The sequence below is a fragment of the Kitasatospora sp. NBC_01246 genome, assembly GCF_036226505.1.
In the GTDB taxonomy this organism is placed as follows: domain Bacteria; phylum Actinomycetota; class Actinomycetes; order Streptomycetales; family Streptomycetaceae; genus Kitasatospora.
In genome coordinates, this window is record NZ_CP108484.1 from 2,115,117 (window position 1) to 2,172,434 (window position 57,318).

The window sequence follows — 57,318 nt, forward strand, 5'->3', positions numbered from 1 at the left end:
CTCGGAGAGGTTCTTGGCGACCGGGCCGCGCAGCCCGCCGGTCTCGGCGTCGATCAGCACGTAGGCGAGGCCCCGGGCGCCGCGCGCCTTGGCCCAGTCCTGCCAGGCGTCGAGCTGCTTGCGCGGCTGCGAGGCACCGCCGGGCATGACCACGGCGCCGACGTACGGGGCCTGGAACACGCGGAACGAGGTGCCCTTGAAGTACTCGGTGAGGTCCGTGAGCTCCTGGCCGAAGCGGACGTCCGGCTTGTCAGAGCCGTAGCGGCCCATCGCGTCCGCGTAGCTCATCCGGGGCAGCGGGTTGGGGATCTCGTACCCGTGCACGTCGCGCCAGATCGCACCGATGATCTTCTCGCCGAGGGCCAGGATGTCCTCCTGGTCGACGAAGGAGGCCTCGATGTCCAGCTGGGTGAACTCCGGCTGGCGGTCGGCGCGGAAGTCCTCGTCGCGGAAGCAGCGCGCGATCTGGTAGTACCGCTCCATGCCGGCCACCATCAGCAGCTGCTTGAACAGCTGGGGCGACTGCGGCAGCGCGTACCAGTGGCCGGGCTGCAGGCGGACCGGGACGAGGAAGTCGCGGGCGCCCTCGGGGGTGGAGCGGGTGAGGTACGGCGTCTCGATGTCGAGGTAGTCGTTCTCCTCCATCACCCGGCGGATGATGTTGCTGACCTTGGAGCGCAGGCGCAGGCCCTTCGCCGGGCCCTCGCGGCGCAGGTCCAGGTAGCGGTAGCGGAGGCGGACCTCCTCGTTGACCGTACCGGGCTCGTACTCGGCGACCGGGAAGGGCAGCGGGGCGGCCTCGGAGAGCACCTCGATCTCGCTGACCACGACCTCGACGGCGCCGGTCGGGATGTCCGGGTTCTCGTTGCCCTCGGGCCGCACGCGGACGTCGCCGACGACCTTGACGCAGTACTCGGCACGCAGGCCGTGCACCGAGTCGAGGTCGCGGACCACGATCTGCACGGTGCCGGAGGCGTCCCGCAGGTCGATGAAGGCCACGCCGCCGTGGTCTCGGCGGCGGGCGACCCAGCCGGCCAGGGTGACGGTGGTGCCTGCGTGCTCCGGGCGGAGCGTGCCCGCGTCGTGCGTGCGGATCACAGCTGCTTCTCCTTCAGGGTGGTGACGAGAGCGTCGAGGGCGACGGGGTTCTGCTCGCCGGTGGTCATGTCCTTGAGCTGGACGACGCCGTCGGCGAGGTCCCGGTCACCGGCGAGCACGGCGAAGCGGGCGCCGGAACGGTCCGCGGACTTCATCGCGTTCTTGATGCCCTTGACGCCGAAGGCGAGGTCGGTGGCGACGCCCGCGCGGCGCAGTTCGACCACCTTGGCGAAGAGGACGTTCTTGGCCTGGTCGCTGAGCGCGACGGCGTAGACGGAGGTGGCGGCCGGCAGGTCGAGGACGACGCCCTCGGCCTCCATCGCCAGGTAGCTGCGGTCCACCCCGAGGGCCCAGCCGACGGACGGCAGCGCGGGGCCGCCGATCATCTCGGAGAGCCCGTCGTAGCGGCCGCCGCCGCCGATCGCGGACTGCGCGCCGAGGCCGTTGTGGACGAACTCGAAGGTGGTACGGGTGTAGTAGTCCAGGCCGCGGACCAGCTTGGGGTCGTCGGTGAAGGCCACCCCGTTGGCGGTCAGCAGCTCGCGGACCTTCTCGTCGTAGGCCTTGCACTCCTCGCAGAGGAAGTCGCGCAGCATCGGCGCGCCGCCGAGCTGGGCCTGCACCGACTCGCGCTTGTCGTCCAGCACGCGCAGCGGGTTGATCTCGGCCCGGCGGCGGGTGTCGTCGTCCAGGTCGAGGCCGGCCAGGAACTCCACCAGCGCGGCCCGGTAGACCGGGCGGCACTGCTTGTCGCCGAGGCTGTTGAGCAGCAGCGAGTAGTCGCGCAGGCCCAGCGAGCGGAAGGCGTCGTCGGCCAGGATGATCAGCTCGGCGTCCAGCGCCGGGTCCTCGGCGCCGATCGCCTCGGCGCCGACCTGCGAGAACTGGCGGTAGCGGCCCTTCTGCGCCCGCTCGTAGCGGTAGTAGGAGCCGGAGTACCAGAGCTTGACCGGCAGGTTGCCCTGCTTGTGCAGGTTGGCCTGGAGCGCGGCGCGCAGCACCGAGGCGGTGCCCTCGGGGCGCAGCGCGAGCTCGTCGCCGCCCTTGGTGGTGAGGTTGTACATCTCCTTGCTGACGATGTCGGTGGACTCGCCGACGCCGCGGGAGAAGAGCTTCACGTCCTCGAAGACCGGGGTCTCGATGTAGCCGTAGCCGGCCCGGCGGGCCGGCGCGGCGATCCGCTCGCGGATCGCCAGGAAGGTCGCGGAGCTGGGGGGCAGCAGGTCGTAGGTGCCCTTGGGGGCGGTGAAGGTGCTCAACTTCTCTTCCGTCACATTCCTCGTCGCGGGAAGGCCGGAGCGCCGAGCGCTCCCGCCGCCTGTCGGAGGTAGGGGTTGGTGGCGCGCTCGCGGCCGATGGTGGTCTGTCCGCCGTGGCCGGAGAGGACCACGGTCGCGTCGTCGAGGGGCAGGCACACCCGGGCCAGCGACCGCAGGATCGCGTCGCCGTCCCCGCCCGGGAGGTCCGTGCGCCCGATGGAGCCGGCGAAGAGCAGGTCGCCCGAGAACAGCACCGGGGGGAGGTCCTCGGCGCCGGGCGTCCGGAACGTCACCGACCCCTTGGTATGGCCGGGCGCGTGGTCGACGGTGAGCTTCAGGCCGGCCAGCTCCAGCACGCTGCCGTCGGTGAGCTCGCGCACGTCGTCGGGCTCGCCGACGGTGAGCTCGCCCATCAGCTGGGTGCCGAGCGAGCGGCCGAGCGCCTTCTCCGGGTCGGCCATCATGTAGCGGTCCTCGGGGTGGATCCAGGCCGGGACGCCGCGCGCGCCGCAGACCGGGACCACCGAGGCGACGTGGTCGATGTGGCCGTGGGTGAGGACCACCGCGACCGGCTTCAGCCGGTGCTCGCGGACCAGCTCCTCCACGCCGCGGGCGGCCTGGTGGCCCGGGTCCACGATGACGCACTCCTCGCCGGCGGCCGGTGCGACCAGGTAGCAGTTGGTGCCCCAGGCTCCAGCGGGGAATCCGGCGATGAACAACGCGCGTCCTTCGTGATTCGGGTCGGCCGTGGCGGCTGCGGGATGCGGCTACACGATGAGATGTAACGGAAGCCTACCGGCGCTCCGGGTCCGGTTGCGAACCAGATAGGCGGGACAGGTCCACTCCGTCCCGACGGGTTCACCGGGTTCTTACAGCCGCGGTCCCTACACTTGGCCGCCGATGGATGCGATGATCCGCTCCAGCATCCGCACACGATCCCTCCTCGCCCCCGGGCCGGAGGGGCCGGACAGCCCCCAGTACGACAGCACCCATGTAGGAGACACGGCCGGTGGTCAGCAGCGAACAGCGGCGGCGGCAGCTCGCCCGCGAGAAGTACGAGCGCCAGGCGAAGCGCCGGGCCGAGATGCACGCCGCGCGCCGGCGTCGCAACACGATCCTCGGCAGCGCGCTCGCCGTGGTGGTGCTGGCGGGCGGCGGTGTCCTGGTGGGCACGGGTGCCTTCACCTCGGACGACAAGAAGGACACCGCGGCGGCGCCGCCGACCGCGCCGACCGCGCCGACCGCCACCGACGAGCCCACCACCCCGACCCGCACGCCGGTCGAGGGCTGCGCGGACCCGGCGCCGGGCGCGCCGAACGGCAAGCAGTGGAAGGCCGAGCCGGCCATGAGCGTCGACGCCGCCGGCAAGTACACGGCGACGCTGGACACCAACTGCGGCAAGGTGACGCTCTCGCTGGACGCGGCCAAGGCGCCGCACACGGTGAACTCCTTCGCCTTCCTGGCCGGCGAGCAGTACTTCGACCACACCAAGTGCCACCGGCTGACCACCGGCGGCATCTTCGTGCTGCAGTGCGGCGACCCGACCGCCAGCGCGACCAACCCTGGCGGCACCGGCGGTCCCGGCTACAAGTTCGCCGACGAGAACCTGACCGGCGCGACGTACCCGGCGGGCACCCTGGCGATGGCCAACTCCGGCCCGGGCACCAACGGGAGCCAGTTCTTCCTGGTCTACAAGGACACCCAGCTCGGCCCGAACTACACCCCGTTCGGCAAGATCACCGGCGGTCTGGACGTGCTCCAGAAGATCGCCGCCGCGGGCACCCTGGAGGGCGGGACGGACGGTCACCCGATGGCCGACGTCACCCTCAACTCGGTGACCGCCGCGAAGGGTTGACCGGCACCGGGACCGCCCCGCGGACGCCCGCGCGGCGCCCCGGCGCGGTGCCGGCCCGAAATCGCCCGGCCCGGATGCGGACAGCACCGGTCCTGGTCGCCTATGTTGGCGTTGTGTAGGGTGCCCAGACCCGCCGGCCGTCACCCTCGGCAGCAAAGCACGGCGGACGGGACGGCGGGCCCATCGGTCCGCCGCACATCAACTGTGGACGACGTACGCGTCCCGCTCCGGCGCGGGCGCGACGTCATGTGGAGGACGCGCTATGAGCAGCGACCCGTGGGGCCGTGTCGACGAGCAGGGCACGGTCTACGTCAGGACGGCCGACGGCGAACGCGTCGTGGGTTCCTGGCAGGCCGGCTCGCCCGAGGAGGCTCTCGCCTACTTCGAGCGCAAGTACCAGGGCATCGAGGTGGAGATCGGCCTGCTGGAGAAGCGGGTGCGCACCACCGACCTGGCCGCCAAGGACGCCCAGACCGCGCTGGACCACCTGCGCGCGCAGGTGACCGAGGGGCACGCGGTCGGCGACCTGGACGCGCTGGCCAAGCGGCTGGACACGCTCGCCGGTGATATCGAGAGCCGCCGCGAGGAGCGCAAGGCGGCCCGCGCCAAGGCCCAGGACGAGACCCGTACGGCCAAGGAGGAGCTGGTCGCCGAGGCCGAGCGGCTCGCCGAGTCCACCCAGTGGCGGGAGGCCGGGGACCGGCTGCGCGCGCTGGTGGACACCTGGAAGGGCCTGCCCCGGCTGGACCGCAAGAGCGACGACGAGCTGTGGCACCGGTTCTCGCACGCCCGCTCGGTCTTCTCGAAGCACCGCAAGGCCCACTTCGCGACCCTGGACGCCGAGCGCGACCAGGCCCGGGCCACCAAGGAGCGGCTGGTCAGCGAGGCCGAGGCGCTCTCCTCCTCCACCGAGTGGGGCGAGACCGCGGCCAGCTACCGCGACCTGATGGCGCGCTGGAAGGCCGCCGGGCGCGCCCAGCGGGACATCGAGGACGAGCTGTGGGCGCGTTTCCGCGGCGCCCAGGACGTCTTCTTCCAGGCCCGGTCCGCGGTGTTCAGCGAGCGCGACGCCGAGCAGGTCGGCAACCAGAAGCTCAAGGAGGCGCTGGCGGCCGAGGCCGAGGCGATCCTGCCGATCACCGACCTGAAGGCCGCCAAGGCCGCCCTGCGGGACGTCAACGAGCGCTGGGAGGCGATCGGGCACGTGCCGCGCGACGCCCGCCCGAAGCTGGACGCCCGGCTGAACACCGTCGAGCGGGCGATCCGCGAGGCCGAGGACAGCGAGTGGAAGCGCTCGAACCCGGAGGCCAAGGCCCGCGCCGCCGGCATGGTCGGCCTCTTCGAGGCCAAGGCCGAGAAGATCCAGGCCGACCTGGACAAGGCCCGTGCCGCCGGCAACGCGAGCAAGGTCGCCAAGCTGGAGTCCGAGCTGGCGGGTGTGCAGACCCTGCTGGAGCAGGCGCACCGCAGCCAGGAGGAGTTCAGCGGCTGATCCGCCGCCCTCCGGACCTGACGAAGGGCCCCACCGCCGAGGCGGTGGGGCCCTTCGCCGTACCCGCTACTTGCGGGCCGAGGTGACCCGGTAGACGTCGTAGACGCCCTCCACGCCGCGGACCGCCTTCAGGACGTGGCCGAGGTGCTTCGGGTCGCCCATCTCGAAGGTGAAGCGGCTCATCGCCACCCGGTCGCGGGAGGTCTGCACCGCCGCCGACAGGATGTTGACGTGCTGGTCTGAGAGGACCCGGGTGACGTCCGAGAGCAGCCGGGAGCGGTCCAGCGCCTCGACCTGGATGGCCACCAGGAAGACGGACGACTGGGTGGCCGCCCACTCGACCTCGATCATCCGCTCGGGCTGCTGGCTGAGCGCCTCCACGTTGACGCAGTCGGCGCGGTGCACCGAGACGCCGTTGCCGCGGGTGACGAAGCCGACGATCGGGTCGCCCGGCACCGGGGTGCAGCAGCGCGACAGCTTGACCCAGACGTCCTCGACGCCCTTGACGATGACGCCCGGATCGCCCTTGGCCCGGCGGCGCACCGCCCGGCGGTTGTCGTGCGTCGGCGTGGCCGTCTCGGCCAGGTCCTCGGTGGCACCCTCCTCGCCGCCGAGCGCCTGCACCAGCTTCTGCACGATGTTCTGCGCGGCGACGTGGCCCTCGCCGATCGCCGCGTACAGCGAGGAGATGTCCGGGTAGCGCATCTCGTGGGCCAGGGTGACCAGCGAGTCGCCGGTCAGGATCCGCTGGATCGGCAGGCCCTGCTTGCGCATCGCCCGGGCGATGGCCTCCTTGCCGTGCTCGATCGCCTCCTCGCGGCGCTCCTTGGAGAACCAGGCGCGGATCTTGTTGCGGGCGCGCGGGGACTTGACGAAGCCCAGCCAGTCCCGGGAGGGGCCGGCGTTCTCCGCCTTGGAGGTGAAGACCTCGACGCTGTCGCCGTTCTCCAGGGTCGACTCCAGCGGCACCAGCCGCCCGTTGACCCGCGCCCCTATGCAGCGGTACCCGACCTCGGTGTGGACGGCGAAGGCGAAGTCCACCGGGGTGGCACCGGCCGGCAGCGCTATCACGTCGCCCTTGGGCGTGAAGACGAAGACCTCGTTGTTGGAGAGGTCGAAGCGCAGCGACTCCAGGAACTCGCTCGGGTCCTCGGTCTCCTTCTGCCAGTCCAGCAGCTGCCGCAGCCAGGCCATCTCGTTGACGGCGCCGGCCTTGTCGTCCTTGCGGGTCTGGGTGGGGGTGTCGGTGCGGACCTTGGAGGCGCCGGCCACCGCGCGCTGCTTGTACTTCCAGTGCGCGGCGATGCCGTACTCGGCCCGGCGGTGCATGTCGAAGGTGCGGATCTGCAGCTCGACCGGCTTGCCCCCGGGACCGATCACCGTGGTGTGCAGCGACTGGTACATGTTGAACTTGGGCATCGCGATGTAGTCCTTGAACCGCCCCGGCACCGGGTTCCACCGCGCGTGGATGGTGCCCAGCGCCGCGTAGCAGTCGCGGACGGTGTCGACCAGGACCCGGATGCCCACCAGGTCGTAGATCTCGGCGAAGTCCCGGCCCCGGACGATCATCTTCTGGTAGACCGAGTAGTAGTGCTTCGGCCGGCCGGTGACGGACGCGGTGATCCGGGCGCCGCGCAGGTCGCCCTGGACCTGGTCGATGACGGTGGCGAGGTACTCGTCCCGCTTGGGGGCGCGTTCGGCGACCAGGCGCACGATCTCGTCGTACATCTTGGGGTAGAGGATCGCGAAGGCGAGGTCCTCCAGCTCCCACTTGATGGTGTTCATGCCCAGCCGGTGCGCCAGCGGGGCGTAGATCTCCAGCGTCTCGCGGGCCTTCTTCTCCTGCTTCTCCCGCTTGAGGTAGCGCATGGTGCGCATGTTGTGCAGCCGGTCCGCGAGCTTGATCACCAGGACGCGCGGGTCCTTGGCCATCGCGACGACCATCTTGCGGACGGTCTCGGCCTGCGCGGCCTCGCCGAACTTCACCCGGTCCAGCTTGGTGACGCCGTCGACCAGCAGGGCCACCGAGTCGCCGAAGTCCTTGCGCAGGGTCTCCAGGCCGTAGTCGGTGTCCTCGACGGTGTCGTGCAGCAGGCCGGCCATCAGGGTCGCGGCGTCCATGCCCAGCTCGGCCAGGATGGTCGCCACCGCCAGCGGGTGGGTGATGTACGGGTCGCCGCTCTTGCGCTTCTGCCCGCGGTGCCACTTCTCCGCGACGGCGTACGCCTTCTCGATGTCCCGCAGCAGGACCGGGTCGGCCTTGGGGTCGTTGGCCCGGATCGAGCGGAACAGCGGCTCCAGGACGGGGTTGAGCACGCTGGAGCGCTGGCCGCCGAGGCGGGCCAGCCGGGCGCGCATGCCCCCGGAGGAGGACGGACGGCTCGCGGGAGCCACCGGGCGGGAGGAGGTCGGCGCCGGGCGTGCCGGGGTGGCCCCCGAGGGCGTGGGACGGTTTTCGGGGGCGGCCGCTTCGGCCGTGGGCACAACCTCGTCGGGCAAGGACACTCCTCGGGGCACCGGGCCGGCCCCTCGTGCGGCTCGCACCATCACGCACAACCGGGAGGGGATGAACCTTCATGGTACCGAGCCCGGCGCTCCCGTGTTCAGCCGGTCGGCCCCGGACACGCGGAGGGCGGCGGTCGGATGATCCGACCGCCGCCCTCCGTCCGTTCGTCGGACGCTTCCCTCAGACCGTGACCAGCGTCTCCAGCGGCGCGCCGCCCAGGTGCCCGGCCAGCCGCTCGCGGCCGTCCAGGAAGCCCAGCTCCATCAGCACCACGACGCCCACCAGCTCGGCGCCGGCCTCCTTGACCAGGTCCAGCGAGGCACCGATCGTCCCGCCGGTGGCCAGCACGTCGTCCACCACCAGCACCCGCTCACCGGGTGCGAAGGCGTCGCACTGCACCTCCAGCGTCGCCGAGCCGTACTCCAGCTCGTACGAGCGCCGGAACACCTCGCCGGGCAGCTTGCCCTCCTTGCGGATCGGCACGAAGCCGAGCCCGGCCGCGAAGGCCGCCGGGGCCGCCAGCACGAAGCCGCGCGCCTCCAGGCCCACCACCTTGGTCGCACCGAGGGCCGTCGCCCGCTCCGCCAGCGCCCGGGTGAGGGCCGCGAAGGCCTCGGCGTCGGCGAGCAGCGGTGCGATGTCCTTGAACAGCACACCGGGCTTCGGGTAGTCCGGAACGTCCCGGATCCGGCTGTTCAGCAGCTCGGCCAGGGCGGTGTCGGCGGTGGTCACGGAAGAGTCCTCACGGTCGGTCGGGCGTCAGCGCTTGGTGGACGGACGGCCCTTGGCACGCGAGGCGCCGGCCGCCCGGCCGCGCTGACCGACCATACCCGCCGGCAGGTCGCCGTCGGCGATCTCCTCGCCCTCCGGGGCCTCGCCGCGCGCCTCCGCGGCGGCGTTCCTGGCCTCCGCGGCCCGCCGCTGGGCGACCCGCTTGGCCAGCGCCTTCATCTCCGGCTGCTCCTCCTTGAGCTGCGCGAGCAGCGGGGTGGCGACGCAGATCGAGGAGTAGGCACCGGCGGCGAGACCGATGAACAGGGCCAGCGAGATGTCGTTCAGCGTGCCGGCGCCCAGGAGGCCGCCACCGATGAACAGCAGCGCCGCCACCGGGAGCAGGGCGACCACCGTGGTGTTCAGCGAGCGAACCAGGGTCTGGTTGAGGCCCGCGTTGGCCGCCTCGCTGTAGGTGATCTTGTTCTGCTTGGTGAGCCCCTTCGCGTTCTCCTTCACGGTGTCGAAGACGACGACCGTGTCGTAGAGCGAGTACCCGAGGATCGTCAGGAAGCCGATCACCGTACCGGGGGTGACCTCGAAGCCCACCAGGGCGTACACCCCGATGGTGATCAGGAGGTCGTGGATGAGGGCGACCAGGGCGGCCACCGCCATCCGCCACTCGAAGGCGATCGCCAGGTAGACCGTCACCAGGACCATGAAGATGATCAGGCCGGTGAGGGCCTTGTCGGAGATCTGCTCACCCCAGCTGGGGCCGATCACCTGGGTGTCGATCTCCGCGATCGGGACGCTGAGCTCCTTGGACAGCTTGTCGGTGAAGACCGCCGAGGAGACCTGGTCCTCGGAGCTGACCTGGATGCGGATCTTCTTGCCGTCGTCCACGGACTGGACCAGCGGGTGCGAGTGGACGATCTTGTCCACCACGTCCTGCGTCTGCGAGATGGTCAGCCCCGGCTTGGCGACGGTGTAGACCGAGCCGCCCTTGAACTCGATGCCGAGTTTCAGGCCCATGGCCAGGCCGACGGCGGCGACCAGCACGATCACGCCGGAGATGCTGTACCAGAGCTTGCGGCGGCCGACGAAGTCGAAGCTGACCTCGCCCTGGTAGAGCCGGTGACCCAGATTGGAGAAGCGCGACACGGTGTCAGGCCTCCTTCACGGCGGCAGAGGAGGAGGAGCTGCGACGACGGGTGCTGCGCAGCGGCGGGCGGGCGCCCAGGCGCTTCGGGTCCAGGCCCGACCACGGGTGACCGTCGGAGAAGAACTTCCGGCGGGCCAGCAGGGTGATCAGCGGCTTGGTGAACAGGAAGATCACCACGACGTCGAGCGCGGTGGTCAGGCCCAGCGTGAACGCGAAGCCCTGCACCTTGCCGACCGAGACCAGGTAGAGCACCGCGGCACAGAGGAAGGACACGAAGTCCGACACCAGGATGGTGCGCCGGGCGCGCGGCCAGGCCCGCTGGACCGCCGGGCGCAGCGGGGCGCCCTCGCGGACCTCGTCGCGGATGCGCTCGAAGTAGACGATGAAGGAGTCCGCGGTGATACCGATCGCGACGATCGCGCCGCAGACGGCCGGCAGGTTCAGCGCGAAGCCGATCCCCGCGCCGAGCAGGCTCATGATCGAGTAGGTCAGGATCGCCGAGACGATCAGACCCGCGATCGAGACCAGGCCGAGGCCGCGGTAGTAGACCAGCGAGTAGAGGACCACCAGCACCATGCCGATGAGGCCGGCGATCAGGCCCGCCTTCAGCTGGTCGCCGCCGAGCTGCGGCGAGACGGTGGTGACGTCGTCCGTGGTGAACTCCAGCGGCAGCGCGCCGAAGCTCAGCACGTTGGCGAGGTTCTGCGCCTCCGCCTGGCTGAAGCTGCCGGAGATCACGGCCGAGCCGCCGGGGATGGCGTTGCGCACGTACGGGTGGGAGACGACCTGCCCGTCCAGCACGATGGCGAACTGGTTGGTCGGGTCCGGCTGGGCGGCGAGCTTGCCGGTGACGTCGGTGAAGGCGTCGGTGCCCCGGCCGTTGAACTGCAGCGCGACCTGCCAGCCGGCACCCTGCTGGGTGTCGATGGTGGCCTGCGCCTTGGAGACGTCGGCGCCCTTCACCGCGACCGGGCCGAGGGCGAGCTTGTAGAAGATCCCGCGCTCGTCCTTCTGGGTGCAGGCGACGGTCGGCTGCCCCTCGGACTTCTGCAGGTTCTTGCGCTGCTCGGGCTTGGAGCAGTCGACGGCGGCGAACTCGGCGGCCAGCTCCGGCGGCACGGTGCCCGTGGTCATCGCGGCGGAGAGGTCCGGGTTGACCGGTGCGGTGGGCGCGGGAGCGCTCGGGGTCGCGGCGGCGGGCGCGCTCGGAGCGGTGCTCGCGCTGCCGGTGGCGGCCGGGGTCGGGGTGGCGTCGGCGGCGAGCGCCTCACCGACGGCGCGGCCCTGCTTGGTCGCACTGGCGCTGGGGGCGCCGGCGGACGCGGCGGGCGTGCCGGTGGCCGAGGGGGTCGCGCTCGGGGCGGCGCTGCCGCTCGCCGAGGGGGACGCGCTCGGGGCCGGGGCCTGGACACCGCTCGGGGCGAGGGCGAGGACGGGGCGGAAGTAGAGCTGCGCGGTGGTGCCGACCTGGTCGACCGCGCTCTGCTTGTCACCACCCTTGGGGATGTTGACGATGATGTTCCGGTCGCCCTGGGTCTGGACCTCCGCCTCGGAGACGCCCATCCCGTTGACCCGCTGCTCGATGATCCCGGTGGCGATGTCCATGTTGGACTTGTTGATCGCCTTGGGGTCGGTCGACTTCGCGCTCAAGGTGATGCTGGTACCGCCGGCGAGGTCGATACCCAGGCGGGGCTTGGTGTGGCCCGTCCCGAACATGAGGGCGACCAGTCCGACGGTGACCACCAGGATGAGGGCCAGAGCCCGCCCCGGGTAACCGTCGCGCGGGCGCGACTTGGGTGTTGCCACCTTGCTCGTTTCTCCCTGTCCATGCCACCTCCCCTACCGGACCCCCGTCCGGCTCGTGGCGGACGGGGGCATGGCGGATCTGCGGCCCTGAGATCCTGTGGGCTCGCGGCACTACTGACTGCGCCGCGCGGCCGGGCGGGTGCCCGGCCGTACTACTTGGTCGCGGGACCAGCGCCCTCGACGTCGCCCTTGTCGGCGCTGTCCTTGGTGAGCGTCAGCGGCTTGTCCTCGACCGGCTCGACGTCGGCGTCCTCGGCCTCCGGCTCGGACAGCTCGTCCACGGCGGGGCGACCGTTGATGATCGCGTCGTACTCCTGCGGGTCCAGGACCGCCGCCACCGCGCTCTTGGTGAAGTGGGTGACCACGCCGGGCGCGATCTCCAGCTCGACGGTCTCCTCGTTGACCGCCTTCACCTGGGCGTACAGGCCGCCGATGGTGCGCACTCCCGCCCCGGGCTCCAGCGCGGTCTGCATGCTCGCCTGCTGCTGCTGGCGCTTCTTCTGCGACCGGAACATGAGCACGATCGCGATGATCGGGAGGAGAAGGATGATGAGGTTCACTGCAGCCAGGGTCCTTTACGGGCCGCCGGCCGGCGGCCTGTGTGGTAATGGTCGGCCCGTCAGGTGAGAGGGGCGGTCCGGCGGAGTCTAGGCGACCCCGAACTGATCGGACAACGCCAAGCATCGCATCCTGCCGCCGAAAGTGGCGAGCCTGCGCCTGCACAGATTCCCCGGACTTCTCCCCCGGCTTCTCCGCGCGGACCTGCTCAGGCGTCCGCGCGCCCCGATCGCCCCGGTGTCACCCGTTCAGCCCTCGTCCGCCGGGAAAAGTTCCGACTGGGCCGGTACCGCGCCCCTGGTGGTCTGAACCGGCGGGGTCAGGCCGAGGTGCTGCCACGCGGCGGCGGTGGCGATCCGGCCGCGCGGGGTCCGGGCCAGCAGGCCCTCGCGGACCAGGAACGGCTCGGCGACCTCCTCGACCGTCTCGGACTCCTCACCCACCGCGACCGCCAGGGTCGACAGGCCGACCGGTCCGCCGCCGAACAGGCGCAGCAGCGCGTCCAGCACCGCGCGGTCCAGCCGGTCCAGACCGCGGGCGTCCACCTCGTAGACGTCCAGCGCCCGGGCGGCGATCTCCGGGGTGACCACCCCGTCGTGCCGGACCTGCGCGAAGTCGCGGACCCGGCGCAGCAGCCGGTTGGCGATCCGCGGGGTGCCCCGGGAGCGGCCGGCGATCTCGGCGGCGCCGGCCGGGTCGATCTCGACGTCCAGCAGGGCGGCCGAGCGGTGCACCACCCGCTCCAGCTCGGCGGGCGCGTAGAACTCCATGTGGCCGGTGAAGCCGAACCGGTCGCGCAGCGGCGGCGGCAGCAGCCCGGCCCGGGTGGTCGCGCCGACCAGCGTGAACGGCGGCAGCTCCAGCGGGATGGCGGTGGCGCCCGGGCCCTTGCCGACGATCACGTCGACCCGGAAGTCCTCCATCGCCATGTAGAGCATCTCCTCCGCCGGCCGGGACATCCGGTGGATCTCGTCCAGGAAGAGCACCTCGCCCTCGGAGAGCGAGGAGAGGATCGCGGCCAGGTCGCCGGCGTGCTGGATGGCCGGGCCCGAGGTGATCCGGATCGGGGCGCCCAGCTCGGCCGCGATGATCATGGAAAGAGTGGTCTTGCCGAGCCCGGGCGGACCGCTGAGCAGCACGTGGTCCGGCGCGGTCCCGCGCTGCCGGGCGGCCTGCAGCACCAGGGACAGCTGCTCGCGCACCCGCTCCTGGCCGATGAACTCGTCCAGCTGCTTGGGGCGCAGCGCCGCCTCGACCGCCTGGTCCTCGCCGTCGGCGGCGGCCGTCACCAGCCGGTCGGCCGGGTCGGAGTCGTACGGGCTCATCGGTGCGGGCTCCAATGTCGACAAGGTGACAGATGGTCGGTTCGGTGGAGGGTGGTGGCCGACGCGGCGTCAGCGCGTCCGGTTGAGGGTCCGCAGCGCGGCCCTGAGCAGCGCGCCCACATCGGTGACGGCCTGCGCCTCGGCCTCGGGGGCGACGGCGGTGACCGCCTCGTCCGCCTCGCGCGGCGCGTAGCCGAGGCCGACCAGGGCGGCGTGCAGCTGCTCGCTCCACGGCGCGGGCCCCGCGGCGATCGGCTTCTGGGCCGGGACGCTGCCGTGCGGGGCGCCCAGCTTGTCCTTGTACTCCAACAGCAGCTTGGCGGCCTTCGCCTTGCCGATACCGGGGACGGCGATCAGCGCCTTCTCGTTCCCGGCGGCGACGGCGGCGCGCAGCTCGTCCGGGCTGTGCACGCCGAGCATGGCCTGGGCCAGGCGCGGCCCGACACCGGGCGCGGCCTGGAGGATCTCGAAGACGGCCCGCTCGTCGTCGTCGGCGAAGCCGTACAGCGTGAGCGAGTCCTCCCGGACGACCAGCGAGGTGGCGAGCCGGGCCGGCTCCCCGAGGCGCAGGCCGGCCGCGGTCGCCGGGGTGCACTGGACGGCCATGCCGACGCCGCCGACCTCGACGACGACGGTGCCGCCGCTGACGGCGGCCACCGGCCCTTGGACGAAGGCGATCATCGAGCGGCTCCTCGGGGGGATCGTGCGGAGTACGGGGCCCGGGCGGCGGGCGCGGCCGCGCCGGGCGCGGTCCTGGCGGGCGCCGCCTTGGCGAGCGCCGCGGCGATCCGGTCGCTCGCGCCGCCGCGCCAGATGTGGCAGATGGCCAGCGCCAGCGCGTCGGCGGCGTCGGCCGGCTTGGGCGGGGCGTCCAGCCGCAGCAGCCGCTGCACCATGGCGGTGACCTGGGCCTTGTCGGCCCGGCCGGAGCCGGTGACGGCGGCCTTCACCTCGCTGGGGGTGTGCAGGGTGACGGGGATGCCGCGCCGGGTGGCGCAGAGCATCGCGACCGCGCTGGCCTGCGCGGTGCCCATCACGGTGCGGACGTTGTGCTGGGCGAAGACCCGCTCGACCGCGACCAGGTCGGGCCGGTGCTCGTCGAGCCAGCTCTCGATGCCCTGCTCGACCAGCAGCAGCCGGGGCCCGATGTCCGCCTCGGCGGGCGTGCGCACCACCCCGACGCCGACCATCCTCAGCGGCCGGCCCGGCGCGCCGTCGACCACCCCGATCCCGCACCTGGTCAGCCCCGGGTCCACACCCAGTACCCGCACCTCGACCCCGCCTCTCCGAAAAGCGCCGCTCGCCGTGGCGACCTGCGAAGGCTACCGCCAGGGTCGGACAGTCCCACCGACGACACCGGCCCGGTGGTCGTGGGACCACCGGGCCGGGGAGTGGGAACGATCACTCGGCGTCGAGCTGCGCACCGACCTCGTCGCTGATGTCGAAGTTGGCGAAGACGTTCTGCACGTCGTCGCTGTCCTCCAGGGCGTCGATCAGCTTCAGGATCTTGCGGGCGCCGTCGACGTCCAGCTCGACCTGCATGCTCGGGAGGAAGTTGGCCTCGGCCGAGTCGTAGTCGACGCCGGCGTCCACCAGCGCGGTCCGGACGGCGACCATCTTCGAGGCCTCGGAGACGATCTCGAAGGACTCGCCGAGGTCGTTGATCTCCTCGGGCTCCTGGTCGAGGACGACCTCGAACAGCTTGTCCTCGTCGACGCCGTCGGCCTTGGGGACGATCACGACGCCCTTGCGGTTGAACAGGTACGAGACCGAGCCCGGGTCGGCCATCGAGCCGCCGTTGCGGGTCATCGCCACGCGCACGTCGGAGGCGGCGCGGTTGCGGTTGTCGGTGAGGCACTCGATGAGGACGGCGACACCGTTCGGGCCGTAGCCCTCGTACATGATCGTCGAGTAGTCGGCCCCGCCGGCCTCCGCGCCCGAGCCGCGCTTGACGGCGCGGTTGATGTTGTCGATCGGGACGGAGCTCTTCTTCGCCTTCTGGATGGCGTCGTACAGCGTGGGGTTGCCGGCCGGGTCGCCGCCGCCGGTGCGCGCCGCCACCTCGATGTTCTTGATCATCTTGGCGAAGAGCTTGCCGCGCTTGGCGTCGATCACGGCCTTCTTGTGCTTGGTGGTAGCCCACTTAGAGTGGCCGGACATCGCCAGCTCCTTTACGTCGCCAAAGGGAAATGAACAGGAGGGATCTTACCGGTGCCGCCGCCGGTGGGGTGCACACGGTCCGCGTGCGGCGGCGAAGCGTTACCGGGCCGCCGCCGCCAGGTGCTCCTCGACCATCCGCACGAAGTAGCCGTGCACCCGGTGGTCGCCGGTGAGCTCGGGGTGGAAGGAGGTCGCCAGCAGGTTGCCCTGGCGGACGGCGACGACGCGGCTCTCCGGACCGTCGGCGGCCGGCAGCTCGGCCAGCACCTCGACGCCCGCGCCGACGGCCTCGACCCAGGGGGCGCGGATGAACACGCCGTGCACCGGGGCGTCGTCCAGGCCGCGGAAGGCGATGCCGGACTCGAAGGACTCGTTCTGGCGGCCGAAGGCGTTGCGGCGCACGGTCATGTCGATGCCGCCCACGGTCTCCTGGTCGTCGCGGCCGTCCAGGATCTTGTCGGCCAGCATGATCATGCCCGCGCAGGTGCCGTAGACCGGCATGCCCCCGGCGACCCGCTCGCGCAGCGGGTCCATCACGCCGAACAGCAGGGCCAGCTTGGACATGGTGGTGGACTCCCCGCCGGGGATCACCAGCGCGTCGACCTCGGCCAGCTCCTCGGCACGGCGCACCGGGCGGGCGAGCGCGTCGGCCTCGGCCAGCGCGACCAGGTGCTCGCGGACATCGCCCTGCAGGGCGAGGACGCCGATGACTGGAGTGCTCACGGTCTCAAACCTCTTCGATCGTTACGTCGTGTGTACGTGGCGCGGCCCGCCGCGCGCCGAGGCGCTGCGGCGGGCCGGCGCTTGGCGCGGGGCGACTACCAGCCGCGGTTGGCGTAGCGCTCGCTCTCGGGCAGGGTGTCGCAGTTGATGCCGACCATGGCCTCGCCCAGGTTGCGGGAGGCGTCCGCGATGATCTTCGGGTCGTCGAAGAAGGTGGTGGCCTTGACGATCGCGGCGGCACGCTTGGCCGGGTCGCCCGACTTGAAGATGCCGGAGCCGACGAAGACGCCCTCGGCACCGAGCTGGCGCATCAGCGCGGCGTCGGCCGGGGTGGCCACACCACCGGCGGAGAACAGCACGACCGGCAGCTTGCCGAGCTCGGCGACCTCCTTGACCAGCTCGTACGGAGCGCGCAGCTCCTTGGCGGCGGCGAACAGCTCGTTGTTGTCGTAGCCGCGCAGCCGGGCGATCTCGTTCTTGATCTGGCGCAGGTGGCGGACCGCCTCGACGACGTTGCCGGTGCCGGCCTCGCCCTTGGAGCGGATCATGGCCGCACCCTCGGCGATGCGGCGCAGGGCCTCGCCCAGGTTGGTGGCACCGCAGACGAACGGCGTGGTGAACGCCCACTTGTCCGAGTGGTTCACCTCGTCGGCCGGGGTCAGCACCTCGGACTCGTCGATGTAGTCCACGCCGAGCGACTGCAGGACCTGGGCCTCGACGAAGTGGCCGATCCGGGACTTCGCCATGACCGGGATCGAGACCGCGGCGATGATCTCCTCGATCATGTTCGGGTCCGACATGCGCGCGACGCCGCCGTCCTTGCGGATGTCGGCGGGCACCCGCTCCAGCGCCATGACGGCGACAGCGCCGGCGTCCTCGGCGATCTTGGCCTGCTCGGCGTTGACCACGTCCATGATCACACCGCCCTTGAGCTGCTCGGCCATGCCGCGCTTGACCCGGGCGGTACCGATCTGCGGCTGGTCTGCGGTGGTGGGGGTGGTGGACACGTGAGACCTCACTCGAAGATGAACCAGTGCTATCGCCCTATGGTAGGCGGAAGAAATGGTCTTTCCATGCGCCATCAAGTCCAGGCTGGCCGACGGGATACGACAAACAGGCCGGATCCGGGCACACCCGGTCCGGCCTGTGAGACGCCCGCTCCTCAGGCCGGAGCACCCTCCGGGGTCAGCGCCGACGGCGGGGCGTCGTCCATCTCGAAGGCCATCGGGAACGGTGCCTTGCCCGCCAGCCGGAAGTAGCGCACCAGCCGGTGTTCGCGCACCGCCCGGGCCGCACGCACCGCGTCGTTGTGGAACCGCCGCGCCATCGGCACCCGGCGCACCGCGGCCGTCAGCTCCTTGACCGCCTCCTCGCCGCCCGGCTCGGCCACCAGCACCGCGACCTGCTCCGGCTCGGCGAACACCGCCCGCAGCGCCATGCTCAACTGGCTCTCCGCCACCTCGCGCTGCTCGTCGTCGGCCTGCCGGGCCGCGTGCGCCGCGTCCAGCAGCAGCAGCGAGGCCGCCGGGTCCAGCAGCGAGGAGGCCGCCAGCTCGATCGCGACCGAGGCCCGCCGGACCAGCTGCGCGTCCAGCGCCGCCCGCGCGGCGTCGATCCGGGCGTGCAGCCGGTCCAGTCGGCCGGCCGTCCAACTCAGGTACATGCCGAACAGCACCACGGCCACGGCGGCCCAGATCCAGGTAGTCACGGGGCGCTACGCTACCGGGTGCCCGGCGTCAGCCTTCGGCGGTGGCACTCCGGTAGCTGGCGCGGTCGATGTCCTCGACGTTCACCGCGGTGAACAGCCGGGTGCCCGGCGCCGGCGCGATCCGCTCCGCCAGCAGCGCCAGCACGGCGTCGCTGAGCGCCGCCTTCGCCTCCGGGGTACGGCCCGGGAAGATCTGGAACTCGACGTACACCTGGGCGTCGCCCGCGCCCTCGCCGTCCTCGACGCCCACCACGAACTCCCGCACCTCGCGGAAGACCGTCTTGCACGCCTCCGGGCTCGCGTCGATGGTCTTCACCACCAGCCGGTTGATCGCCAGGCCAAGCGCACGCCGGTCGAAGGCGCCGGACAGGCTCGGGGAGTAGTCGACGGAGATCTGCGGCATCCGGTGCCTCCAGGGTCACGATGATCGGTGGTTCAGGCAGCCCAACCCCGGACGGCCCCCGCCGATTCCCGGCCGACCGGCCCCCGACGCCGGGGTCAGTCCCGGGCCAGCCCGAACCGCCCGCGCCGGCCGCCGCGCTCGTCCTCGCCGACCACCGCCACCGCGCCGGCCGTCACCGTCTCGTACACCGCCAGGATGTCCGCACCGACCGTCGACCAGTCGAACCGCCGCACGTGCCGGGACGCCGCCTTGCGCAGCTCCTCCAGCCGGCCCGGGTCCCCCAGCAGCCGCAGTGCCGCCGCGGCCAGCGCGTCCGCGTCCTCCACCGGGAACAGCTCCCCCGCGTCCCCGCCGTCCAGCACCTGCTTGAACGCGTCCAGGTCGCTCGCCAGCACCGGGGCGCCCGCCGACATCGCCTCCACCAGGATGATCCCGAAGCTCTCGCCACCGGTGTTCGGCGCCACGTACAGGTCGACGCTGCGCAGCAGCCTGGCCTTGTCCCGGTCGCTCACCATGCCGAGGAACTCCACCTGCGCGCGGACCTCCGGCGCCAGGCCGGCGACCGCCTCCTCCTCGTCGCCCTTGCCGGCCACCAGCAGCCGCACCCCCGGCCGCTCGGCCAGGATCCGCGGCAGGGCCGCCAGCAGCGTCGGCAGGCCCTTGCGAGGCTCGTTGATCCGGCCGATGAACCCGATCGTGCCAGGCTCGCCGGACGCCGCCCCACCCGTCCAGCGCGCGTCCGGCTCCGCCTCCGCGAAGAAGCCGACGTCCACCCCGTTGGGGATCACCACCGCGTCCCCGCCCAGGTGCTCCACCAGGGTCCGCCGGGCGTACTCGCTCACCGCGATCCGCGCCCGCATCTTCTCCAGGCCGGGCTGCAGGATCGGCGAGGCCGCGATCATCGCCCGCGACCGCGGATTGGACGTGTGGAAGGTGCCGACCATCGGCCCCGACGCCGACCAGGCGGCCAGCATCGACAGGCTCGGCGAGGCCGGCTCGTGCACGTGCAGGATGTCGAACCGGCCCTCGTTCAGCCAGCGCCGGACCCTGGCCGCCGAGAGGATGCCGAAGCTCAGCCGCGCGACCGAGCCGTTGTACGGCACCGCCACCGCCCGCCCCGCCGAGACCACGTACGGCGGCAGCGCCTCGTCGTCCTCCGCTGGCGCCAGCACCGACACCTCGTGGCCGAGGCCGATCAGGTGCTCGGCCAGGTCCCGGATGTGGAACTGCACCCCGCCGGGAACGTCCCAGTCGTACGGGCAGACGATGCCGATCTTCACTGGTTCCTCGTGATCCTCTAGGTGCGGCGGGTGCGGCGGGTCAGGGCCCGGAGGCCTCGGCGGCGGGCTCGCCGGCCGGAGCGGGGCGGGCGGCGCCGGCCGGCCGCGCCGGCTCCTCCACCGCCGCGCGGACCGGCAGGTCCGCCAGCCAGAACCGCTGCAGCATGTGCCAGTCCTCGGGGTGCTCGCGGATCCCCTGCTCCCAGACGTCAGCCATGGCCTGCACCATCGCCTGGGTCTTCTCCTTGCGGTCCCCCTCCGACGGCGGAACGATCTCGGGGTGGATCCGCGCCCGCAGCAGCGGGCCGTCGTACCAGAGCGAGACCGGCAGCAGCGCCGCCCCGGTCCGCTGGCAGAGCGCCGCCGGACCGGCCGGCATCCTGGTCGCCTCGCCGAAGAAGGACACCTCGATCCCGGCCTCCGAGAGGTCCCGGTCGCCGACCAGGCAGACCAGCTTCCCCTCCCGCAGCCGGCGGGCCAGCGTACCGACGACGTTCACCCCGCCGCCGGTCAACGCGAGCACCTCCATGCCCAGGCTCTCCCGGAACGCCACGAAGCGGTCGAACAGCTTCTCGGGCTTCAGCCGCTCCGCGACCGTGGTGAACGGGTACCCCTCCAGCGCCACCCAGGCGCCCGCGAGGTCCCAGTTCCCCATGTGCGGCAACGCGACGACCGCGCCGCGGCCGGACTCCATCGCCTCCCGCAGCTGCTCGAAGCCGGCCACCTGCACATCGCGGGCCACCCGCTGCCGGCTCCACACCGGCAGCCGGAAGGACTCCATCCAGTACCGCATGTACGACCGCATCCCGGCCCGCGACAACTCCCGCAGCCCGGCCTCGTCCAGCCCCGGCCGGACCCGCCGCAGGTTCGCCTCCAGCTGGAGCACCCGCTTGCCGCGCCTACGCCAGGCGAAGTCGGCGATCCGGTCGAACAGGCCCCGCGCCACCGGCTCCGGCAGGTGCCGCAGCACCGCCCAGCCCGACGCGTAGGCCGAGTACACCAGTCGGTCCTTCACCGAAGGCCCGCCCCCCATCAGCTCCCGGCCGCCGCTCGGTCGGCCTCGAACGCCTCGCGGCGCACCGTCAGCATCCGCTGGAACACCGTGACCAGGCTGCCCACGGCCACCAGCCACAGCGCCACCGGCAACAGCCACTCCACATAGGGCACCCCGAAGGTGTGCAGACCCGCGACGCCGGCCGCGACCAGACTGATCACCAGCCGCTCGGCCCGCTCCACCAGCCCCGACACATCACACGGCAGCCCCTGGCTCTCCGCCCGCGCCTTGGTGTACGAGACCACCAGGCCGCTGGCCAGGCAGAAGATCGCCACGGCACAGAGCAGATCGTTGTCGCCCCCGCCCGCGTACCACATCGCCAGCCCGCCGAAGATCGCGGCGTCCGCGACCCGGTCCAGCGTGGAGTCCAGGAAGGCACCCCACTTGGTGGACCGGCCCAGCTGCCGCGCCATGTTCCCGTCCACCAGGTCCGAGAAGATGAACAGCGTGATCGTGATGGTGCCCCAGAAGAACTCCCCACGCGGGAAGAACACCAGCGCACCGGCGACCGAACCGGCGGTACCGATCAGCGTCACGGCGTCCGGGCTCACACCCAGCCGGATCAGGAACGCGGCGAACGGGGTCAGGACACGTGTGAAGAAGGCACGCGCGTATTTGTTGAGCATGGCCTTCCGGACCGCTCCGATCTCCCTGGTACCCGCCTGCGGCGGAGTACGCGGCAGACGGCCGGACGGATCAGCCCACCCGGCGCACCCATCGTAGTCACGCCCACGACACCCCTCCGCGCACCGCACCGCCCGCCCGCCCCCAGCGCCCGCCCACCGGCGACCCCCGGCGCACGGCCGCACACACCCGGTCACCGCGAACCCCCAGAACACGCGCCCCCGCGAACACCGCCCCTAGACTTTTCACGTCAGCCTCGGCGCGACGGGAGGAGACCCCGATGCCCGACCGCAGCACCGCACGATCCGGCCAGGCGCCCAGCGTCACCGACCCCGGACAGCTGCGCAACGTCGTCCTCATCGGCTGCAGCGGCGTGGGCAAGACCACCCTCGCCGAATCCCTCGCCCTCACCGCCGGCGCCCTCGGCCGGGCCGGCCGCGTCACCGACGGCAACACCGTCTCCGACCACGAGGACATCGAGCACCAGCAGCAGCGCTCGGTCCAGCTCTCGCTGCTCCCCCTCGAATGGAACGGCGTCAAGGTCAACCTGATGGACCCGCCCGGCCACCCCGACTTCACCGCCGACCTGCGGGCCGCCCTGCACGCCGCCGACGGCGCCGTCTTCGTCGTCTCGGCCACCGACCCGGTCACCGCCCCCACCCGCGCCCTCTGGCGCGAGTGCGCCGCCGAAGGCATCCCCCGCGCCATCGCCGTCGCCAAGTTCGACATCGCCCGCAGCGACTTCGACGACATCCTCACCGCCTGCCACGACGCCTTCGGGCTCGGCCCGGACACCCTGCGCCCGCTCTTCCTCCCCGTCCACCACGACGGCCACCCCGCCGGCACCGTCGACCTGCTCACCGGCCGCACCTACGGCGAGGCCGAACCGCTGCCCGACACCGGCCCCGCCCGCGAGAGCCTCGTCGAAGCCATCTCCGGCCAGGACGACACCCTCATGGAGCGCTACCTCGCCGGCGAACCGCTCGACACCGACGCCCTCGAAGCCGGTCTGCGCCGCGAAGTCCTCGCCTGCGCCCTGCACCCCGCCCTGCCCACCACCGACCGCGGCCTCGGCTCGGCCGAGCTCCTCGACCTCATCACCACCGCGTTCCCCGACCCCACCGAACGCACCCGCCCCGGCCCCGACTGCGACCCCGACGCCCCCCTCGCCGCCCAGGTCGTCCGCGTCACCGCCGACGCCTACGTCGGCCGGATCAGCCTGCTGCGGATCTACGCCGGCACCCTGCGCCCCGACACCCACATCCACCTCACCGGCCCCGACCACCCCGAGGACCAGACCGGCGACGAACGCGTCACCGGCCTCACCAGCCCGTTCGGCAAGCTCCAGCGGCCCGTCCCGCACGCCGTCGCCGGAGACCTCGTCTGCGCCGCCAAGGTCAGCACCGCCCGCCCCGGCGACACCGTCCACGAACCCGGCCACCCCGTGAAGCTCGACGGCTGGCCACTGCCCGAACCGCTCCTGCCGATCGCCATCGAGGCGCACAGCAAGGGCGACGACGACCGGCTCTCCCAGGCCCTCGCCCGGCTCACCGCCGAAGACCCGGCGCTGCGCCTGGAACAGAACCCCGACACCCACCAGCTGGTCCTCTGGTGCACCGGCGAGGCCCACGCCGAGGTCGTCCTCGACCGGCTCCGCGGCCGGCACGGCGTCCACGTCGACACCGTCGAACCCAAGGTCGCCCTGCGCGAGACCTTCGGCACCGCCGCCGCCGGCCACGGCCGACTGGTCAAGCAGTCCGGCGGGCACGGCCAGTACGCGATCTGCGAGCTGGAGGTCGAACCGCTGCCGGCCGGCGCCGGCTTCGAGTTCCGGGAACACGTCGTCGGCGGCGCCGTGCCCAAGCACTTCATCCCCTCGGTGGAGAAGGGCGTCCGCGCCCAGCTCGCCAAGGGCGTCGGCGCCGGGTACCCGCTCGTCGACATCCGGGTCACCCTCACCGACGGCAAGGCGCACTCCGTCGACTCCTCCGACTCCGCCTTCCAGAACGCCGCCGCCCTCGCCCTGCGCGACGCCGCGGAACACGCCGTCATCCGACTGCTCGAACCGGTCTCCGCGGTCAGCGTCCTGCTGCCCGACGACTACCTCGGCGCCGTCCTCGGCGACCTCTCCGCCCGCCGCGGCCGGGTCCTCGGCACCGAGACCGGCGGCCCGGGCCTCACCCTGCTCCGCGCCGAGGTCCCCGAGCTCGAACTCGCCCGCTACCCCGTCGACCTGCGCTCCCTCACCCACGGCACCGCCGAGTTCTCCCGCGCCCATCTGCGCCACGAACCCATGCCCGCCGCCCTCGCGGCCAAGCACACCGCCTGACGGTCCCGCGGCCTCAGCGCTTCGGCAGCGCGCAGGCCGGCGTCCCGCCCGGCATCCGGTGCCGGTTCTTCGCCACCCAGCGGTACAGCACGTCCGCGAGCGGCCGCACCGGCGCCAGCGCCAGTACCCCGCCCAGGTACGCCCAGACCCCGCCCGACCGCATCAGCAGCCGCGCCACCGCCTGCGCACCGCCGTACACCCGGCCGGCCGGCGTCACCCAGAGCACCTCGCGCCCGGCCCGCTCCCAGGACACCTCGCCGCGCCCGCCGGCCAGCGCGTCCAGCCCGGCGAGATCCGCGAACTGGAACGGCTCCGCCTCCCAGCCGCCCGACGCCAGGGTCTGGCGCAGGTACCGCTCCGCCCAGCCGGCACACGTCGTGCAGAACGCGCAGTCCCCGTCGAAAACCAGCACCGGATCCTTCATCACGGCTCCCTCCGTACGGCCCATGCGCCCATCGTGCACCATTGCGCCCGTCCACCCCCCGCACACGGGTATCGCACGGCGCAAAGGTGGGCATCATGCCCCACGAGCGCGTACTGGCCCGAACGTGACGGCACTTCAGACGATCATCCGCGCGCCCGCACCGCGGCGCGGTACCCTGCCGCTGACAAGGGGAGGAGGGGAAGCCACCGTGACGACACTCGACATGACCCCGGGTGCGCAGATACCCCGGACCGACACCGGCCCGCAGACCGCCGTCACCCAGGCGCTCTCCTCGGCCGCCTACCGCGACGGCGAGGTCCGCGGCTTCGTCGAGACCGTCGCCAACGCCACCGAGAAGAAGGGCCGCTTCGCCCTCTTCCGCCCCAACCTCGGCGAGGCCTTCAGCCGCGCCGTGATCGGACGCACCCTCGGCGGCGACCGCAAGCCCCTCGTCCCGTCCTTCGGCATCGACACCCGGCAGATCGTCGAGCACTGCCTGGCCGCCGAGGACCTGCGCGCCGCCCGGGACCGTCGGCTCACCACCGTCACCCTCGTCACCGGTCTGCTCTTCCTGCCCGGCGCCCTGGTTTGGCTCGGCGCCTTCCAGCTCCGCGCCTGGCTCAAGCGGGACAGCCCCAGGAACGCCGGCGTCGTCGGCGCGGTGGTCCTCCTCGTGGCGGCCGCCGTCGGCGTGCTGCTCGCCCTCAAGCCGCCCGCCGGCGGCCTGTTGGGCGTCTACCTGCGCATCGTGATGCTCGCACCGGTCGTCGGCTGGTACCTCGCCAAGCGCATCGTCGTCGGCACCGCCGTCGACCTGCGCAACCGCTGGCGCGACCTCGTCGAGGGCAACGCCGTGGCCGCGACCGTCCCCATGGCCGTCCCGCGCGACGACCTGGACAAGAAGGCCGCCGACCTGCGCGCCAGGCTCGGCCGGCTCGAAGCCGAGCAGGACACCAACATCCAGCACTACGCCGGTCCCAAGGGGATCCTCGGCGCCGGCCGGCGCTGGGGCGAGTGGAAGATGGTCGACGCCCTGCGCCCGGCCGAGGGCCACGCCGACTTCCGCGCGTTCCACCCCTGGGACCTCGTCCGCAAGATCGCCGGGCACCTCAAGGGCCTCGGCATCAGCGAGGTCGCCAACAGCGGCATTCCCAACGTCGCCGTCAAGCAGTGGGTGGTCTTCGAGGTCGGCGAGGGCGCCGACGAGATCGGCCGCCCCGGCAACGCCGACATGGACGGCGACCGGATGCGCGACTTCGCCGTCCAGGCCATAGCGGACAAGCAGACCTTCCCCGGCGGCCCCCGGCACTACCTCGCCACCCAGTTCGTCACCCACGACGGCAAGCTGGTGCTCACCTTCACCGTCACCGTCGTCCTGCTCGCGCACACCATGAACGTCAGCGTGGCCGGCTACGCGCTCGGCCCGGTCAACGGCGTCTTCTCCGACAAGCCCAAGGACAAGGAGAAGTCCGTCCCGAAGAGCCTGAGGTTCTGGGAGGAGCGGACGGTCAAGCTCCCGCTGATCGACAACGACGAGGTGGTCCGGCAGGCCGTCCGCGCCCCCCTCCACCGCAGCCCCGGACTGCTCGCCTGGCTCGGCGGCGGCCTCGGCCTGCCCGAGCCGTTCGGCCTGCGCCACGTCTGGGCCGCACCGCCCTGGAACACCCGGTCGATGACCGACAACGCGCTCAACGCCGCCACCCCGGTGCTCACCGCCGTCCACGCGGCCGTGCTGGAGTTCCTGGAGGAGCACGACCTCGACACCGAGCGCTTCTTCAAGAACCGCGCCTCGATCATCAAGTCCGAGGCGCAGGGCACCCGGCCCTACAAGGTCGACCAGTACGACGCGGGCTGAGCGGCCCGACGCAGAGCAGGGGAGAGGGGCCCACCGGTTCTCCGGTGGGCCCCTCTCCCCTGTGGTCCAGCCCTGCGGTTCAGCCCTGCGGCCAGGCCTCGGCCAGCATCTTGCGGGTGTCCGCCAGCAGCTGCGGCAGCACCTTGGTGTGGCCGACCACCGGCATGAAGTTGGTGTCCCCGCCCCAGCGCGGCACCACGTGCTGGTGCAGGTGCGCCGCGATCCCGGCGCCCGCCGCCGCGCCCTGGTTCATCCCGATGTTGAACCCGTGCGCGCCCGAGGCCGCCCGCAGCGCCGCCATCGCCTTCTTGGTGAACACGGCCAGCTCGGCCGTCTCCGCGTCGTCCAGCTCGGTGTAGTCCGCGACGTGCCGGTACGGGACCACCATCAGGTGCCCGCCGTTGTACGGGTACAGGTTGAGCACCGCGAACACGGAGTTCCCGCGCGCGACGACCAGCCCTTCCTCGTCGCTCAGCGACGGGATCGAGCAGAACGGACAACCGTCGTCCGGAGCCGGACCGGTGGGCTTGTTCTCGCCCTGGATGTAGGCCATCCGATGGGGGGTCCACAGGCGGCGGAAGCCGTCCGGCTCGCCGACGCCCCGCTGCAGTTCCGGCTCAGTCGTCATGCTGATCAGCATATTCGCCCGGCGTGGCTTGCAAAGCAGTGCGGGGCAGACTCCGTGTGGAGACTGCCCCGCGAACCCCGCTGACGCGGGGCGGGAGGTCACACCTGGACGCGACGCTCCACCGCGTCGACGATCTCGGCGACCGCCTCGGCGAGCGGCACGCCGTTCTTCTGCTCGCCGTTGCGGTAGCGGAACGACACCGCGCCCGCCTCGACGTCGTCGTTGCCCGCGATCAGCATGAACGGCACCTTGCTCTTCTGCGCGTTCCGGATCTTCTTCTGCATCCGGTCGTCCGAGGTGTCGACCTCGACCCGGATGCCGCGCTTCTTCAGCTCGGCCGCGACCTCCAGCAGGTACGGCACGTGCTCGTCGGTGATCGGGATGCCGGTCACGGTGACCGGGGCCAGCCACGGCGGCATGGCGCCGGCGTAGTGCTCCAGCAGCACCGCGAAGAACCGCTCGATCGAGCCGAACAGCGCACGGTGGATCATGACCGGCCGCTGACGCGAGCCGTCCGCCGCCGTGTACTCCAGGTCGAAGCGCTCGGGCAGGTTGAAGTCGAGCTGGATGGTCGACATCTGCCAGGTCCGGCCGATCGCGTCCTTCGCCTGGACGGAGATCTTCGGGCCGTAGAAGGCCGCGCCGCCCGGGTCCGGGACCAGCGGCAGGCCCTGCTTCTCGGCCACGTTCGCGAGCACGGCGGTGGCCTCCTCCCAGGCCTCGTCCGAACCGACGAACTTGACCGGGTCCTTGGTGGAGAGCTCCAGGTAGAAGTCGGTCAGACCGTAGTCCCGCAGCAGGTTGAGCACGAAGGTCAGCGTGGAGTCGAGCTCCTCCGCCATCTGCTCACGGGTGCAGTAGATGTGCGCGTCGTCCTGGGTGAAGCCGCGGGCGCGGGTCAGGCCGTGCACCACGCCGGACTTCTCGTACCGGTACACCGTGCCGAACTCGAAGAGGCGCAGCGGCAGTTCACGGTACGAGCGGCCGCGCGCGTCGAAGATCAGGTTGTGCATCGGGCAGTTCATGGGCTTCAGGTAGTAGTCCACGCCCTCGTCGAGCTGCATGGGCGGGTACATACCGTCCGCGTACCAGTCCAGGTGGCCGCTCTTCTCGAAGAGCTTCCCCTTGGTGGCGTGCGGGGTGTAGACGAACTCGTAGCCCTCCTCCTCGTGCCGGCGGCGCGAGTAGTCCTCCATGGCGCGGCGGATGATGCCGCCCCTGGGGTGGAAGACGGCGAGGCCGGAGCCGATCTCCTCGGGGATGGAGAAGAGGTCGAGCTCGTTGCCGAGCTTGCGGTGGTCGCGCTTCTCGGCCTCGACCAGGAAGTCGAGGTGCGCCTTCAGCTCGTCCTTGGTCGGCCAGGCGGTGCCGTAGATGCGCTGCAGCATGGGGTTGCGCTCGCTGCCGCGCCAGTAGGCGGCGGCGTTGCGCATCAGCTTGAAGGCCGGGATGTGCCGGGTGGACGGCAGGTGCGGGCCGCGGCAGAGGTCGCCCCAGCAGAGGTCGCCGCTCTTGGCGTCCAGGTTGTCGTAGATGGTCAGCTCGCCCGCGCCGACCTCGACGTCGGCGCCCTCGCCGGCGGTGGCGGCGGAGCCCTTGAGGCCGATCAGCTCCAGCTTGTACGGCTCGGCGGCCAGCTCCTCGGCGGCGGCCTCGTCGGTGACCACCCGGCGGGAGAACTTCTGGCCCTTCTTGATGATCTCCTGCATCTTCTTCTCGATGGCCTTGAGGTCATCGGGGTGGAACGGCTTCTCGACGTCGAAGTCGTAGTAGAAGCCGTCCTTGACCGGCGGGCCGATGCCGAGCTTCGCCTCCGGGAAGAGCTGCTGCACGGCCTGGGCCATGACGTGCGCGGTGGAGTGGCGCAGGATGTCCAGGCCGTCCTTGCTGCCGATCTCGACCGGCTCGACCTCGTCGCCGTCCTGCACGGCGTACGCGAGGTCCTTGAGCTGGCCGGCGATGCGCGCGGCGATGATCGAGCGGTCGTCGACGAAGAGCTCGGCGGCCGTAGTGCCCGTGGTCACCACGCGCTCTTCCCGATCGGGTTCGCGGTTGATGATTACCCGGACGTCCGTCACCGGTCTCTCCTGACGTGCTGGATTCATAGGACGCAACACGGCGCTGCGCGTGACGATGGTACCGAGAGCACCACCCCCGCCGTGCACCTACGCCCCCGCTCCCCCTTCTCCCAGGGTCTTCAGCAGCCGCTCCCGCTCGGCCTCCTCCAGACCGCACGGCTCCAGCGCTCCCGGGTGGGTGAGCCGCCGGAACCCGCCGCGGCGCTCCAACCGGCCGCTGACCCGCACCGGAGCCCCGGCCAGGTGGGCCTCGACGGCCACCCGGTAGGCGGGGTCGGCGAGCCGCACCCGGACCTCGCTGACCTCCGCGCCGCCGAGCACCTTCAGCCGGACGGTGCCCGGTCCGGCGGGGTCGGCGCGCTTGAGCCGGACGACCAGGCCGACCACGGTGACGGCGACCGCCGGTTCGATCCGCTCCAGCAGGGCGGCCGCCTCCTCCAGCGCGGGCAGGTCCCCGGGCGAGAACTCCAGGGCGATCCGCCGGTCGCCGAAACCGCCGGGCGGGCCGGCGGCGGCCGACCAGGCGACGGACAGCTGGGCCGCCGTGGCGCCGCGCACCAGGTCCTCGACGGACTGCACCAGCTCCCGGCTGACGCCCGCCTGCACCGCGTTCTCGAAGGCCTCCGGGCCGCCGCTGACCCGCCGGTAGTCCACGGCGTCCCGCAGCGCCTCCAGGGCCCGGACCAGGGTGGTGACCACCGCCCGCCCCTCGGGCGCCGGGGTGTACGCGGTGAGTCCGGCGGCGCCGTCCGCCGCCGGACCGCCGCCGACCACCAGGACCTGCTCCAGGAAGTCCCCGGCCCAGGTGTCCAGCCGGGCGCCGAAGTAGGCGGCCCTGGTCCGCCCGGCCTTGGCGCCGGCCGCCAGCATCGCCCGGGCCGCCCGCTGGAGCCGCTCGGCGCCGTCCCAGGGCGCGGTGCCGGCCGGACCGGGGAGTTCGCGCCGCCACTGCAGCTCGTCCCCCGGCACCGCCAGGGCGAGCAGGATCGAGCGGGCGGACGGGCTGCGGGAGCGCGACAGTGCGGTGACGGCGTCGGCGAGCAGATCGACGGCGTCGTCGAAGCCCTCCCCGGCCGGGACCAGCAGGCTGGTGCCCGGGTCGGAGTCGCCCGGGGGCGTCCAGCGGCCGTACCGGGCCGTGGGGCCGCCGCGCCGGACCCAGCCGTGCCGGGCGAGCAGCGTGGTGAGCACCGCCGGGTCGACGGCCGCCGGGTCGGGCAGCGCCCGGGAGACCTCCTGCGGCCCGTGTGGCAGCGTCATGGTCCTGCTCCTCCCCGCCGGGGCCGGGCCGTCACGGGCTGCCGCCCGCGCCGACCCGCGCCATGATGTCGCACAGTGCCCGGTCGTCGAACACCTTCGCAGTGGGCACCCGGACGTTGGTCCGCCGCTGCCCGGTGACCGGGTGTCCGGCCAGGTTGACCCAGTAGCAGCAGTGCCGCAGCTCCAGCGCGTCCGGGCCGGCCGAGAGCCAGCGGTCGACCCGGCGCGGCAGCAGCATCACGACCAGGATCCGGGGCACCGCGACCCGCTCCCGCGCGAGCTTGCGCAGGTGGTCGTTGTCCAGGGTGAAGCTGAAGAAGGGTCCGCGCGGATCGGGTGCGATCTGTGCGGTGGCCTTCAGCTGGATCTTGACGGTGACCTCGTCGTCCACCGCGTGGGCGCGCGAGCCGTGGCTGACCTGCCAGTCGATGCCGTTGTCGGGGAAGGGCTGGGACAGCGAGCAGCCGGCCGCCGCCGCCACCGCGTGCAGATAGCCGACCTGCAGTGTCTCCATGCAGGCCGTCACGGCCAGATCGCCCCGCAGGACGGCCGCCGCCCCGTCGGGCTGCGGCTCTGTCAGCGTCATCGCCCCGTAGCCTCCCCCGGCCCGCGGGCCCGTCCGGATTCGAACGGGTCGTCTGATCGCAGGGTGCCCGGCCCGAACAGGGCCAAACGGTTGAAGGGGCGTCAGGAGCGGGTATCACCCGGGCGGGAATCGCAGTACCTGAGGGGCAGTCATGCAGCAGCACTGGTACACCGGTCCGCTCGCCTCCTTCGACACCGAGACCACCGGCGTGGACGTCGAGACCGACCGGATCGTCTCGGCCGCCCTGGTCGTCCAACTCAGCCCGGGCGCGGCACCGCGGACCACTTCCTGGCTGGCCGATCCGGGCGTGCCGATACCCGACGGCGCCCGGGCGATCCACGGCATCGGCGACGAGCGGGTGCGGGCGCACGGCCGCCCGGCGCAGACGGTGGTGGCGGAGATCGCCCGCGCCCTCGCCGAGCAGAGCCGCGCGGGGCACCCCGTGGTGGTGATGAACGCGCCGTACGATCTGACGCTGCTGGACCGGGAGTTGCGCCGCCACCGGGCCACCGCGCTGGCGGACGCCCTCGGCCCGGACGGGCTGCTGGTGCTCGATCCCCGGGTGCTGGACAAGCACGTGGACCGCTACCGCAAGGGCCGGCGCACGCTGACCGACCTGTGCGCGCACTACGGGGTGGAGCTGACCGGAGCGCACGACGCGGCGGCCGACGCGACGGCGGCCCTGGGGCTGGTCCGGACGATCGGCGCGCGCTACCCGGCGGCACTGGGCGGGCTGTCGGCGGCCGAGCTGCACCTGCGGCAGGCGGTCTGGCACGCCGCGCAGGCCTGGGGGCTGCAGAACTGGTTCGACCGCTCGGGGACGCCGGAGCGGGTGGACTTCTCCTGGCCGTTGCGCCCGGCCCGCTGCGGGTGCGGACGGCGGCTGTCGGCGGAGCACAGCTGCGAGGTCGCGGCGTAGCCGGACCGGATGCGACGGCCGGCGCTCGCCGGATCGGTCGCTCGGTCCACGAACGCAACAGGCCCCGATCGGTATCCGATCGGGGCCTGCGTGCTGTCCGGTGGGCGATACTGGGATCGAACCAGTGACCCCTTCGGTGTGAACGAAGTGCTCTCCCGCTGAGCTAATCGCCCGGGCAACGAGAAGAACAGTAGCACCATTCGGGGGGTGTCGTACAACTCGCACCAGCCCGGGCGGCCGGCGCATCGGCAGAACTCGCGCTCCGCGCGGAAGGTGACTGCGCCTCAGTCCGATTCACCGGCGGCAGTTCACGGGATTGCGGAAATACATGTGAGGCCCAGCCGATAATCGACTGGGCCTCACATATCACAATGCATTCCGGTGGGCGATACTGGGATCGAACCAGTGACCCCTTCGGTGTGAACGAAGTGCTCTCCCGCTGAGCTAATCGCCCGGGTGCAGGGAAAACATTACCGCATCCCCCGGGGTGCTCCGAACACGCCCGCCCCGGCGCCCCCGCCCCGGCCCGTCACCCGAACGGGCCGCCACCGGTCGCCGCGGCCGGGTCAGTGCCGGTCGATCTTCCAGGGCATGGTGAGCCCGTACTTCCAGAGGCACCAGGCGCCGATCCCGGCGATCACCGCCAGGCCGATCGCGGTGAGTGTGATGTTGCGGCGGCGGACCCTCGGGTCCATCGCCTTCTGCGCCGCCTCGGCCACCTTGCGGCGGGTCCAGCGCAGGGCCAGCTGGGCCCAGACGAACTCGGTGGCCCAGACGCCCATACCCAGGAAGATGACCACCCAGCCGGGGCCGGGCAGCGGCAGCATGATCACCCCGGCCACCACCACCGCCAGGCCGACCAGGAAGACGGCCACCTGCCAGCTCAGGTGCAGCGGCCTGGAGCGCCGGATGAAGTGCGGCGCGCGCGAGCCCAGCGGCCGGCCGCCGTCGGCGCCCGCCGCGTCCTCCGCCCCGTCCCCGTCCCCGTCCGGCGTGTGTACCCCCGAGTCGTCCGGCACGACCGCATCACCCGTTCTCGTGTTCCCGCCCGCGTTCCCGCGCGCCTTGTCGCTTCGCACAGTCATGCCAGGAAACTAACCGAGAAGTGGCCCGGTAATGCCCCGGCGGGCACTCCGTGCCGATTCCGCAATGCGCCGTAAGGGGTACGACTCGGCCCCGAATCGGGACAGAGGGGTTTACATCGGTCGTGGAGGTGGGATGGTCCGTTCGCCGACGTGCGATTCCCCGAGCGCACACTGAGCGAAAGGCCATGGCGCTTATGAACACCACGGTCAGCTGCGAGCTGCACCTGCGCCTCATCGTGTCCAGCGAGTCCTCACTGCCCGTCCCAGCGGGCCTGCGCTACGACACCGCCGACCCCTATGCCGTGCACGCCACGTTCCACACCGGCGCCGACGAGACGGTGGAGTGGGTGTTCGCCCGAGATCTCCTTGCGGAGGGGCTGCATCGACCCACCGGCACCGGCGACGTCCGGGTCTGGCCCTCGCGCAGTCACGGGCAAGGGGTGGTCTGCATCGCGCTGAGCTCTCCGGAAGGAGAAGCCCTGCTGGAGGCCCCGGCCCGAGCGCTTGAGTCGTTTCTCAAGCGCACGGACGCCGCCGTGCCGCCCGGCACCGAACACCGTCACTTCGACCTCGACCGGGAGCTGTCCCACATCCTCGCCGAAAGCTGACCCCGACCGGAGGCGGTCACGCCCCGCCGTCGGCGGGGCCGTAACCCCCTGCTGTCACCGCTGCCGTCCTACTCGGGGGCACGGCAGCACGACTCAGCCGCGCACGACGCGGACTCGGGGCCGGTGAAACGGTCCGCCCCCACCGGGGCGCGCCCCAGCACCGCAGGCGCCCGGCACTGGAGCCGGCCATCCGTACGGGTGGCCGGCCTCGCTGCCGGGCGCCGCTGTTTCCCGGCGGCGGGTGATCGGACTTCGCGGGTCCGCGACACGACCACCCGCACGCCCCGTCGCAATCCGTACACGCCTTCGACCGAAGCGGCGGCCCGCCGCTGCGGGGCCCGGTAAGGTCTGAGACTGACCGTAGACGCGGGGTGCCGACGGCCCCCTCCGCGCGAGGAGCCCCCACGTGCTGATCACCCATGACACCGAGTGCGCGCTGAGCATCCTCGTCGAGCTGCTCAACACGGCGCCCGAGGTGTGCGGCAGCGAGCTGCTGCCCGACGTGGCCGCGCTGGACGCCTTCGTGGTCCGCCAGGAGATCAGCGAGATCGACTCGCTGGCCGAGGACGACCTGCGCAAGGTGCAGGAGCTGCGCACCCGGCTGCGGGAGGTGTTCGGCACCGAGTCCACGGCGGAGGCCGCCGAGCTGGTCAACGCGCTGGTCGCGGCCGCCGGCACCACGCCCCGGCTCACCAACCACGACCACCACGGCTGGCACATCCACTACTTCGCCCCGCACGCCGCGCTGCACGACCACCTGGCGGCCGAGCTGGGCATGGCGCTGGCGTTCATCCTCACGGCGGGCGAGCGCGAGCGGCTGCGCCGCTGCGAGGCGCCGGACTGCGCCCGCGTCTTCGTCGACCTCTCCCGTAACCGGTCCCGGCGCTACTGCGACAGCCGGACCTGCGGGAACCGGCTGCACGTCGCCGCCTACCGGGCGCGCCAGCGCTCGGCGGAGGCCGTGCCCTCCGCCTGAGCGCTCACCGGCCCCCGCTCGCCGGACCGCCGCGTTCAGATGCCGCGGCGGCGCAGGATCTCCTCGATGTCGGCGAAGTCGCCGAGGCCGTCGTCCCGGTTGCCCGCCTTCGGCGCGGTGCTCCTGGGAGCGGCGGCCTTCGGGGCGGCGGAGGGCCGGCCGGCCGGTGCACCGGTGACGGCGGCCCGTCCCGGGGCGGGCCCGGCGGCGGCCGGCGCGGAGCCGGTGGCGTCCACCGCGCGGCGGCGGCCCGCCCAGCGGGTGGTGACCAGCAGGGCGGCCGACACCGCGAGCAGCGCGATGCCCGTCCAGACCCGGGGGTCGAACACCAGCTTGGTCGCCCAGTCGGCGAGCTCGCTGCCGATCGTGCGCGCCACCGGGAAGAGACCGGTCAGGTAGAGGCCGGCCGGCAGCAGCGCCACGGCGAACCAGCGGGTCGCGGAGAGGTAGCGCCGACGGTAGGCGCGCAGGCCCGCGACGGCCACGCCCGCGGCGGTGAGCACGAAGGAGACCGTCGCCGTCAGCACGGCGGCACTCCGTCACGTCCAGTTGTCCTCGTCATCGGGTCGGACCTCCCGTCGCTTCCGGCCGGCGCCCGGGCACACCGCCGGGACGGCGCGGTGCCCACTAGTGGAACACTGGGGGCATGATCGAAGGTTCCCTCCCCCGTCTCGAGTTCTGGTGCGAGCTCCAGTGCCCGGACTGCCGCACCGCCCTGGACGACGTCCGGGCGCTGCGCGAGCAGTACGGTGACGCGCTCGTCGTCGAGTTGCGCCACTTCCCGCTGGAGAAGCACAAGCACGCGTACGCCGCGGCGCAGGCCGCCGAGGAGGCGTTCGCCCAGGGCCTGGGGTGGCCGTACGTGGAGGCCCTGCTGGAGCGGGTCGACGACCTGGCGGCTCGCGGCGAGGAGGTGCTGCTGGAGGTGGCCCGTGCCGTGGGAGTGGATGCCGAGGAGGTCGACACCGCGCTGGTCGACGGCCGGCACACGCTGATCGTGGACGCCGACCAGGCCGAGGGGAAGGCGATCGGGGTGCGGGGCACCCCGACGTATGTGATCGGCGGGAAGCGGCTGGACGGCGGGCAGAGCCAGGACGGCCTGCGGGACCGGATCGTCGCCGTCATCGAGGCGGCGAAGGCGTCCTGACGCCAGGTCAGGTAAGCGGCTTGCCGTAGACCCGGTTGGTGACCCGGTAGCCGAGCGACTCGTAGAGCCGGATCGCGACCGCGTTCCCGGTGAACACGTTGAGCCCGAGGTCCCTCACACCGGCGGCCAGGCACTCGCGTTCGGCGAGCAGCATCAGCGAGCGGCCGTGGCCGGCGCCCCGGTGGGCCTCGGCCACCTCGACGACCATCACCCAGGCGAGCGGGGCGCCGTCGGGCAGGTCCCGGACCCGCAGGGCAAGCCAGAGCGAGCCCAGCGGGTCCGGCGCGTCCCCGTAGAGCCGGCGCAGGGCCACGCCGGGGCTGTCGGCGCCCTGCGGCAGCAGGGACTGGTGGTCGGCGTCCGACTTGGCGCGGGCCTGCTCGGCGCCGAGGCCGGAGGAGACCAGGTCGGACAGATAGCCCTCCTTGGCGTCGGCCAGCCACCCGGGGAAGGCCTCGGCGTCGATCCGGCGCGCGGCGACGCCGGCCGGGAGCGCGGGCGGGGCGGCGAGCCGCTTGGCCATGTTCCGCATCCGCTCGGTGTAGCCGAGGGCGACGGCGAGGCCGCGGGCGGCCGGCGCCGCCTCGGGGACGTCGGCGTCGACCCGGGTGCAGCCCCAGCCGCGGAGCACCTCCTCGGCCGCGAGCGCACCGAAGGTGCCGCGCCCCCGGCCGCGCCCCTCGTGCACCTCCAACTCCGATATCTCACCCCAGAGTTGATTGCCGCGGCGAATGGCGGTGGTGCGCAGCGCGCCGACCGGGCGGCCGTTGGCGCAGATCTGCCAGCGTCTGGTGCGGCCGCCGGCGGCGGGTGACTCCGGCCCCTCGGGGCGCAGCGTGGTGGTCATGTCGTGGTCCCTTCCCCGCCGCCCGGGTGTTCTATCCGCCGGGGGGCCGCGAGGAGTCCGGGGCCGGTGTGGTGGGGCTCAGGGGTCGAGGTCGTCGCCGCTGCGCTCGGTGAAGACGGCCAGGGCCTTGGTGGTGACGGGGCCCGGTCCGGCGAGTTCACGGTCGTCGATCCGGGTGACGGCCTGGACGTCGCGCAGGGTGGAGGTCAGGAAGATCTCGTCGGCCTCCCGGAGCACGTCCAGCGGCAGGTCCGTCTCCTCGGCGCCGCACCAGTCGACGACGAGCTGCCGGGTGATGCCGGCCAGGCAGCCGGAGGCGAGGGTGGGGGTGAGCAGGCGGCCGCCGAGGACGACGAAGACGTTGGAGCCGGTGCCCTCGCAGAGCTGCCCGGCGGTGTTGGCGAACAGGGCTTCGGAGGCCTGGGCGCGGTGGGCGGCGGCGAGCGCGACGACGTTCTCGGCGTAGGAGGTGGTCTTGAGGCCGGCGACGGCGCTGTGCTCGTTGCGGCGCCACGGGACGGTGGCGGCGGCGGTGGTGTCGGGGCGGCGGGCGGCGGTGCCGAGGGAGACGACCAGGGTGGGGGCGTCCTGGCCGCGCTCCGAGCCGAGCGGGGCGATGCCGCCGGTGTAGGTGAGGCGCAGGCGGCCCAGGGGCATCGGGTTGGCGGCCAGCACCTGGGCGCAGGCTTCGCGGACCAGGTCGTGGTCGGGGTCGGGCAGGCCGAGGCCGCGGGCGGAGCGGGTGAGCCGGTCGAGGTGGCGGGTGACGGCGAAGGCCCGGCCGTCGACGGCCTTCATCGTCTCGAAGACGCCGTCGCCGGTGGTGAGGCCGTGGTCGAGGACGGACAGGGCGGCGTCGGCGGAGTCGACGAGTGACCCGTTGACCCAGCTCGTGGTGGGGTGCTGCATCGAGGGCTGCTCCTCAAGGCGGTTGCGCGGTGCGGTGAGCCTGGGTCGGTGGTGGCCCGGGGGTGTGCGTCCCGCTTCAGTCGGTTGCGGTGCCCGACGCTATCGCGACCAGGCGGGCGGCCTTCAGTTCGGTTTCCGCCCACTCGCGCGCCGGGTCGGAGCCCCAGGTGATGCCCGCGCCGGTGCCGAAGCGCAGCACGGGTGCGCCGGGGTCGGTCCGGTCGATCCAGAACGTGCGGATGCCGACGGCGAGTTCGCTCTCACCGCGGTCGGCGTCGACCCAGCCGACGGCTCCGCAGTAGGGGCCGCGCGGGGCGGTCTCCAGGGCGTCGATGATCCGCAGGGCGCTGGACTTGGGGGCGCCGGTGACGGAGCCGGGCGGGAAGGTCGCGCCGAGGAGTTCGGGCCAGCCGGCCTCCGGGCGCAGGGTGCCCTGGACGGTGGAGACCAGGTGGACGAGGCCGGGGTGCTTCTCGACGACGCAGAGGTCGGGGACGGTGACGGTGCCGGTCTCGCACACCCGGCCGAGGTCGTTGCGGACCAGGTCGACGATCATCACGTTCTCGGCGTGGTCCTTCTCCAGCAGGTCGGCCTCGGTGCGGCCGGTGCCCTTGATCGGGCCGGAGGAGACGGTGCGGCCGTCGCGGCGCAGGTAGAGCTCGGGCGAGGCCGTCGCGATCTCGACGCCGTGTCCGGGCAACCGGACGGTGCCCGCGTAGGGGGCGGGGTTCCCCTGTGCGAGCAGACCGGTGAGGGCGTCGATGTCGGTGCGGTCCCGGTCCGGCAGCGGCGCGGAGAGGACGCGGCAGAGGTTGGCCTGGTAGACCTCGCCGGCCGCGATGTGGTCGCGGATGCGGCGGACGCCGGCCTCGTAGGCGGCGCGGTCCAGGGAGCTGTGCCAGCTGTCGGCGGCCGGGCCGAGCCAGCCCGCGCCGGACGGGGGCGCGGGGGCGGGGCGGACGTCGTCGAAGCGGGCGCAGGTGAGGCGGCCCTCGAAGTCGTGGACGACGGCCCAGAAGCCGGCGGAGTCGAGGGCGGCCGGGTCCGAGGTGACGTCGCGCAGCCCGGTGGCGAGGCGGCCGCCGAAGCGGGCGAGCGGGCTGTGGGGGACGGGCTGGCCGGACACGGTTCTCCTGCGCGGGCTGGTGGGGCTGCGGTGCCTGAAGTGTAGGTCGGGGGCGCGGGCGGGGGTCGGGCCGCCGCAGGGGGCGTGAGCAGGTGCGGGCGTCGCGCGGGTGTGCGCCGGGTGGCCGGCGGCTGACCGGCGGGTGCGCCGCAGGTGGGGGCGGTGGCCACCCGGAACGGCTGACGGGGCGGCACCCCGGGGGGACCGCCGCGGCACGCTGCGGGAACGGATTTTTAGCTGGCCCGGGAATCCGCTAGAGTTCAACACGTCGCCAGGGAGCGCAGCCGCACAAAAGCGGTGAGGCCCCCGGGAGACAGGCGGACGTGGCTCAGTTGGTAGAGCATCACCTTGCCAAGGTGAGGGTCGCGAGTTCGAATCTCGTCGTCCGCTCGATGGAGAACAGTGTAAGATCGTTCTTCGAGTGTTGCCTGGTGGAGTGGCCGAGAGGCGAGGCAACGGCCTGCAAAGCCGTCTACACGGGTTCAAATCCCGTCTCCACCTCCAAGAGGTACGACCGGTTCGACCGGGCGACCTCCCCGCGCGATTAGCTCAGCGGGAGAGCACTACCTTGACACGGTAGGGGTCACTGGTTCAATCCCAGTATCGCGCACGTCGGATCCTTCGGGGTCTGCTGCAGGACCGCCACACCAGGCGCGATTAGCTCAGCGGGAGAGCACTACCTTGACACGGTAGGGGTCACTGGTTCAATCCCAGTATCGCGCACGTCGGGCCCTTCGGGGTCTGCTGCAGGACCGCCACACCAGGCGCGATTAGCTCAGCGGGAGAGCACTACCTTGACACGGTAGGGGTCACTGGTTCAATCCCAGTATCGCGCACAGTAATCGGCCGGGGCCGTGATCCATGGATCACGGCCCCGGCCTTCTGCGTTTCCGGGACCGCTGTCGCGGCCGGCGTGACTGCCGTTCCGCAGCGGGCCTTGGGGCCCGGGAAACGAAGAAGAGCCGTGTACGGACGCCCTCACCGACGTCCGTACACGGCATCTCCGCCTGCCGGGGTGCTCTGCGCACCGCTCCCGCCCGTCCGCGGGTCAACGCGGTGCGCGGCCTTCCCCGGCGGCACTGGCTCCCCGTCCCCAGGGGATCAGTGCCCGTTCAGTGGCCGGCCGGGCAGGTGCGCCGGCCGGGATCACGGGTCGATCGGTCAGTGGGTGATCAGTTCGGCGACGGCCTGCGCCTGGTTCGCCATCTGCTCCCAGCCCCCGAAGAGGATGACCAGCAGCACGGCGCAGGGCAGGGCGATCGCCAGCGCCACCGCCGGGTGCCTGGTCGGCTCCGCGGCCTGGCGCTGGGTGAAGGCCGGCCGACGGCGGCGGGGCGACCCCGTGAGCTGCGATGCCATGCCCTCACTCCTGATTCCTGCGCCGCTCTGGTCGTGCGCTGCTCGTGCCGACCGACGGGTCTAAGTGGACGCGGTGGACGGCTTACCTCGGGGGACGAGCTCCCCGTCCACCGCTGAGGACAACGCTATGGCCCGAGGGGGTGGTCGGACGTCATGCCGTCGTACTGTTCTCCGGGCATCCCCGAGGATGACGCTCCGACTTGAGGACTACTACCGAAGGGGGAGAGTCCCTCCACCGGACCCCCGGGGGAACCCTGAGAGCCGACCCCGAGAAACGCTCCCGCCACCGCGCGCGCGACTGTCAGTGCAAGATCGGACAATCGCACGGAGGGTTCAGGTGTTGCGTATCAGCACACCGCAGCAGGCAGTCCGTAAGCTGTGCCCGACAGGAACTGACGATGCCCCAACCGACGGGGCCTCATCCACAGGCTGACGGGGAACGATGATGGCGATGATGCGGCTGAGGCGTGAGGACCCCCGCATCGTCGGGCCGTACCGGCTGCACCGGCGCCTCGGAGCCGGCGGCATGGGCGTCGTCTACCTCGGCTCGGACCGGCGCGGGCAGCGGGTCGCGCTCAAGCTGATCCGCGCCGAGCTGGCCGAGGACCTGGAGTTCCGCACCCGCTTCGCCCGGGAGATCGCCGCCGCGTCCAGGATCCGGGGCGGCTGCACGGCTCGGGTGGTCGGCTCCGACATCGAGACCGACCGGCCCTGGCTGGCCACCGCGTACGTCCCCGGGCCCTCGCTCTACAAGCGGGTCGGCGACGGCGGACCGCTGAGCTGGCCGGAGGCCGCCAGGATCGGCGCCGCCCTGGCCGACGGCCTGGTCAAGGTGCACGAGGCCGGGGTCGTCCACCGGGACCTCAAGCCGTCCAACATCCTGCTCTCGCCCCGCGGGCCGCGGATCATCGACTTCGGGATCGCCTGGTCCCGCGGCGCCAGCACGCTCACGCACGTCGGCACGGCGGTGGGCTCCCCCGGCTTCCTCGCCCCCGAGCAGGTCCGCGGCGCCGCCGTGACACCCGCGACGGACGTCTTCGCGTTCGGGGCGACGCTCGCGTACGCGCTCACCGGGGACACCCCGTTCGGCTCGGGCGCCTCCTCCGAGGTGATGCTGTACCGGGTCGTCCACGAGGAGCCCGACCTGACGGACGTCCCTCCGCAGCTGGCCCCGCTGATCCGGGCCTGCCTGGCGAAGGAGCCCGCCGAGCGGCCCGGGGCGGCCGCCCTGCACGAAAGGCTGAGCGAACTCGCGGCGCGCGGCACGGGCGACGGCCCGGCGCCGGAGCGGCCCGGCCGCGGGCCCGTCGGCCGCGCCGGGGCGGGCGCGCGGCCGAGCGCTCCCGGGCCCGGCTCGGCCGCCGGACCGGGCTCGGCGGGCGCCGCCGCACGCGGCGTCCCGGCGCCGGGGCGCGGACCCGACCCGGCGGGCGCCCCGCGTGCCCGCGCCGGGGCGGCGAGCCGGCCGGGCGGCCACCAGCCCGTCGCACAGCACGGCGCCCACCCGGGTGCCCACCCCGGCGTCGCCCAGCGCCGGCCGCAGGGCCGGCCGGGGCAGGCCGCCACCGCGCCGATGCCGCGCCCCGAGGCCCACACCACCCGGCCGCTGCGCGAACGCCAGCAGACCCCGCCGCCGGGGCGCACCGGCACGCCCGGCGCCGCGGCGGGCCCCCGCGAGCGGGACCAGCGGCCGGACCGGCCGCGCGGGCAGGCCCGCGACCGGCAGCACACGCCCGTCCCCGGCGGCCGCCCGGCCACCGCCCGTCGGCGGTTGCTGCGGCAGCGGCTGGTGGTCTTCGTCACCGTGACGATCGGTGTGGCACTGGCGATCGCGGCTGCGCAGGGGTGCGAGAACCGGGACAACCAGAGCCTCGGTCCGGTCCGCGGCGCCGGGGCCACGGTCAGCGCCGGACCCAACGGGCCCGCCGGGCAGTCGGGCGCCGCCACGCAGGGGTCCGGGCTCTCGGCGGACGGCGCGGCGCAGTCCGCGACACCGCTGGCGGCGGCGGCCCACGGCAGCGTGGCGGGTGACGGCGCGCTGACGCCGCCGCAGGGCGCCGGGCCGGCGGTGGACTGGCCCAACCGCAGCTACCCCGACCCGGCGGGCGGCCCGGCGATCGCGCTGCGGGACGGCCGCTCGGCGGCAGGGGCGGGACCCCAGGTCGCGCTCAGCGCCGTCCTCCCGGCCCGCTACAAGGGCGCGGCCGCGGCCCTGGTGGTGCTGCGCCGCGCGGAGGGCTCGGTGCCGGCCGACCTCGTCCAGTTGTTCGCCTTCAACGGGGACGCGCCGGTCGCGCTGGCGTCCCGCTCGTCGGCCGCCGATCCGCAGGCGACCGCCGCCTGGCGGCTCGACAACGGCGCGCTGGTCCGCGAGGAGCGGGCCAACCAGACCGGCGCGGTGGCCTCCACCCGCTACTCGGTGCGGTCGGACGGCACCATCGAGGAGTCCTGGCCCGGCGCCCCCACCACGATCGTCACCCCGCCACCCGCCGCCGCCCCGGCCCCGCCGACGGCCCCCACGGGCTGACCGGCGGGCCAACCGACGCACCGGAAGTCGGCCGGGCCGACTTCCTGATCCGCGGCTCAGGGTGTGGATGGCGTGGGCCATCGGGGAGCCAAGGCCGTGCTCCGCCCTGATGAGGGCGCGGCGGGGGTGCGGGGTGCGGATCAGGCCGAGGGGCCGGAGGTGCGGGCCCCGGTGGGGAAGCCGCCGGCGGTCGGCAGGTGAGGCCGTCGCCCTGCGGGTTACTCAGCTGGGTGCGGGAGCGAGGGGTGACGGGTCAGGCCGGGGCGGTGACGGCGTAGAAGGCCACGGCTGCTGCGGCGCCCACGTTGAGGGAGTCGATGCCGTGGGCCATCGGGATGCGGACGGCGCGGTCCGCGGCGGCCAGCGCCCGGCGGGTGAGGCCGTCGCCCTCCGCGCCGAGCATCAGGGCCGCCTTGGGCAGCCGGTGCGGGGCCAGGGCGGCCAGGTCGACGGAGCCCTCGGCAGGGGTCAGGGCGAGCAGCTCGAAACCGGCGGCGCGCACGGTGTCCAGCGCGGCCGGCCAGGGCTCCAGCCGCGCGTACGGGACGGCGAAGACGGCGCCCATGGAGACCTTGACCGCGCGCCGGTACAGCGGATCCGCGCAGTCGGGCGAGAGCAGCACGGCGTCCATGCCGAGCGCGGCCGCGCTGCGGAAGATCGCGCCCAGGTTGGTGTGGTCGACCAGGCCCTCCAGCACGGCCACCCGGCGGGCGCCGGCCAGCAGCTCGGCGGCGTCCGGGAGCGGGCGGCGTTCCATCGAGGCGAGCGCGCCGCGGTGGACGTGGTAACCGGTGACCGCCTCGGCCAGCCCCGGTTCGACCACGTGGACGGGGGCGTCGGTGTCGGCGATCACGTCCGCCATCACGTCCAGCCACTTGGCCGTCAGCAGCATCGACCGCATCCGGTACCCGGCGGCCATCGCCCGGCGGATGACTTTCTCGCCCTCGGCGATGAAAAGACCCTCGGCGGGTTCGCGGCGGCGCCGCAGTTCGACGTCGGTCAGGCCGGTGTAGTCGCTCAGGCGCGGGTCGGCGGGGTCGGTGATGGTGCTGGGTTCGGACACCCTGCGATCTTGCCAAGCCGGGGTGGAGAAGGCCAAACGGCCCAGGGCGGGATGTGCTTGACCTTGGCCAGTCGGTGTGTGGAGTGCAAATATGACGTATGGCCCGTTTTCCGGGCCGATCATGGGCTCCGTCGGCCTCTGGCACTTTCGGCTCCGCTACGTCTTCCCGTGCCGCTGGTACCGCCGGCTCCTCCGGTGGGCGCCCACACGGTCGGCAACAGCAGCCGAAGGACGCTCGGCCGAGACCGGTACAGCGCCGGTCGGTGGCCGGGCAGGTCTTCGCGCTGCAGGTACTCGTGGTGCTTCTGCTGGTCGCCGCCGCAGTGGTGGCGCTGGTGGTGCAGTCCCGCAACGACGCCCGGCACGAGGCGACCAACCGGTCGGTGGCGGTCGCCCAGACCTTCGCCAACTCACCGGGCATCGTCGAGGCGCTGCACTCCCCCGACCCCACCGCGGTCCTGCAGCCGAAGGCCCAGGCCGCGGCGCTCAACGCGGGAGTGGACTTCATCGTCGTCCTCAACACCGACGGCATCCGCTACACGCACCCCAATCCGGCCCGGATCGGTCAGAAGTTCGTCGGCGACTACGAGCCCGCGCTGCACGGGCAGGTGGTGACCGAGCAGGTCAACGGCACGATCGGACCTCTGGTCCAGGCGGTCGTGCCGGTCCGGGCACCGGACGACTCCGTGGTCGGCATGGTCTCGGCGGGGGTCACTATCGCCAACATCAGCAGCGCGAGCGAGCGGCAGCTGCCCGTGGTGCTGGGCGCCGCGGCGGTCGCCATGGGGCTGGCCACCTGCGGGACGGCGCTGGTCAGCCGGCGGCTGCGGCGGCAGACCCACGGGCTGGGCCCGTCCGAGATGACGCGGATGTACGAGCACCACGCGGCGGTGCTGCACGCGGTGCGCGAGGGTGTGCTGATCGTGGCCGGCGACGGGCGGCTGCTGCTCTGCAACGACGAGGCACGCCGGCTGCTGGCACTGCCCGCCGACGCCGAGGGGCGGCTGGTGACCGAGCTGGGCCTGGACCGCGCACCCGAGGAGCTGCTGACGGCCAACCGGCCGGTCACCGACGAGGTGGTGCTGGCCGGTGAGCGGCTGCTGGCCGTGAACGTCCGGCTGACCGACCGGGACGGCGGTCCGCCGGGCTGCGTCGCCACCCTGCGGGACTCCACCGAGCTGCTGGCGCTGTCCGGGCGGGCCGAGGTGGCCCAGCGGCGGCTGCGGCTGCTGTACGACGCCGGGGTGTCGGTGGGCAGCTCGCTCGACGTGACGCGGACGGCCGAGGAGCTGGCCCAGGTGGCGGTGCCGCGGTTCGCGGACTTCGTCAGCGTCGATCTGGCCGAGGAGGTGCTGGAGGGCGACGAGCCGCCGCAGGGCCAGCCGCTCGGACAGATGCGGCGGGCGGCGTTCAAGGGCGTCCGGGAGGGCTCGCCGTTCTACCCGGTGGGCACGGTGCTGGCGGTCGTGCCCTCGACGCCGCTGGCGGGCGCGCTGGACACCGGGGAGGCCGGGCTGGAGCCGCGGCTGGCGGAGGCCGAGGCCTGGCGGGGGCAGGACCCGGAGCGCTCGGTGCAGGCGCTGGAGTACGGGGTGCACTCGCTGGTGCGGGTGCCGCTGCGGGCGCGCGGGGTGCTGCTGGGGGTGGCGCGGTTCTGGCGGGCGGACCGGCCGGAGCCGTTCGACGAGGAGGACCTGGCGCTGGCCGAGGAGCTGGTCTCGCACGCCGCGGTCTGCATCGACAACGCGCGCCGGTACACCCGCGAGCACGCGATGGCGGTGACGCTGCAGCACAGCCTGCTGCCGCGCAACCTGCCCGCGCAGAACGCGCTGGACGTGGCGCACCGGTACCTGCCGGCGCAGGCGGGGGTGGGCGGCGACTGGTTCGACCTGATCCCGCTGCCGGGCGCGCGGGTCGCGCTGGTGGTCGGGGACGTGGTGGGGCACGGCCTGCACGCGGCGGCGACGATGGGCCGGCTGCGGACGGCGATCCACAACTTCTCGACACTGGACCTGCCGCCGGACGAGTTGCTCGGGCACCTGGACGAGCTGGTGAACCGGATCGACCAGGAGGAGTCGGCGACCGGCGGGGCGGCGGCGGTCACCGGCGCGACCTGCCTGTACGCGATCTACGACCCGGTGACGCGGCGCTGCACGCTGGCCAGCGCGGGGCACCCGCCGCCGGCGCTGGTCGGTCCGGACGGCCGGGTGGAGTTCCCGGAGCTGCCGACCGGGCCGCCGCTGGGGCTGGGGGCGCTGCCGTTCACGACCGCCGAACTGGAGGTCGCCGAGGGCAGCCGGCTGGTGCTCTACACCGACGGACTGGTGGAGGACCGCGACCGGGACATCGACGAGGGGCTGGAGATGCTGCGGGCCGCGCTCACCGGGCCGCCGCGCACTCCCGAGCAGACCTGCGCGGACGTGCTGGGCGCGATGCTGCCGGCACGGCCGCAGGACGACATCGCGCTGCTGGTGGCGCAGACCCGGGCGCTGGCGTCCGACCAGGTGGCGGAGTGGGAGGTGCCGTCCGACCCGGCCGCGGTCGGGGAGGTGCGGGCGGCGGTGGCGGAGCGGCTGGCGCAGTGGGGGCTGGACGAGGCCGCGTTCGTCACCGAGCTGATCCTGAGCGAGCTGGTGACCAACGCGATCCGGTACGGGCGCGGGCCGATCCGGGTCCGGCTGCTCCGCGACCGGGCGCTGATCTGCGAGGTGTCCGACGCCAGCAGTACGTCGCCGCACCTGAAGTACGCGGCCACCACGGACGAGGGCGGGCGCGGGCTCTTCCTGGTCGCGCAGTTCGCGGACCGCTGGGGCACCCGCTACACGGCCGGCGGCAAGGTGATCTGGACCGAGCAGCCGTTGGAGTGAGGCCGGGCGCGCGGGTCGCGGTGCGGGGTGGGAAGTCGGCCGGGCCGACTTCCCACCCCTCGGTCGATCAAGCGCGCAGGGTTGATCAGGCGTGCAGAGTTGATCAGGCGTGCAGGGTTGGTCAGGCGTGCACGGCGGGGGCCAGGACGTTGACCACGTCACCGATGACGATCACGGCGGGGGGCTTGATCCGCTCCGCCTCGACGGTGGCCGCGACCGTGGCGAGGGTGGCGTCCACCCGGCGCTGGGCCGAGGTGGTGCCCTCCTGGACGACCGCCACCGGGGTGTCGGCCGGGCGGCCGCACTCGATCAGCTTGTCGGCGATCGCGCCGATCTTGTCGACGGCCATCAGCAGCACCAGGGTGCCGGTCATCCGCGCGACGGCCTCCCAGTTGGTCAGCGAGCGCTCGTCGGCCGGGCCGACGTGCCCCGAGATCACGGTGAACTCGTGCGTCATCCCGCGGTGGGTCACCGGCACGCCGGCCGAGGCCGGCACGCTGATCGAGCTGGAGATGCCCGGCACCACGGTGACCGGCAGCCCGGCCTCCGCGCAGGCCAGCAGCTCCTCGCCGCCGCGCCCGAACACGTACGGGTCGCCGCCCTTGAGCCGGACGACGAACTTGCCGGCCTTGGCGTGCTCGATGAGCGTCCGGTTGATCGCCTCCTGGGCCATGAAGCGGCCGTACGGGATCTTGGACGCGTCGATCACCTCGACGTGCTCGGGCAGCTCGGCGAGCAGCTCGCGCGGGGCGAGCCGGTCCGCGACCACCACGTCGGCGTCGGCGAGCAGCCGGCGCCCGCGCACGGTGATCAGGTCCGGGTCACCAGGACCGCCCCCGACCAGGGCGACGCTCCCCGTGCCCGGCCGCCCGGCGGCGCCCCCGACCCCGTGCGAGCGGTACTGGCGGGCGGCCAGCGAGCCGTCCCGCAGGCCGTCCACGATGGCGTCGCGCAGGGCGGCGGAGTGCCTCGGGTCGCCGGTGAGGACGGCGACGGTGGCACCCGCGTCGCGGCCGCTGGCCGGGGTCCAGGCGGTGGCGGCGGCCGCGTCGTCGCTGCGGGCGCAGAACACCCGCTCGCGCTCCGCCTCGGCGCTGACCGCGGCGTTGACCGCCGGGTCGTCGGTGGCGACCAGCGCGTACCAGCTGTCGGCCAGGTCGCCGTCCCGGTAGCGGCGCTCGTGCCAGGTGAACTCGCCGGCGTCGGCCATCGCCTGGACGGCGGGCGTGGTGGTCGGCGATATCAGGTGCAGGTCCGCGCCGGTGGCGATCAGCGCGGGGAGCCGGCGCTGGGCCACGTGGCCGCCGCCGACCACGACGACGCGGCGGCCGGCGAGCAGCAGGCCCACCGGGTACGGGGTCCGGCCCTCGGTGCCGGGGTGCGGGTTGGGCGCGGTCATGGGCAGGGCTCCTGAATCAACGTGAGGGTGCGGTGGGGGTACGGCGCGGCACCGCTCCGCGCGCCGGCGCGCCCTCGGGCCGGTTCACGGAGCGGTGCGGACGGTCGTCAGGCCTTCTCGGTGACCCCGGCGGAGTCGAACGTGGCTACATCGTGCATCGCCCGGGCCGCACTCTGCACCAGCGGCAGGGCCAGCAGGGCGCCGGTGCCCTCGCCGAGCCGCAGGTCGAGGTCGATCAGCGGACGCAGGCCGAGCTTGGCCAGCGCGGCCTGGTGGCCGGGCTCCGCCGAGCGGTGGCCGGCGATGCAGGCGGCGAGCACCTCGGGCGCGATCGCCTTGGCGGCCAGTGCCGCCGAGCCGGCGATGACGCCGTCCAGGATGACCGGGGTGCGCAGCGAGGCGGCGCCGAGCAGGAAGCCGGCGATGGCCGCGTGCTCCAGACCGCCGACGGCGGCGAGGACGCCGATCGGGTCGGCCGGGTCCGGCTGGTGCAGGGCGAGCGCGGCGCGGACGACCTCGACCTTGCGGGCGTGCGTCGCGTCGTCGATGCCGGTGCCGCGGCCGGTGACCTCGGCCGGGTCCAGCCCGGTGAAGACCGAGATCAGGGCGGCGGAGGCGGTGGTGTTGGCGATGCCCATGTCACCGGTGACCAGGGCCTTGTTGCCGGCGGCGACGAGGTCGCGGGCGGTCTCGATGCCGATCTCGACGGCCTTGAGGACCTCGTCCCGGGTCATCGCCGGGCCCTGGGTCATGTCCCCGGTGCCGGGCCTGACCTTGCGCGGCAGCAGGCCGGTGGTCCGGCCCTGCTGGATGGCGTCGGGGAGCTCGGCGGCGACGCCGACGTCGACCACGCAGACCTCGGTGCCGATCTGCTTGGCGAAGGCGTTGATCACCGCGCCGCCGGCCAGGAAGTTGCCGACCATCTGGGCGGTGACCTCCTGCGGCCAGGGGCTGACGCCCTGGGCGTGGACACCGTGGTCGCCCGCGAAGATCGCCACGCAGGCGGGCTCCGGGATCGGCGGCGGGCACTTGCGGGACAGCCCGGACAGCTGAGCGGAGATGATCTCCAGCATGCCGAGCGAGCCGGCCGGCTTGGTCATCCGCTTCTGGCGGTCCCAGGCCTCGCCGAGGGCCTTGGCGTCGAGCGGGCGGATGCCGCGCAGGGTCTCGGAGAGCAGGCTGTGCGGCTCCTCGCCGGGCAGCGCGCGGTTGCCGTACTGCTCCTCGTGGACGACCCAGGAGAGCGGGCGCTTTTTGGCCCAGCCCTGCTGCTGGAGCTCCGGTTCGTCCGGGAACGCGTCGACGTAGCCGACGCAGAGGTAGGCGACGACCTCCAGGTGCTCGGGCAGGCCGAGCTCGCGAACCATCTCCTCCTCGTCGAAGAAGCTCACCCAGCCGACGCCGAGGCCTTCGGCGCGGGCGGCCAGCCAGAGGTTCTCGACGGCCAGGGCGGCCGAGTAGGGGGCCATCTGGGGCTGGGTGTGCCGGCCGAGGGTGTGGCGGCCGCCGCGGGTGCGGTCGGCGGTGACCACGATGTTGACGGGCGTTTCGAGGATCGCCTCGATCTTGATTTCCTTGAACTGCTTGGCCCGGCCCTTGGGGAGCGAGTCGGCGTAGGCCTCGCGCTGGCGCTCGGCCAGTTCGTGCATCTTGCGACGGGTCTTGGCCGAGCGGATCACGACGAAGTCCCAGGGCTGGGAGTAGCCGACGCTGGGCGCGGTGTGGGCGGCCTCCAGGACGCGGATCAGCACCTCGTGCGGAATCTGGTCCGGGCGGAAGCCGTTGCGGATGTCGCGGCGCTCGCGGATCACCTGGTGGACGGCCTCGCGGCCGACGTCGTCGTAGCCGGGGGCGGCCGGGCCACGCGGCTCGGCGGGCTCCTCCGCGGGCTCCTCGGTGACGGGCTCCTCGGTGACGGGCTCCTCGGTGACGGGCTCGGCGGCTTCGGCGGGGTCGGCCGCCTCGGCGGGCTCCGCGGCCTCGGCGCTTCCGGCCTCCGCGTCGGGGGCGGCGGCGTCGGCCCCGGCGGCCTCGGGCTCGGTCTCGGCGGCCGACTGCTCCGCAGGGGCCTCGGGGACCTCTGGGGCCTCTGCGGCCTCAGGGACCTCCGCGGCGGCCTCGGGAGCCGCTTCGGGCTCCACCGGCTCCGCCACGGCGGCGGGCTCGACGACAACCTCCTCCGGGCCCGGAGCCGCAGCGGCGGCCTCCGCCGGGGCCTCCTGCGACTGCTCGGGCTCCGCGACGGCGACGGCGACGGCCTGGCCGGACGGCATCTCGCCGGTGCCGACGGCGGTCTCGGCGGACTCCTCGGCGGCGGCCTCGACGCCCGTCCCGGCGGCGGCCTCGGCCGGGCTCCCGCCCTCGGCGGGGGCCTGGCCGTCGGTGACGACCGGCGCCTGCTCGACGGCGTCCGGCTCCTGGGCGGCCGGCACCGGCTCGGCCGCGGGCTGCTCGACAGCGGGCTGCTCAACGGCGACCGGCTCGACGGCGACCAGCTCAACGGCGGGCTGCTCCGGGGCGGTGTCCGGCACCGGCTCGGCGGCGGGCGCCTGGGTCTGCTCGGCGACCGCTATGGGGACGGCGTGCCGGCCCTCGCCCTCCGCGACGGCCTGGACCGGCTCGGTGCCCTCGACCTGCGGGAGGCCGTGCGGGGTCGGTGCGGCGAGGAAGGCGGAGATCCGGCGGGGCTGACCGGCCTGGGCGGCCGGCTGCTGCGGCGCGGCCTGGGCGGCGTCGGGCGCCTGCGCCTCGACGGCCACGGGCTCGGCGACGGCGGGCTCGACGGCAGTGACCTGCTCGACGGCGACCGGCTCGGCGGCGACGGCCTCGGCGGGCAGGGCTTCGGTCTGCTCGGCGACCGGCACCTGCACCGGCACCTGCTCCACGACGGCCGCGGGCTCCACGACGGCGTCGGCGGCCGGCGCCGCGACGGGCGCCTCGGCGATCAGCCCGGCGTCGGCGACCGGAGCGGCCACCTCCACCGCGCCCACCGGCTGCGCGGCCGGTTCGGCGTACTGCGGGGCCTGCGGGGCCTCCTGGGCCGGCGGCACGGCCTGCGGCGGCTGGACCGGGGCCATCGGCTGCTGCGCCGGCTGGGCCTGCGCGGGCGCGGTGGCCTGCGGCTCCGGCTGCCCGGCGAAGACCGGGATGCCGTGCGCGGGCGTGCCGCCCTGCGACGGGCCGCGGTCGGCGAGCGAGCGCACCGGGACCTGGCCGGTCATCAGCGAGGGGTCCGGGATCGGGGGCCCGGCGTGCAGCGGGCGGCGGGGCTGCTGAGCCGCCGTCAGCTGGTCCTGGCCCTGCGCCTGGAGCGGCGGCTGGACCTGCTGCGGCACCGCGGCCTGGAGCGGCACCGGCTGCGGCTGGACCTGCTGGGCGGCCGGGTCGGCCGCGCCGAGGACCGGCGGCTCCAGCGGCGGCCAGGACGGCTCGACCGGCGTACCGGGAGCGGCCTGCTGCTCGGCGCTCTGCTCACCGGGAGCGGCCTGCTGCTCGGCGCTCTGCTCACCGGGAGCGGCCGCCAGCGGCTCGCCCCAGGAACCCTGCGGACCGGGCATCAGCAGGACGTCGTCCTCGTCGTCGAGGGGGTCCGGCTGGTCCGGCTGGTCCAGGAAGTGGAACGCGGGGCGCGGGGCGCCCTGATCGACCCCCCAGCCCTCGCCGGGCGCCTGGACGCCGTAGCCGGGCACGCCGAGCGGCTGCGGCTGACCGCCGGGGCCCTGCGCGGGAAACATACCGATGCCCTGGCCCACCGCTCCGGGCAGGCCGTTCCCCGGCGCCGCCGGGTTCGGGATCAGGCCGCCGTCCGGTGCGACGCCGTGCCCCGGCGCGACAGTGGAGACGCCCTCCGGGCCGCCGAGAGGGTCGGGCCCGGCGAGCAGGTGCTCCGGCAGTCCCTCGTTCGGAACGTGGCCGCCATCGGTCATGTCAAAGCTCCTTCCAGGCCGCTGCCGCGCCCTTGGCGACGCGATCACCGACCGCAGCGCCCATCCGCACGGGCCGGGCCCTGGAACCGGACCCGCCCCTCAACCACATGCGGCCGCCGCGCCGAGGCGCTGCGGCCGAATTCCTTCCGGCGCGCTGCGGCACCCCGGCCCGCGCACCACCCGGGTGGGGAGGCGCGCCATCTGAGACAACGACAAGGCGGGGCAACCGGCAACGACCGCACCGGACCCTACGGCATTCTCCAGGTCCGGCACGCGGCCCGTCGAATTGCCCACACTCCGAGCCGTTCCGGGTTGCACCGCGTCAAAAAGGCGACAAACCGACCGGATCGGGCGGGCCCCCGGACGCCGCAGCCGTCCCGGACGCCACACTACCGGCCCGGCGCCGCCACCTCTCGAATCGGTGTCCGGATGCGACCTGGATCACCGCCGGACCCCGCAATCGCCACCGGGGCGGCCGGGCGACGGCACCCGGTCTTCACACGATCTGCTCACCCCAGAGCAGGAGCACGCCGGGCTCGCCCGCCGCGAGCCCCAGGCCGCCGTCCGCCCCGACCGGGCGCAGCGGCGCGGACTGGAGCAACGCGCCGTCGGCGCGGTAGCCGGCCCCGGTGACGGCGCGGCGGATCTCCTCGGCCTCGGCGAGGGTGCGGGCCACCGCCGCGAAGCGCTCGGGCCGGCGGGCCAGGACGGCGCGCACCACGGCGATGCCGCCGGCCTCGACGACGGCCGCGTCGGGCTCCGGCAGGCCGCCGAGCACCTCGGGGCCGGAGCCGTGGACGGTCTCCACCTCGACGCCGAAGCGGCGGGCGTTGACCGTCAGCCGGGCGCAGGCGGAGCGGGAGGCCTCGACCGCGACGACGGCCGCGCCGAACCGGGCGGCCTCCACGGCGAGGGCGCCGCTGCCCGCGCCGACCGACCAGACCAAGTCCCCCGGACGGACACCCAGACGGGCCAGTACGAGGGCGCGCGCGTGCGCGGGCAGCGCCTCCGGCGCGCCGGGCGCGTCGTCCGCGCGCCCGGCGCCCGTGTAGGCGTCGCCGGGGAGCGCCCAGCCGCGGTCCGGGCCGGGGTAGCCGACCGGGCGGCCGGCCAGCCAGCCGGCCGCCTCGCCCACCGCGCCCGCCTGCGGACCGCCGCCGTTGCCGCCGATGACCAGCACCACGTTGGGGTCGCGCCAGATGTGGTCGGCGACCCGGTCGGAGGTGAGGACGGTGACGTCCTCCTCGGGGGTGCCGAGGGCCTCGCAGACCACGAAGGTGCGGTGCACCCCGCGCAGCATCAGGGCGAGTTCGCTCGGTCCGGCGCCGGGTGCGGTGAGCACGGCGACCTTGGCGTTGGCCCGGCAGATGTTGGCGGCCCGGCGCAGCCGTCCGCCGTGGGCGCTGACCACCTGGGCGTCCTCCCAGGGCATGCCGGCCCGGGCGAAGGCGACGGCGACCGAGGAGACGGCGGGCAGGACTTCGAGTTCGAGGCCGTACTCGGGGCGGCGCAGGGTGCGCACGACGCCGAAGAAGCCCGGGTCGCCCTCGGCCACCACCACGGCGGCGCCGCGGTGTTCGGCGATCCGGCGGGCCGCCAGCCCGACGTTGCCGAGCACGAGCCGCTCCGCGCTCGGGGGCACCGGGAGGGCGTTGAGCTGGTAGGGGGCGCCGGCCACGAGGGTGGCCGCGGCGAGTGCCGCGCCGGCGGCCTCGGTCAGCGGGGTGCCGTCCCACCCGATGACCGTGATCCGGTCAGCCATCTGCGGCCGTTCTCCCTCGCCTCGGTGCGCCGACATGCCGCGCCCGCTTACGGCGCCGAGGGAGAGGCTACCGGGTGCGTTCCCCTCGGCGCCGACTTCTCGCACACATGTCCGCCGTTCGTCGGCCGCCGCTCCCCCGCCGGTCACCGCGCGGCCCACCGGTCACCGTGCGCCGGCTGGTCACCGTGCGGCCCGCCCGGGCCCGGACGGCGGCGGGTCAGTCGCGCAGGACGTAGCGGTGGTCGTCGTGCCAGGCGCTCTCCGGCTCCGCCGGGTTCTCCATGTCCTCGGGGAGCAGGCTCCACAGGATGAGGTCGCTGCGGCTCTCGGCCGCGCTCCGGTGGCCGGACGGCACCTCCGCGGTGTGCGTACCGGCTCCGACGGACTCGGCCGGTTCGCCGCGCACTATCCAGGCGCTGCGCAGCACGCCCTCGCTGATGGCGCCGACCTTCTGGGCGACCTGCTGGGCGGCGGTGTTGCCGGCGGCGGTGCGCATCTCCAGGCGCAGGAAACCGCGGTCCTCGAACAGCCACTGGGCGGTGCCCAGGACGGCCTCGGGCGCGTAGCCCTCGCCGCGCGCCCAGGGGGCGGTGACGTAGGCGATCTCGGTGGAGCGCAGCCGCCAGTCGGTGTTGCGCAGCTCGACCAGGCCGACCAGGCGCTGGGTGAGGTGTTCGGTGACGGCGAAGACGATGCCGCGGCCGGCCGCCCGGTGGGCGGGGGCGAGGGTGCGGGCGAGTTCGGCGGCGTAGGCCTCGGTGAAGGGGTACGGGAGGTCGGTCCAGGCGAGGACGAGTTCGTCGGCCGTCATCGCGGCGAGGCCGGGGGCGTCGTTCTCCGCAAGGGGGCGCAGCAGCAGCCGCTCGGTGCTGATGGCGGTCTCGGGGAAGCTCGCTGCCATGCCGTCTCTCCTCGCCGGTCGTGGACACACCGTACGCCTCACCGGTACCCCGGATGTCGCGCGGTGCGCGGACCGCACGACGGTACGTCAGAACGCGGTCTGTCAGGGCGTCACTGGTGCATACTGCCCGACCGGGCCCTCGCCGAGGTGCGGCGGGGGCCCGGTCGTGGACGTGCGGTTCGGTGGTGCCGGTGGGGCCTCCGGTCAGAACGCCGGGATGACGGAACCCTTGAAGGTGTCGTCGATGTACTTCTTGACCTCGGCGGAGTGGAGCAGCTCGGCGAGCTTCTTGACCCGGGGGTCGTTCTCCTTGCCCTGCTTGACCGCGAGGATGTTGGCGTAGGGGTTGCCCTCGGCCTTCTCCAGCAGCAGCGAGTCGCCGGCGGGCTTGAGGCCGGCGTCGAGGGCGTAGTTGCCGTTGATCACGGCGGCGTCGAGGTCGTCGATGGAGCGGGGCAGCTGGGCGGCCTCCAGCTCCTTCCACTTGAGGTTCTTCGGGTTGCCGGTGATGTCCTGCGGGGTCGCGGCGGTGCCGACGCCGGCCTTGAGGGTGATCACGTTGTTGTCGGCGAGCAGCTTGAGCGCGCGGCCCTCGTTGGTGGCGTCGTTGGGCAGGCCGACGGTGGCGCCGTCCTTGAGGTCGCCGATGGCCTTGACCTTCTTCGAGTACACGCCCAGCGGCTCCAGGTGGACCGGCTCGACGGAGACGATCTGGGTGCCGTGCTTCTTGTTGAAGTCCTCCAGGTACGGCACGTGCTGGAAGTAGTTCGCGTCGGCCGAGCCGTCCTGCACCGCGGTGTTGGGGGTCACGTAGTCGGTGACCTCCTTGATGGTGAGCTTGAGGCCGGCCTTGTCCGCGAGGTTGTCCTTGACGAACTTCAGGATCTGCCCGTGCGGGGTGGGGCTGGCGACCACGGTGAGCGGGGCGTTCGGGTCGGAGGAGCCGGACGAGCCGGAGCTTCCGCAGGCGGCCAGCGAGAGGGCGATGCCGGCCGTGGCGAGGACGCTGGTGAACTTCAGGGCGTTGCGCACGAAAAGTGCCTTTCTGCGTGATACGGGGAGCCGGGTCCGGAATCGGACGCCGGGAGGTCTAGAGGGCGACGAGGTCCTCGTCGGGGGCGGCCGGGGTCGTGCCGCGCGGGCGGAGCAGGCGGGTCCGGCCGCCGGTGCGCCCGCGGTTGGCGAGCCGGCCCACGGCCCAGTCGCCGAGCAGCTGCACCAGGGTCACGATGATCACCAGCTCCGCGACGATGATCCACATGAAGGCGGTCTCGAAGCGGAAGTACCCGTAGTTGATGGCAAGGGTGCCGAGGCCCCCGCCGCCGACCACGCCGGCCATCGCGGAGTAGCTGATCAGCGTGATGACCGTGGTGGTGACGGAGGCGGTCAGGCCGGGCAGCGACTCCGGGAGCAGGGCCTTGCGGACGATGGTCCAGGTGGAGGCGCCCATGGCCTGCAGCGCTTCGACCAGGCCGCGGTCGACCTCGCGCAGGGAGGTCTCGACCAGCCGGGCGAAGAAGGGGATCGCGCCGATGGTGAGCGGCACGGTCGCGGCCTCCCAGCCGATGGAGGTGCCGACCAGCCAGCGGGTGAAGGAGATCAGGGCGATCATCAGGATGATGAACGGCACCGAGCGGACGATGTTCACGATCGCGCCGAGCACCTTGTTGACCGGCCGGTTCTGCAGCAGCCCGCCCTTGTCGGTGAGCACCAGCAGGACGCCGAGCGGCAGGCCGAGCAGGACGGTGCCGGCGGTGGCGACGCCGACCATCTGGAGGGTCTCCCAGGTGGCGGGCCACATCAGTTCCTGCATCTGGTCCCAGGTCATGCCACCGCTCCGCTCGCCTTGTCGATGCCGGTCGTGTCGAGCACGTCCACCTGCAGGCCCTGCTCGCGCAGGAACCCGATCGGCACCACGTTGTCCTGGTGGCCGCCGGGGAGTTCGACCCGCATCCGGCCGACCATGCGGCCGGCGATGGTCTCGACGGCGGCGCCGAGGATGTTGATGTCGATCTGGTACGTGCGGGCGAGCTGGGAGACGAAGGGCTGGGCGGAGCTGTCGCCCTGGAAGGTGATCTCCAGCACGGTGCGGCCGGGGTGGCCGGTGCCGAACTCGCTGAGCGGGAAGAGCTCGCGGGCGAGTTCCGAGCCGGGCTTGGCCAGCAGGTCGGTGAGCTCGCCGGACTCGACCACCCGGCCGCCGCGCATCAGGGCGGCGGAGTCGCAGACGGACTTGATGACGTCCATCTCGTGGGTGATCAGCAGGACGGTCAGGCCGAGCTGCTGGTTGAGGTCGCGCAGCAGCTTGAGGATCGAGCGGGTGGTCTCCGGGTCGAGGGCCGAGGTGGCCTCGTCGGAGAGCAGCACCTTGGGGTCGCCGGCGAGGGCGCGGGCGATGCCGACGCGCTGCTTCTGGCCGCCGGAGAGCTGGCCGGGGTAGCTGCGGGCCTTGTCGCCGAGGCCGACCAGGTCGAGCAGTTCGGCGGCCTTGCGGCGGCGCTCGGTGCGGTCCAGGCCGACGATCTCCAGCGGGAGCTCGACGTTCTGCTGCACGGTGCGGGAGGCGAGCAGGTTGAAGTGCTGGAAGACCATGCCGATCCGGCGGCGTGCCTCGCGCAGTTCCTTGCCGGCCCGGTTCTCACCGCCCGCGAGCGCGGTGAGCTCGACGCCGTCCACGGTGACGGTGCCGGAGCTGGGGCGCTCCAGCATGTTGACGCAGCGGATGAGGGTGGACTTGCCGGCGCCGCTGGTGCCGACGACTCCGTAGACCTCGCCGGGGCGCACGTGCAGGTCGACGCCGGCGAGGGCGGTCACCTCGCGGCCGCGGGAGCGGTAGACCTTGGTGAGGTCCGTGGTGGTGATCACAGCTGCTTCCGTGGGTCGGGGGCGGACGGCGTGGAGCCGCCGGACCGGGTTGCGGTCGGCGGGACGGACGGCGTCGCACCGGGGGGATCCGGACCTGCCACCCCTTGATCGTCGCCGCTGGGCGGCCGGGCCGCGCGACGGCGTGGCC

General features: G+C 73.3%; 48 protein-coding genes and 7 tRNA genes (1 of these 55 cut by a window edge). 15 read left to right on the forward strand and 40 right to left on the reverse strand.

Annotated elements, in window-relative coordinates; all coding sequences use genetic code 11:
* The 3 genes in view from aspS to OG618_RS09125 are tightly spaced (at most 11 nt apart) and all read right to left on the reverse strand, a layout consistent with a single transcriptional unit that may run on beyond the window.
* On the reverse strand, window positions 1-1,098 hold the 5' portion of the coding sequence (gene aspS / locus OG618_RS09115; RefSeq protein ID WP_329486808.1) for an aspartate--tRNA ligase. It extends 708 nt beyond the left edge of the window; only the first 1,098 of its 1,806 coding nucleotides appear in the window; the start codon lies at window positions 1,096-1,098; its stop codon lies beyond the left edge, outside the window.
* Window positions 1,095-2,357 (reverse strand): histidine--tRNA ligase, encoded by a 1,263-nt coding sequence (gene hisS, locus OG618_RS09120; protein WP_329486809.1) that lies wholly within the window; start codon window positions 2,355-2,357, stop codon window positions 1,095-1,097. Before hisS ends, aspS begins: the two co-directional genes overlap by 4 nt.
* An 11-nt stretch (window positions 2,358-2,368) precedes the next feature.
* Window positions 2,369-3,076, reverse strand: a complete 708-nt coding sequence (locus tag OG618_RS09125; RefSeq protein ID WP_329486810.1) for an MBL fold metallo-hydrolase — start codon at window positions 3,074-3,076, stop codon at window positions 2,369-2,371.
* Between the two features lie 290 nt (window positions 3,077-3,366).
* On the opposite strand from OG618_RS09125, the gene OG618_RS09130 reads away from it, so the two are divergent.
* Window positions 3,367-4,212, forward strand: a complete 846-nt coding sequence (locus tag OG618_RS09130) for a peptidylprolyl isomerase (protein WP_329486811.1) — start codon at window positions 3,367-3,369, stop codon at window positions 4,210-4,212.
* Between the two features lie 262 nt (window positions 4,213-4,474).
* Window positions 4,475-5,704, forward strand: coding sequence for a DUF349 domain-containing protein (locus OG618_RS09135; RefSeq protein ID WP_329486812.1), 1,230 nt, complete (start codon window positions 4,475-4,477; stop codon window positions 5,702-5,704).
* A gap of 66 nt (window positions 5,705-5,770) precedes the next feature.
* Here the strand turns inward: OG618_RS09135 and OG618_RS09140 are convergent, their stop codons facing one another.
* The 16 genes from OG618_RS09140 to pgsA form a co-directional block, all read right to left on the reverse strand.
* Window positions 5,771-8,251 carry a RelA/SpoT family protein gene (locus tag OG618_RS09140; protein WP_380386243.1) on the reverse strand — a complete coding sequence of 827 codons (2,481 nt, stop codon included), beginning with the start codon at window positions 8,249-8,251 and terminating at the stop codon, window positions 5,771-5,773.
* Between the two features lie 139 nt (window positions 8,252-8,390).
* Window positions 8,391-8,942 carry an adenine phosphoribosyltransferase gene (locus tag OG618_RS09145; protein ID WP_329486814.1) on the reverse strand — a complete coding sequence of 184 codons (552 nt, stop codon included), beginning with the start codon at window positions 8,940-8,942 and terminating at the stop codon, window positions 8,391-8,393.
* A gap of 27 nt (window positions 8,943-8,969) precedes the next feature.
* Window positions 8,970-10,082, reverse strand: coding sequence for a protein translocase subunit SecF (secF, locus tag OG618_RS09150; protein ID WP_329486815.1), 1,113 nt, complete (start codon window positions 10,080-10,082; stop codon window positions 8,970-8,972).
* Window positions 10,083-10,086: 4 nt separating this feature from the next.
* The gene (gene secD / locus OG618_RS09155) at window positions 10,087-11,889 is read right to left on the reverse strand and encodes a protein translocase subunit SecD (RefSeq protein ID WP_442906773.1); all 1,803 of its coding nucleotides are present in this window, start codon (window positions 11,887-11,889) and stop codon (window positions 10,087-10,089) included.
* 152 nt (window positions 11,890-12,041) lie between these two features.
* Window positions 12,042-12,449 (reverse strand): preprotein translocase subunit YajC, encoded by a 408-nt coding sequence (gene yajC, locus OG618_RS09160; RefSeq protein ID WP_329486816.1) that lies wholly within the window; start codon window positions 12,447-12,449, stop codon window positions 12,042-12,044.
* A gap of 246 nt (window positions 12,450-12,695) precedes the next feature.
* Entirely contained in the window at window positions 12,696-13,772 is a 1,077-nt protein-coding gene (gene ruvB, locus OG618_RS09165; protein WP_329486817.1) for a Holliday junction branch migration DNA helicase RuvB, read from the reverse strand.
* 69 nt (window positions 13,773-13,841) lie between these two features.
* Window positions 13,842-14,453 carry a Holliday junction branch migration protein RuvA gene (ruvA, locus tag OG618_RS09170; RefSeq protein WP_329486818.1) on the reverse strand — a complete coding sequence of 204 codons (612 nt, stop codon included), beginning with the start codon at window positions 14,451-14,453 and terminating at the stop codon, window positions 13,842-13,844.
* The gene (gene ruvC / locus OG618_RS09175) at window positions 14,450-15,043 is read right to left on the reverse strand and encodes a crossover junction endodeoxyribonuclease RuvC (RefSeq protein WP_329486819.1); all 594 of its coding nucleotides are present in this window, start codon (window positions 15,041-15,043) and stop codon (window positions 14,450-14,452) included. Before ruvC ends, ruvA begins: the two co-directional genes overlap by 4 nt.
* Before the next feature lie 130 nt (window positions 15,044-15,173).
* Window positions 15,174-15,932, reverse strand: coding sequence for a YebC/PmpR family DNA-binding transcriptional regulator (locus OG618_RS09180; RefSeq protein ID WP_329486820.1), 759 nt, complete (start codon window positions 15,930-15,932; stop codon window positions 15,174-15,176).
* Between the two features lie 99 nt (window positions 15,933-16,031).
* Window positions 16,032-16,655, reverse strand: a complete 624-nt coding sequence (gene pdxT / locus OG618_RS09185; protein WP_329486821.1) for a pyridoxal 5'-phosphate synthase glutaminase subunit PdxT — start codon at window positions 16,653-16,655, stop codon at window positions 16,032-16,034.
* A gap of 95 nt (window positions 16,656-16,750) precedes the next feature.
* The gene (gene pdxS / locus OG618_RS09190) at window positions 16,751-17,662 is read right to left on the reverse strand and encodes a pyridoxal 5'-phosphate synthase lyase subunit PdxS (RefSeq protein ID WP_329486822.1); all 912 of its coding nucleotides are present in this window, start codon (window positions 17,660-17,662) and stop codon (window positions 16,751-16,753) included.
* A gap of 155 nt (window positions 17,663-17,817) precedes the next feature.
* Complete coding sequence (locus OG618_RS09195; protein WP_329486823.1) at window positions 17,818-18,363, reverse strand: hypothetical protein; 546 nt, start codon at window positions 18,361-18,363, stop codon at window positions 17,818-17,820.
* 28 nt (window positions 18,364-18,391) lie between these two features.
* Window positions 18,392-18,766 (reverse strand): 5-carboxymethyl-2-hydroxymuconate Delta-isomerase, encoded by a 375-nt coding sequence (locus tag OG618_RS09200; RefSeq protein WP_329486824.1) that lies wholly within the window; start codon window positions 18,764-18,766, stop codon window positions 18,392-18,394.
* Between the two features lie 95 nt (window positions 18,767-18,861).
* Entirely contained in the window at window positions 18,862-20,046 is a 1,185-nt protein-coding gene (locus OG618_RS09205; protein ID WP_329486826.1) for a glycosyltransferase family 4 protein, read from the reverse strand.
* Window positions 20,047-20,086: 40 nt separating this feature from the next.
* Window positions 20,087-21,079 carry a phosphatidylinositol mannoside acyltransferase gene (locus OG618_RS09210; RefSeq protein ID WP_329486828.1) on the reverse strand — a complete coding sequence of 331 codons (993 nt, stop codon included), beginning with the start codon at window positions 21,077-21,079 and terminating at the stop codon, window positions 20,087-20,089.
* Window positions 21,079-21,726: a phosphatidylinositol phosphate synthase gene (gene pgsA / locus OG618_RS09215; protein WP_329486829.1), complete on the reverse strand. Its 648-nt coding sequence runs from the start codon at window positions 21,724-21,726 to the stop codon at window positions 21,079-21,081. The genes OG618_RS09210 and pgsA overlap by 1 nt, the downstream gene beginning before the upstream one ends.
* A gap of 278 nt (window positions 21,727-22,004) precedes the next feature.
* Here pgsA and OG618_RS09220 point away from each other — a divergent pair, with 278 nt between their 5' ends.
* On the forward strand, window positions 22,005-24,053 hold the full coding sequence (locus tag OG618_RS09220; RefSeq protein WP_329486830.1) for an elongation factor G-like protein EF-G2: 2,049 nt from the start codon (window positions 22,005-22,007) through the stop codon (window positions 24,051-24,053).
* Between the two features lie 13 nt (window positions 24,054-24,066).
* On the opposite strand, the gene OG618_RS09225 is transcribed toward OG618_RS09220, so the two are convergent.
* A complete protein-coding gene (locus tag OG618_RS09225) occupies window positions 24,067-24,501 on the reverse strand; it encodes a thiol-disulfide oxidoreductase DCC family protein (protein ID WP_329486831.1) in 435 nt (144 codons plus the stop codon).
* A gap of 184 nt (window positions 24,502-24,685) precedes the next feature.
* Between OG618_RS09225 and OG618_RS09230 the strand changes: the two genes are divergently transcribed.
* A complete protein-coding gene (locus tag OG618_RS09230; RefSeq protein WP_329486833.1) occupies window positions 24,686-26,332 on the forward strand; it encodes a hypothetical protein in 1,647 nt (548 codons plus the stop codon).
* A 79-nt stretch (window positions 26,333-26,411) separates the two neighbouring features.
* Here the strand turns inward: OG618_RS09230 and OG618_RS09235 are convergent, their stop codons facing one another.
* The 4 genes from OG618_RS09235 to OG618_RS09250 form a co-directional block, all read right to left on the reverse strand.
* Window positions 26,412-26,972: an HIT family protein gene (locus tag OG618_RS09235; RefSeq protein ID WP_329486834.1), complete on the reverse strand. Its 561-nt coding sequence runs from the start codon at window positions 26,970-26,972 to the stop codon at window positions 26,412-26,414.
* Window positions 26,973-27,058: 86 nt separating this feature from the next.
* Window positions 27,059-29,038 (reverse strand): threonine--tRNA ligase, encoded by a 1,980-nt coding sequence (thrS, locus tag OG618_RS09240; protein WP_329486835.1) that lies wholly within the window; start codon window positions 29,036-29,038, stop codon window positions 27,059-27,061.
* Between the two features lie 87 nt (window positions 29,039-29,125).
* Entirely contained in the window at window positions 29,126-30,298 is a 1,173-nt protein-coding gene (locus OG618_RS09245) for a hypothetical protein (RefSeq protein WP_329486836.1), read from the reverse strand.
* Window positions 30,299-30,329: 31 nt separating this feature from the next.
* Window positions 30,330-30,884 (reverse strand): DUF4365 domain-containing protein, encoded by a 555-nt coding sequence (locus OG618_RS09250; protein ID WP_329486837.1) that lies wholly within the window; start codon window positions 30,882-30,884, stop codon window positions 30,330-30,332.
* Between the two features lie 151 nt (window positions 30,885-31,035).
* On the opposite strand from OG618_RS09250, the gene OG618_RS09255 reads away from it, so the two are divergent.
* Complete coding sequence (locus OG618_RS09255) at window positions 31,036-31,803, forward strand: exonuclease domain-containing protein (protein WP_329486838.1); 768 nt, start codon at window positions 31,036-31,038, stop codon at window positions 31,801-31,803.
* Between the two features lie 101 nt (window positions 31,804-31,904).
* Here the strand turns inward: OG618_RS09255 and OG618_RS09260 are convergent.
* From OG618_RS09260 to OG618_RS09270, 3 genes are all read right to left on the reverse strand, one after another.
* Window positions 31,905-31,976, reverse strand: a tRNA-Val gene (locus tag OG618_RS09260).
* Between the two features lie 209 nt (window positions 31,977-32,185).
* Window positions 32,186-32,257, reverse strand: a tRNA-Val gene (locus tag OG618_RS09265).
* 112 nt (window positions 32,258-32,369) lie between these two features.
* Window positions 32,370-32,888, reverse strand: a complete 519-nt coding sequence (locus tag OG618_RS09270; RefSeq protein ID WP_329486839.1) for a TIGR02611 family protein — start codon at window positions 32,886-32,888, stop codon at window positions 32,370-32,372.
* Window positions 32,889-33,082: 194 nt separating this feature from the next.
* Here OG618_RS09270 and OG618_RS09275 point away from each other — a divergent pair, with 194 nt between their 5' ends.
* Window positions 33,083-33,496, forward strand: coding sequence for an SsgA family sporulation/cell division regulator (locus tag OG618_RS09275; RefSeq protein ID WP_030056266.1), 414 nt, complete (start codon window positions 33,083-33,085; stop codon window positions 33,494-33,496).
* A 406-nt stretch (window positions 33,497-33,902) separates the two neighbouring features.
* A complete protein-coding gene (locus tag OG618_RS09280) occupies window positions 33,903-34,472 on the forward strand; it encodes a CGNR zinc finger domain-containing protein (RefSeq protein WP_329486840.1) in 570 nt (189 codons plus the stop codon).
* A gap of 35 nt (window positions 34,473-34,507) precedes the next feature.
* On the opposite strand, the gene OG618_RS09285 is transcribed toward OG618_RS09280, so the two are convergent.
* Window positions 34,508-34,999 (reverse strand): hypothetical protein, encoded by a 492-nt coding sequence (locus OG618_RS09285; protein ID WP_329486841.1) that lies wholly within the window; start codon window positions 34,997-34,999, stop codon window positions 34,508-34,510.
* Between the two features lie 119 nt (window positions 35,000-35,118).
* On the opposite strand from OG618_RS09285, the gene OG618_RS09290 reads away from it, so the two are divergent.
* Window positions 35,119-35,619, forward strand: coding sequence for a DsbA family protein (locus tag OG618_RS09290; protein ID WP_329486842.1), 501 nt, complete (start codon window positions 35,119-35,121; stop codon window positions 35,617-35,619).
* Window positions 35,620-35,626: 7 nt separating this feature from the next.
* Here OG618_RS09290 and OG618_RS09295 read toward each other — a convergent pair whose 3' ends face one another.
* The 3 genes from OG618_RS09295 to OG618_RS09305 form a co-directional block, all read right to left on the reverse strand.
* A complete protein-coding gene (locus OG618_RS09295; RefSeq protein WP_329486843.1) occupies window positions 35,627-36,466 on the reverse strand; it encodes a GNAT family N-acetyltransferase in 840 nt (279 codons plus the stop codon).
* A 78-nt stretch (window positions 36,467-36,544) separates the two neighbouring features.
* Window positions 36,545-37,375, reverse strand: coding sequence for an aminotransferase class IV (locus OG618_RS09300; protein ID WP_329486844.1), 831 nt, complete (start codon window positions 37,373-37,375; stop codon window positions 36,545-36,547).
* Window positions 37,376-37,451: 76 nt separating this feature from the next.
* On the reverse strand, window positions 37,452-38,501 hold the full coding sequence (locus tag OG618_RS09305) for a chorismate-binding protein (RefSeq protein ID WP_329486845.1): 1,050 nt from the start codon (window positions 38,499-38,501) through the stop codon (window positions 37,452-37,454).
* A gap of 317 nt (window positions 38,502-38,818) precedes the next feature.
* Here OG618_RS09305 and OG618_RS09310 point away from each other — a divergent pair.
* From OG618_RS09310 to OG618_RS09330, 5 genes are all read left to right on the forward strand, one after another.
* A tRNA-Gly gene (locus OG618_RS09310) sits at window positions 38,819-38,891 on the forward strand.
* Between the two features lie 40 nt (window positions 38,892-38,931).
* Window positions 38,932-39,005: transfer RNA gene (locus OG618_RS09315), tRNA-Cys, on the forward strand.
* Between the two features lie 34 nt (window positions 39,006-39,039).
* Window positions 39,040-39,111: transfer RNA gene (locus OG618_RS09320), tRNA-Val, on the forward strand.
* Window positions 39,112-39,152: 41 nt separating this feature from the next.
* Window positions 39,153-39,224: transfer RNA gene (locus tag OG618_RS09325), tRNA-Val, on the forward strand.
* 41 nt (window positions 39,225-39,265) lie between these two features.
* Window positions 39,266-39,337, forward strand: a tRNA-Val gene (locus OG618_RS09330).
* A gap of 325 nt (window positions 39,338-39,662) precedes the next feature.
* Here OG618_RS09330 and OG618_RS09335 read toward each other — a convergent pair.
* Complete coding sequence (locus tag OG618_RS09335; RefSeq protein ID WP_329486846.1) at window positions 39,663-39,860, reverse strand: hypothetical protein; 198 nt, start codon at window positions 39,858-39,860, stop codon at window positions 39,663-39,665.
* A 451-nt stretch (window positions 39,861-40,311) separates the two neighbouring features.
* On the opposite strand from OG618_RS09335, the gene OG618_RS09340 reads away from it, so the two are divergent.
* The gene (locus OG618_RS09340) at window positions 40,312-42,387 is read left to right on the forward strand and encodes a protein kinase domain-containing protein (RefSeq protein WP_442906774.1); all 2,076 of its coding nucleotides are present in this window, start codon (window positions 40,312-40,314) and stop codon (window positions 42,385-42,387) included.
* A gap of 253 nt (window positions 42,388-42,640) precedes the next feature.
* Here the strand turns inward: OG618_RS09340 and OG618_RS09345 are convergent, their stop codons facing one another.
* On the reverse strand, window positions 42,641-43,450 hold the full coding sequence (locus tag OG618_RS09345) for a TrmH family RNA methyltransferase (protein WP_329486847.1): 810 nt from the start codon (window positions 43,448-43,450) through the stop codon (window positions 42,641-42,643).
* Window positions 43,451-43,713: 263 nt separating this feature from the next.
* Between OG618_RS09345 and OG618_RS09350 the strand changes: the two genes are divergently transcribed.
* Window positions 43,714-46,317: a SpoIIE family protein phosphatase gene (locus tag OG618_RS09350; RefSeq protein ID WP_329486848.1), complete on the forward strand. Its 2,604-nt coding sequence runs from the start codon at window positions 43,714-43,716 to the stop codon at window positions 46,315-46,317.
* A 121-nt stretch (window positions 46,318-46,438) separates the two neighbouring features.
* Here OG618_RS09350 and cobA read toward each other — a convergent pair whose 3' ends face one another.
* The 7 genes from cobA to OG618_RS09385 all read right to left on the reverse strand — a co-directional run bounded on the left by cobA (window position 46,439) and on the right by OG618_RS09385 (window position 57,170).
* Window positions 46,439-47,716 (reverse strand): uroporphyrinogen-III C-methyltransferase, encoded by a 1,278-nt coding sequence (cobA, locus tag OG618_RS09355; RefSeq protein ID WP_329486849.1) that lies wholly within the window; start codon window positions 47,714-47,716, stop codon window positions 46,439-46,441.
* A 107-nt stretch (window positions 47,717-47,823) separates the two neighbouring features.
* Entirely contained in the window at window positions 47,824-51,642 is a 3,819-nt protein-coding gene (gene cobT / locus OG618_RS09360) for a nicotinate-nucleotide--dimethylbenzimidazole phosphoribosyltransferase (RefSeq protein ID WP_329486850.1), read from the reverse strand.
* A gap of 496 nt (window positions 51,643-52,138) precedes the next feature.
* Window positions 52,139-53,404 carry a precorrin-6y C5,15-methyltransferase (decarboxylating) subunit CbiE gene (cbiE, locus tag OG618_RS09365; protein WP_329486851.1) on the reverse strand — a complete coding sequence of 422 codons (1,266 nt, stop codon included), beginning with the start codon at window positions 53,402-53,404 and terminating at the stop codon, window positions 52,139-52,141.
* A 217-nt stretch (window positions 53,405-53,621) separates the two neighbouring features.
* The gene (locus OG618_RS09370; protein ID WP_329486852.1) at window positions 53,622-54,305 is read right to left on the reverse strand and encodes a GNAT family N-acetyltransferase; all 684 of its coding nucleotides are present in this window, start codon (window positions 54,303-54,305) and stop codon (window positions 53,622-53,624) included.
* Between the two features lie 204 nt (window positions 54,306-54,509).
* A complete protein-coding gene (locus OG618_RS09375) occupies window positions 54,510-55,337 on the reverse strand; it encodes a MetQ/NlpA family ABC transporter substrate-binding protein (protein WP_329486853.1) in 828 nt (275 codons plus the stop codon).
* A 58-nt stretch (window positions 55,338-55,395) separates the two neighbouring features.
* Window positions 55,396-56,133: a methionine ABC transporter permease gene (locus tag OG618_RS09380; RefSeq protein ID WP_329486854.1), complete on the reverse strand. Its 738-nt coding sequence runs from the start codon at window positions 56,131-56,133 to the stop codon at window positions 55,396-55,398.
* A complete protein-coding gene (locus tag OG618_RS09385; RefSeq protein ID WP_329486855.1) occupies window positions 56,130-57,170 on the reverse strand; it encodes a methionine ABC transporter ATP-binding protein in 1,041 nt (346 codons plus the stop codon). The genes OG618_RS09380 and OG618_RS09385 overlap by 4 nt, the downstream gene beginning before the upstream one ends.
* Window positions 57,171-57,318 lie beyond the last annotated feature (148 nt).

Bases quoted from the DNA above. Each gene is read 5' to 3' on its own strand.
- OG618_RS09135 (WP_329486812.1), top strand. From the start codon at position 4,475: ATGAGCAGCGACCCGTGGGGCCGTGTCGACGAGCAGGGCACGGTCTAC.
- OG618_RS09140 (WP_380386243.1), bottom strand. From the start codon at position 8,251: ATGGTGCGAGCCGCACGAGGGGCCGGCCCGGTGCCCCGAGGAGTGTCC.
- ruvB (WP_329486817.1), bottom strand. From the start codon at position 13,772: ATGAGCCCGTACGACTCCGACCCGGCCGACCGGCTGGTGACGGCCGCC.
- ruvA (WP_329486818.1), bottom strand. From the start codon at position 14,453: ATGATCGCCTTCGTCCAAGGGCCGGTGGCCGCCGTCAGCGGCGGCACC.
- OG618_RS09180 (WP_329486820.1), bottom strand. From the start codon at position 15,932: ATGTCCGGCCACTCTAAGTGGGCTACCACCAAGCACAAGAAGGCCGTG.
- OG618_RS09200 (WP_329486824.1), bottom strand. From the start codon at position 18,766: ATGCCGCAGATCTCCGTCGACTACTCCCCGAGCCTGTCCGGCGCCTTC.
- OG618_RS09210 (WP_329486828.1), bottom strand. From the start codon at position 21,079: ATGGGGGGCGGGCCTTCGGTGAAGGACCGACTGGTGTACTCGGCCTAC.
- pgsA (WP_329486829.1), bottom strand. From the start codon at position 21,726: ATGCTCAACAAATACGCGCGTGCCTTCTTCACACGTGTCCTGACCCCG.
- OG618_RS09220 (WP_329486830.1), top strand. From the start codon at position 22,005: ATGCCCGACCGCAGCACCGCACGATCCGGCCAGGCGCCCAGCGTCACC.
- OG618_RS09225 (WP_329486831.1), bottom strand. From the start codon at position 24,501: ATGGGCCGTACGGAGGGAGCCGTGATGAAGGATCCGGTGCTGGTTTTC.
- OG618_RS09235 (WP_329486834.1), bottom strand. From the start codon at position 26,972: ATGCTGATCAGCATGACGACTGAGCCGGAACTGCAGCGGGGCGTCGGC.
- OG618_RS09245 (WP_329486836.1), bottom strand. From the start codon at position 30,298: ATGACGCTGCCACACGGGCCGCAGGAGGTCTCCCGGGCGCTGCCCGAC.
- OG618_RS09250 (WP_329486837.1), bottom strand. From the start codon at position 30,884: ATGACGCTGACAGAGCCGCAGCCCGACGGGGCGGCGGCCGTCCTGCGG.
- OG618_RS09255 (WP_329486838.1), top strand. From the start codon at position 31,036: ATGCAGCAGCACTGGTACACCGGTCCGCTCGCCTCCTTCGACACCGAG.
- OG618_RS09270 (WP_329486839.1), bottom strand. From the start codon at position 32,888: ATGACTGTGCGAAGCGACAAGGCGCGCGGGAACGCGGGCGGGAACACG.
- OG618_RS09275 (WP_030056266.1), top strand. From the start codon at position 33,083: ATGAACACCACGGTCAGCTGCGAGCTGCACCTGCGCCTCATCGTGTCC.
- OG618_RS09290 (WP_329486842.1), top strand. From the start codon at position 35,119: ATGATCGAAGGTTCCCTCCCCCGTCTCGAGTTCTGGTGCGAGCTCCAG.
- OG618_RS09295 (WP_329486843.1), bottom strand. From the start codon at position 36,466: ATGACCACCACGCTGCGCCCCGAGGGGCCGGAGTCACCCGCCGCCGGC.
- OG618_RS09300 (WP_329486844.1), bottom strand. From the start codon at position 37,375: ATGCAGCACCCCACCACGAGCTGGGTCAACGGGTCACTCGTCGACTCC.
- OG618_RS09335 (WP_329486846.1), bottom strand. From the start codon at position 39,860: ATGGCATCGCAGCTCACGGGGTCGCCCCGCCGCCGTCGGCCGGCCTTC.
- OG618_RS09340 (WP_442906774.1), top strand. From the start codon at position 40,312: ATGATGCGGCTGAGGCGTGAGGACCCCCGCATCGTCGGGCCGTACCGG.
- cobA (WP_329486849.1), bottom strand. From the start codon at position 47,716: ATGACCGCGCCCAACCCGCACCCCGGCACCGAGGGCCGGACCCCGTAC.
- cobT (WP_329486850.1), bottom strand. From the start codon at position 51,642: ATGACCGATGGCGGCCACGTTCCGAACGAGGGACTGCCGGAGCACCTG.
- cbiE (WP_329486851.1), bottom strand. From the start codon at position 53,404: ATGGCTGACCGGATCACGGTCATCGGGTGGGACGGCACCCCGCTGACC.
- OG618_RS09370 (WP_329486852.1), bottom strand. From the start codon at position 54,305: ATGGCAGCGAGCTTCCCCGAGACCGCCATCAGCACCGAGCGGCTGCTG.
- OG618_RS09380 (WP_329486854.1), bottom strand. From the start codon at position 56,133: ATGACCTGGGACCAGATGCAGGAACTGATGTGGCCCGCCACCTGGGAG.